Raw genomic sequence first — 54,512 nt, 5'->3', positions numbered from 1 at the left:
CGTCGACGAGGCGGCGACCGCCCGTCTGCTCGAACCCTGGCTCGGCCCCGGTCTCGATCTCAAGGATCTGCCCGTTCCCCGCCTCGTCATCATCACCATCGACGAGAGCAATCCGCCGGATTTCGATTCCATGCGGGCGCTGCTGAAAGACAGCATCCCGCAGGCCACCCTCGACGATCACCGCACCTGGGTCGACCGGCTGGTGTCCATGGCGCACACCACAGTCATGATCGGCACCGGCATCCTGCTGCTGGTCTTCTCGGCGATGGTGCTGACCGTCGTCTTCGCCACGCGCGGCGCGCTGTCGGGCAACCGCCACATCGTCGAAGTGCTGCATTTCGTCGGCGCCGAGAGCTCCTTCGTCGCCACCGAATTCCAGAAGCATTTCCTGAAGATCAGCCTCAAAGGCTCGGCGATCGGCAGCGCCCTTGCCGCGCTCTTCTTCGCCACCGCCGGCTTCTGGCAGAGCCGCACCCTCGCCACTCCGGAAACGGACCAGGCGACCGCACTCTTCGGCACCTTCTCCGTCGGCGTGCTCGGTTATGCCGGCATCTTCGCGACGATGATCGTCATCGCCCTTCTGACGACGTTTACCGCGCGGCTGACCGTCATGCGGACGATCTATGAAATCGATACATTGCGCTCGGACCCGACACGCACCGACGGCATTGCGAGTTGATCGTGACCATGCCGTTTTGTCATGAAAGCGTCTGTTCCACGCCGCAATCAGCGTATAGTCACGATTCATGACCATGGGAGACACGACACCCAACCCGATTCATCAGGACCCGGGGCTTGACCGCCCGGCGGCGCTGCCGCCGCGGCGCGGGCTGTTCCGCCGCCTGTTGCGCTGGGGCGGTTTTGCCTGCGTGCTGGCGATCGCGCTGGTGTTCGGCGGCTTCCTGCGGTTTGCCGATTCGGTTACGACGCTGAAGCCCCCGGCCGAACCGAAGGCCGATGCGATCGTGGTGTTGACGGGGGGCTACCAGCGCATCGACCAGGCCGTGGAGCTGCTGCAGAAAGGTGCCGGCAAGCGCTTGCTCATCTCCGGCGTCCACCCGACGACGACCCCGGCGCAGATCCGCAGGATGACGCAGGGCTCGGCCGATCTCTTCTCCTGCTGCGTCGATATCGGCTATGATGCGATCGACACGATCGGCAATGCCGAGGAAGCTTCGAACTGGATCCACGCCAAGGGCTATCGCAGCGTTCTGATCGTCACCAACAACTACCACATGCCGCGGAGCCTAGCCGAGCTTTCCTATGTCGATCCCGACATCGAGTTCATAGCTTATCCCGTGGTCAATTCGGATTTGAAGAGCCGCAACTGGTTCACCGACCCGAATGCGATGCGCGTCATGCTGGCCGAATATGTCAAAGTGCTGCTGACCGGCGCCCGCAACATCACCGGCTTCGGCCGCCACACCGGGCTGCGCTCGGCAAGCGCCTCGGGCGAGAACTGACGGTTTTACCAGAGCATGACGCCGAAAAGTGTGAGCGGTTTCCTCATGACATCACGCTCCAACTCTTTAATTTAAAACAGGATTCAGATTTTAGGCCCGGCCAAAAATCTGAATCCTGTTCTGGGACGTCATCAAACGCTTTTTATGGCGGGCAATATCGTGTAGGCCGGTCGCGTGAGCATGCCTCGGGAAAGTTTCATGATCGCCCTGCGTTCCGTCCTCTTCAACACGATCTTCTACGCCAATCTCATCATCCGGATGATCGTGCTCTCGCCCTATTATTTCCTGGCGCCGCGCCTGACCGCCTATGCGATCCCGAAGAACTGGGCGCGCTCCAATCATTGGTTGATGCGGGTGATCGTCGGCACCACCTTCGAGATCGAAGGCTTGGAGAACCTGCCGGATGGCAGCTACATTCTGGCGCCGAAGCACCAGTCTTTCTGGGATACCTATGCGCTGCTGCCCTGGCTGAAGGACCCGGTCTACATTCTGAAGCGCGAGCTGATGTGGATTCCGCTGTTCGGCTGGTATGCCAAGAAGCAGCGGGTGATCCCGGTCGATCGCGGCGCCCGCGGCAAGGTGATGGTGGAAGTGCTCAAGCGCACGAAGGAAGAGCTTTCGACCGGCCGCCAGCTGATCATCTATCCCGAGGGCACCCGCCGTCCGCCGGGCGCCGAGCCGGTCTATAAATACGGCATCGCCCGCATGTACCGCGATCTCGCCATCCCCGTGGTGCCGATCGTCATGCATCCCGGCCTGTTCTGGCCGCGGCGGAGCATTCGTCGTTATCCCGGCCATTTCAAGGTGAAGATTCTGCCGCCGATCATGCCGGGAATGGACCCGGATGCGTTTTTCGCCCATCTGATCGAGGTATCGGAACGGGCAAGCGACGAGCTTCTGCTCGAAACCGTGGAACGCAATCCGCATGTCCCACTGCCGCCGACGGCGGTCGAAAGACTGGCAGAGCTTCGTAAGCTGAAAGCAGCGACCGCTTAAATCAAGCGGCGCGCAGCCGCTCCACTTCGTCGACCACCTGCTCCAGCCAATGGTCGCGAATGCCCATCTGCTGCAGATGCGCCAGCGTGTTGAAGACATAGGCATCGTTGGGGCCCGACTGGCCCTTGGCCTCGTTCACCACCCGTGCCGCCGCCAGCGCGTCGAGCGTCCCGGCATATTGCTCGTGGTCGCGATCAGCGATGTAAGTCACCGCCTCCATCCGGCGCCGGCCGGCAAGCTGCAGCTGCACCCGGCGTTCCAGGTAGACATTGGTCACCAGCTCGCGGGCGCGGAGATAATCGATCACCTCATCCCATTTTTCCGGGGAAATGCGGAACGCCATGCCGCGGCAGGCGCCGCCCCTGTCGAGGCCGAGAACCAGGCCGGGATTGTCGCGCGTACCGCGATGGACGAAAGAGCGGACGCAGAGCGAGCGCCTGTAGCCGTAGATCAGAGCCTCTGCCCGCTCCATGAATTCGAAGCCCGGATTCCACATCAGCGAACCGTAGCCAAATACCCAAAATTCGTCCATATCGCACGCCAGACCGGAATCACATTTGCGATTCACCATTGGAGAACATCATGGCAGCGTCAAGCCAATCCGGCAGCAGCCAATCCGGCAGCGGTAAGAAATTCTGGCTGCTGGGCGGCGGCATCCTCCTGGTGATCGCGCTTTATACCGGCGGCTGGTTCTATGCGGCATCGACGCTGAAGACCACGGTGCTGAAGGCGATCGCACCGCGCGACCAGGCCGGCGTCAGCGGCGAATGCTCCGATATCGAATTCCGCGGCTATCCTTTCCGGATCGGCCTGTTCTGCTCCAAGATCGATGTTGACGACACTGTCAATGGCGTCTCGGCCACCTTCGGCGCGCTGCGTTCGGCAGCCCAGGTCTATGCGCCCGGCAATATCGTCTGGGAGCTCGATTCGCCGGCCGAGATCCGTACCAGCAACGGCCTTTCGATCTCGGCGCAATGGGCAAACCTGCAAGCGAGCCTGGCGACGAGGCTCAGGGGCATCGACCGCAGCTCGACCGTCATCGAGGGTCTGAAGGCGACGGCGGTCTCCTCCTACACCGGCCAGACCATCAGTTTCGATGCCGCCCGCACCGAAATCCATCTGCGCCAGAACGGAGCCGATCTCGACGGCGCGATCTCCGTGCAGGATGCCAACACCGCGATCAAGGACTGGCCGCAGATCTTCCCGAAATTGTCTGCCAGCATCGATCTGACCGTCGCCGGCAAAGCCGGCCTGATCGACGGCAGTGACCCGAACGGCCTCAACGGTGCCTCCGGCGAACTGCGCCGCATCGTTGCCGACATCGGCGACGGCAAGGTGATGACGCTGACGGGCCCCTTCTCCTTCGACGAACGGGGGCTGCTCTCGGGAAAATTCAAGCTGGAGATCGAGCAGCTTGGTCCCTGGGGCGACAGCCTGAAACAGGCCTTCCCGGATATCGCCCCGACCGTCAAGACAGCGACGAAGCTGCTGCAGTCGCTGGCCGGCGGCAAGGACAAGGTCTCGGTCGATCTCGTCGTCGATCGCGGCAACGCCACCGTCAGCGGCTTCATCCCGCTCGGCCGGATTCCGCCGATCTGAGCCTGTCGCCTTTCAGGCTAAGCGCTTGATGAAAAAGACCTCCGGCACCGATTGGAGTCCAGGCAGCTCGATCGCGCCGGTTTCGGAAAATCCGTTGCGGCGATGCCAGTCCTGCGGCCGGCTCTCGTCGCACTCGCTCGAGGTCATCAGCAGGCGGGCGCCTTCGCCGCGCATCGCCGCTTCCCAGGCGAGAAACAGCGCCGTCCCGACGCCAGATCGGCGGTGGCCGGGCAGGACGCGGATCATTTCCATGTAGGGAACCCTGCCCCAGAAGCGGGAGAAGCGCAGGAAGCCGACGAGTTCACCGGCCTCCCGGGCGACGAGATATTCGCCGAGCGCCACGCATCGCGATACCCATGCCTTGCCGGCACTGGCATCGTCGCGAGCCAGCCAGTCGATATCGGCCTGACTTGCGCTCGCCACCTCCACCATCGGACGCGGCTACTTCTTGTCCAGCGCGTGGGGGCGGCCGAAATCCGGTGCGTCGACGTCCTGGCCGGCCTGGACGATCGAGCGGCGGATGGCGCGCGTGCGGGTGAAGAGTTCGAAGATCTTGTCGCCCTCGCCCCAGCGGATCGCCCGCTGCAGATAGGCGAGATCCTCCGAGAACCGCGCCAGCATTTCGAGGATCGCGTCGCGATTGTGCAGGCAGACGTCGCGCCACATGGTCGGATCGGAGGCCGCAAGACGGGTGAAATCGCGAAAACCGGAGGCCGAATATTTGATAACCTCAGACTCCGTCACCGTCTCCAGATCATCGGCTGTGCCGACGATATTGTAGGCGATGATATGCGGCAGGTGCGAGACGATCGCCAGCACCTTGTCGTGATGCTCCGCATCCATCTCGTCGACCTTCGAGCCGAGCGCTTCCCAGAAGCTGCGCAGCCGTTTCAGCGCCGTCTCGTCGGTGCCGGCGACCGGCGTGAAGATGCACCAGCGGCTTTCGAAGAGACCGGGAAAGCCGGCATCGGGGCCGGATTTCTCCGTGCCGGCCAGCGGATGGCCGGGGATGAAATGCACGCCGGCCGGGATATGCGGCTGCATCTGCGCGATAACGGAGGCCTTGGTGGAGCCGACATCGGTAACGATTGCCCCGGGTTTCAGGCTTGCCGCGATCTCTTTCGCCACACTTTCCGAAGCGCCGACCGGCACCGAGACGATCACCAGATCGGCATCCTTGACGGCATCGGCCGAAGAGGTCGTGTAGCGGTCGCCGAGGCCGAGCTCTTCGGCCCGCTTCAGCGTATCGGGGCTGCGTGTGGCGACGACGATCTCCCTTGCAAGGCCGAGCCGCCGGATATCGTAGGCAAGCGAAGAGCCGATCAGACCGATGCCGATCAGCGCGATACGATCGAACTGCACGTTCATGCCTTGTGTCCCATAAATTCACTGAGCGCGTCGATGACGCCGCGGTTGGCCTCTTCGGGGCCGATGCTCATGCGCAGCGCATTGGAAAAGCCGTAACTGCGCACCGCGCGCAGGATGTAGCCGCGGCTCGTCAAGAGATCGTCGGCATCGGCGGCGCGCTTGCCGTCGATCTCGGGGAAATGGATGAGCACGAAATTGGCGACGGATGGCGTCACCTTCAGGCCGATCGCTTCCAACGCCTGGGTCAGCGTCTCCAGCCACATCTGGTTGAAGGAGACGGCCTGCTGAACGAAGGCCTGATCACGGATGGCCGCGGCACCGGCGGCGATCGCCGGCGCGTTCAGGTTGAACGGCCCGCGCACGCGGTTCACCGCATCGACGATCTCGGCCGGCGCATACATCCAGCCGACGCGCAGCGCCGCCAGTCCGTAGGCTTTCGAGAAGGTGCGGGTCATCACCACATTGGCATTGGAAGACACGACCTCGATGCCGGCTTCATAATCGTTGCGGCGGACATATTCGGCATAGGCGGCGTCGAGCACCAGGACGACATGTTTCGGCAGCCCGGCCTGCAGGCGGCGGATTTCGCTAACCGGGACATAAGTGCCTGTCGGATTGCCGGGATTGGCGATGAAGACGATCTTCGTTTTCTCCGTCACTGCGGCAAGGATCGCATCGACATCGACGGTGTGATCCTTTTCCCTGACGACCACGGGCGTGGCGCCGGCGCCCTGGATCTGGATTTTGTAGACCAGGAAACCGTGCTCGGTGATGATGCCCTCGTCGCCGGCGCCGAGATAGACATGGCAGAGCAGGCCGAGCAGCTCGTCGGAACCGTTGCCGCAGAGGATGTTTGCCGGGTTGAGGCCATGCACGGCGGCGATCGCCTCGCGCAATTCCACCGCCTGCCCGTCCGGATAACGCCCCAGACTGTCGGCAGCCGTCTTGAAGGCTTCGACCGCCTTCGGGCTGGCGCCGAGTGGCGTTTCGTTGGACGAAAGCTTGTAGACGCGGGCAACCCCCGGCGCATGTTCCTTGCCCGGCACATAGGATGCTATATCGAGAATACCGGGACGCGGAACGGGCTTGCTGATCTCTACGCTCATGGGTCGACCTTGGAATTGCCGGAAAGGACCACGTGGCATTAAAGCGGAATGCCGGTCTTGTCGAGAGCCGGGACGGTGTCACCGGTTGCGCGTGGTCGGCACGCCGTGGGGCGCCAGAACCGGCACGAAAACGCGGCGGGAGGCGCGTGCGGCGACCGGCAGCCCCTGATAGAGCCGCTTCTGCGCCTCGACGATGATGACGCCTGAAAAAGCCGGCCACAGCGTCCGGCCGATCCGCTCGAAGGCGCGGCGAAGCCGCAGGATGGTCCTGAGCTTCGAGGGCGGGAAGAACAGCGCTTCGGCCGTCGCGCCGGGGGTGAAATTCGTCTCGCGCAGCAGATGCGTCAGCTGACCGCGGGAATAGGGCCGGCCCGAGCCGAAGGGCGTATGTTCCATCCGCGCCCAGACGCCGCGCCGGTTCGGCACGACGATGACCAGCCGTCCGCCCGGCGCCAGCACCCGCCAGAGTTCCTTCAGCGTTTCGCGCGGGCTTTCGGCAAATTCCAGTGAATGCACCATCAGCACCCGGTCGATCGAGGAATCCGGCAGCGGCAACTCCTCGTCGAAGACCAGTGTCGTCGACGACAGCGAGCCCATCGGCCAGTTCACCGCGCCCTGCCCGGCCGGCATGAAGGCGAAGGTCCGCTCGGTGTCGGCCTGGAAGCGGTCGAGGAAGGGCACGGCATAACCGAGGCCGACCAGCCGCTCCTGCGGCAGCCGGACCCAGAGCGACGACAGCGCCATGGCGATCGACTGCTCGGCAAGACGCCCGAGCTCGGAGTGGTAGAACTGGCGTAGGTCGACGATATCGGCGTGCATTGCGACAAATGTTATCAGCGGGCGGTTGGACTTCAAGGCCGGACCCTCTACATTTCCGCGAGACTCGCATGACAAGGGACTATTGCACGATGAAACCTTTGGAATTGGACGTTTTTCTCTGCCGCACCGACAATTTCGGCGTTCTCGTCCACGACCCGGAAACTGGATTTACCGCGGCGATCGACGCGCCGGAGGAGGCGCCGATCCTGCAGGCGGCGGCACGCCGCGGCTGGAAGATCACCCATATCTTCACCACCCATCACCACACCGACCATGTCGCCGCCAACCTGGCGCTGAAGGAGCAGTTCGGCTGCGAGATCATCGGCCCGATCAACGAGGCGATCGCCATCCCCGGGCTCGACCGGACGATGGCCGATGGCGACAGCTTCCTTTTCGGCGATCACACGATCAACGTCATCGAGACACCCGGCCACACCGCCGGCCATATCTGCTATCATTTCGTCGACGACAAGCTGCTCTTTGCCGCCGACACGCTGTTTGCGCTCGGCTGCGGCCGGCTGTTCGAACGCCCGGCCGCCGACATGTGGCATTCGCTGCAGAAGCTTGCCGTGCTGCCAGATGAGACCGCCGTCTATTTCGGTCACGAATACACTTTGTCCAACGCCCGCTTCGCACTGACGGTCGACCCCGGCAACGAACGGTTGAAGGGCCGCGCCGCCGAGATCGAGGCCTTGCGCGCCGACGGCAAATTCACCATCCCGACGACGCTGGGGCTGGAAAAGGAAACCAACCCGTTCCTGCGCGCCGCCGATCCGGCGATCCGCCGCAATCTGCTGATGGAAGGCAAGACCAATGAGGAAGTCTTTGCCGAGATTCGCAAGCGCAAGGACAATTTCTGATGTCTCCTGAGGACATCATCCGCGCACTCGCCATGCAGCCGCATCCAGAAGGCGGCTGGTACGCCGAGACCTTCCGCGATATGGCAGGCGGAGAACGCGGCCATTCGACGGCGATCTATTACCTCCTGACCAGGGGGCAGCGTTCGCACTGGCATCGCGTCCATGACGCGGTGGAGGTCTGGCATTATTACGCCGGCGCGCCGCTTTCGCTGCACCGCTCTGAAGACGGAACGGCAAGCGAGACCCTGACGCTCGGAACCGATCTGGCGGCCGGCGAGCGGCCGCAGGCGATCGTTCCCGCCAATTGGTGGCAGGCGGCCGAAAGCCTCGGCGATTTCACCCTTGTGGGATGCACCGTCTCGCCCGGCTTCGAATTTTCGAGCTTCGAGATGGCCTCGCCGGGCTGGACGCCCGGCGGCTGAAATCATTCCGCCGCCACGGCCGGCTGGATCTTGCGGCGGAACATCTCCCGGGCGGCGAGCGCCGCGCCGCCGGTGACGAGCAGGCAGGCGAGCGCGATGCGCCAGCTCGGCTCGGCAAAGCCGAACAGCGTCAGGATCAGCGTCGACAGCAGCGGTGCGGCATAACTTGCCGCGCCGAGGATCTGAATATCGCCGTTCTTGACGCCGTAATCCCAGGCATAGAAGGCGGCGCCGACCGGCAGGAGGCCGAGACCGGCGACGGCGAGCCATTCGAAACCCGTTGCCGGCCAGACGGTCGTCTCCAGGCCGAGATGGCAGAGGAGCGACAGGATCGAGGTCGCCAGGCAGAAACCGGTGACGACATCGGTGGAGACGGCGTCGAAACGCCGGGTCAGCAGCGAGTAACCGGACCAGGTGAAGGCGCAGAGGAAAGCGGCGGTGTAGCCGACGGCATAAACGCCGTTAAAATCGATGCCGTTGCGGCCGACGATCAGGAAGGTGCCGCAAAGCCCGGCCAGAGCGCCGGCCACATGATACCAGCGCAGCCGTTCGCCCGGCAGCAAGGCCGAGCCGACGACGATCAAGAGCGGCCAGAGATAGGCGATCAGCCCCGCCTCGACCGCCGGCGCGTTTCTGAGCGCGGTGAAATAAAGGAAATGATAGCCGAACAGGCCGGAAATGCCGGTTAGCCAGACCTTGGCCGGCTGCTTCAGCAGCGCCAAGCGTGAGGGATTGAGGATCAGCACGGCGAGGCCGGGAAGGCTGCCGATCGCAAAGCAGACGGCCGAAAGCTGGAACGGCGGCATCTGGCCGGAGGCGGCCGTGAACAGCGCCAGGAACGACCACATCAAAATGGCGGTAAAACCGATCAACGTCGCGCGAAGCTTCACCCGTCCCCCTTTGCCGGAGGATGACCTCCGTCAGCTGCTGCCGTATTTGACGGCAGTGATCGTCACCATTCCATATTCGGTGGGAATGCGCACATAGACCGGAGCATATACATTTGCCGCGTCAGACTTGGCAAACCAGATTTCCATCCGGTCGCTCTTGCTCAGATAGACAATATCCTTGCGGCCCTTCTTGTAGCCCGAGCGCGGCACGAAGCGGACGCCGCAGACGGTGGCCTTGCCCTTGAAGCCGTTGGTCGAAAAATCCTCATCGCCCTTCGGCGACAGCACCAGATCCATGCGCGTCTCGCCGTCGAAGATCGGCAGCGTCTGCGAGCAGACCTTGGTGTCGCCGGTGAAGACCAGGCCGGAGATCGGATCGAGCACCGAGCGCATGTCGCGCGGCGTCACGTCGATCCAGTTCTTCGGCCGCTTCGGCGGCGGGGTCGTCGTCGCCGAGACAATGTCGCCGTTGCGGTAGCTGACCTCGTAGACCCGGGCCTTCTTGCCGCTCTTGTAGTAGAGCGAATAATTCTGCGCTTGCAGCCTGTCGTTGCGCACGACGCCGGTGACGCTGGTTTTGGCCGATATCGTCGTGATCAGATCGGCAAGCCCGGCCGAGTTGATGCTGCCGGCGATCTTATAACTGTGATCGTCCTCGATCTTGGTCAGGAAGGCGGCGCGCGCGATCGGCAGGCCGGCAAGCGTCACCCGATATTCCGTCCGATGCTGGATTTCGGCCGCCGATGCCGGTATGGCAAAAAACGCTGCGATGGCCGAAATGAAAATCCGTCTGCCCGAATGAGCCATGAGTGAAGCCTTGTCTTGCCGCGCGCCGGCAGCCTTTGCTAGGGCGCTCTATACTCCTGCCGTGAAGCGAAGAAAACAGCAGCTTTTTGACGGAATTGCGGGAAAGTCCAAGGTTTGGCTTGACGCGCGCGGCCTGCCTGACTATAGAACCGCAACTTTCCAATCATGCCCGTTGGATTGCGCGCCTGGTTTTGACCGGGGATGGCAATTCGATGGCCGACAAAAACAAGAATAGGTGTTCCATGTCCCGCGTGTGCGAATTGACCGGCAAGGCCGTCCTGACTGGTAACAATGTCAGCCATGCCAACAACAAGACCAAGCGCCGGTTCCTGCCGAACCTGTGCCAGGTCACGCTGATCTCCGACGCTCTCAACCAGCGTTATCGTCTTCGCGTTTCGGCTGCTGCCCTTCGCTCGGTCGAGCATCGCGGCGGCCTCGATGCCTTCCTGCTCAAGGCCAGCGAAACCGAGCTGTCGATGCGCGCACGCCTGCTGCGCCGCCAGATCGTCAAGAAGACCGCCGAAGCGGCTGTTGCTGCCTAAGCTTCTGCTCTTCTTTCATACGGCTTCGAAAGGCTTGCACGGATGACCTCCGGTCAAGCCTTTTGTTTTGCCGGTCCGTCTCTCCAACTGGTGGCATCACCCAGGATAAAAAAATGCTGAAGACCCGCTATACCATTGCCTATGTCGCACTGATGACGCTCGTCGTCGTCGCCTCCAATTTCCTCGTCCAGTTTCCGCTGAACGCCGAAGTCGCGGGCATCAACCTGGCCGACATCCTGACCTGGGGCGCCTTTTCCTATCCGGTCGCCTTCCTGATCACCGATCTGACCAACCGCCAGTTCGGCCCGCAGGCCGCCCGCAAGGTCGTCCTTGCCGGCTTCGTTGTCGGCGTAACGCTGTCCTTCTTCACCTCGGTGCCGCGCATCGCGATTGCCTCCGGCTCGGCCTATCTCGCCGGGCAGCTGCTCGATATCGCCGTCTTCAACCGCCTTCGCCGCCAGGCCTGGTGGCGCGCCCCGCTCGTCGGCTCGCTGATCGGCTCGGCGCTCGATACGGTGATGTTCTTCTCGCTGTCCTTCGCCGCGTTTTTCGTCTTCCTCGGCCCGAACGAGCCCTTCGCGCTTGAGGCAGCCCCTGTCCTCGGCGTTTTCGCCGCTGAGGCGCCGCGCTGGATCTCCTGGGCGCTCGGCGATTTCGCCGTTAAGATGATCGTCGGCCTCGTCATGCTCTTGCCCTATGGCGCGCTGATGAACGTGCTGCGGCCGATGCAGGCGGCCCGCGCCAGCTGAGCTAACTACCGACGCCGCCGGACCGCTCCGGCGGCGATGGCAGGATGCAGAACAACCTGCGCCGCCAGCTCGTCGATCTCAAGCGATGAATCGAGCCGCAGCACCGGCGCTGTCTGCGTTTCCAGCCATTGCTCATGCGCCGCCAGACTGCGGCGTTCGGGACCGGCCGTATCGTAGCTTGCCGCCCATTCCAGGAATTGCCCGCTTTTCACTTCCATGTCGCCGCCCGGCTCGATCCTGGTTCCGTATCGGGCGGTCTCGCGGGCGCGGATGCGCATCATCCGAAGCTCCGGCTCGATCCTGAGGAAGACGATCAGATCATAAAGCGGCTCGAGCGGCCCGCCCCATTTCAGCGCCGATCCGGACAGAACCCAGCCACCGGGCCGGCCCGTCTGCTCGAGCAGCTGCTGGATGCGCTGATCGGCATCCCGCGGCATCGTGAACGGCGGATCGGTCGGCAGCCAGAAGAAGTCGTCGGTGTCGAGATGGGCGATATCGAGCCTGTCGGCGAGCGCAAGACCGAGCGATGTCGTGCCGGAACCGGACGCGCCCATGACATGAATGCGCACCATGATCGTCTCCGAAGCAGCTTCCCCGTGCAGCAGGCGAGATAGCCGAGGCATATGACGTCAATTTGACGCCGGTCGCTCCGAGAGCCGGAATTCCAGCATCAGGTTGCGCTGCAGGATCGAATGATTATCGTCCGACACCAGAATGAGATGGGTGGTGCCGTCGGCGGCCTGGAAGGCGTCGAGTCCTTCCATATTGTCGATCTGCGAGTTGAAATTGCCTTCGAGCAGCAGTTCGCCGTCAACAACGGCCCCGGGCCTGATATCGGCACCCTTGACGCGCCGAAGGCGCATGCCGATGCCTTCGGCCATGTTGAAGCGGCGCTCCAGCAGCAGCAGGTCGCCGTTCGGCAGGAAGGCGCCATCGGTGACATCGAAGCTGCCGTCGCGCGCGACCGCGAAGCGCCCTTTCAGCGGCCCGCTCAGAATGGCCGCCAGCCGGTTGCCGTCGCTGTCGAGCCCGCGTTCGGAGACGATGACCACGCCGCCCTTGAGCGGGCTCGATGCGGGCGCGACGGTGATGGTCTCGATGCCGCGGTTCTCGCTCAGCATCTTGCGCGGAATGAGGATCGGCAAAGTAGCGATCGCGCTCGATTCGGCAAAACCCGGATCAGGGTAGACATCGACGCGGTGATCCTGCTCGAAGGAGACCAGGATCCGGTCGCCGTCCAGCGCCAGGCCCTCGGCATCCATATGCCCCTTGCCCTCGAAGCTGCGCCCGGCACTGTTCTTCATCGGGGTGATCTCGACATCGGCAAGGCCGGAAAGCCTGCCCTTGATGTCGCGTTCGACACTGCCGGTCAGCCACTGGCCGGTGTCGAGCACGACCACGAAATGTTTTTGATCCGGCCGGAAGCGGATGGCGGAGAGCGAGCCGAACAGCGCTTTGCTGGAGACCATCTCCAGGCCGCCGAGAAATTCCAGCGAGCCGAACGTCGTCTGCGAAGAGCCGATCTTGAAATCGGAGATTTGCCGGCTAATGACCGGCACGTCGCTCGCCCATACGGGACAAGCGCCGGCGGCGATGCAGAAAGCGATCAACGCCGCCCAGCAAAGGCGCTTGCCAGTCATGTTTCCTTCAGCCGCGTCAGCCGGCACGACGGAGCCGGCCGCCGCGCGGCTGGGTCGATTGATCTTCGAACAGCGATGCGAGCTGCTCGGTCATCGCGCCGGCGAGCTCGTCGGCATCGACGATCGTCACGGCGCGGCGATAATAGCGCGTCACGTCGTGACCGATGCCGATCGCCAGCAATTCCACAGGCGAACGCGTCTCGATCTGCTCGATGACGGCGCGCAAGTGCCGCTCGAGATAATTGCCCGGATTGACCGACAGCGTCGAATCGTCGACCGGCGCGCCGTCCGAGATCATCATCAGGATGCGGCGCTGCTCGCGGCGTGCGAGCAGGCGGTTATGCGCCCAGATCAGCGCCTCGCCGTCGATATTTTCCTTGAGCAGCCCCTCGCGCATCATCAGCCCGAGATTGGCGCGTGCCCGCCGCCAAGGCGCATCGGCCGATTTGTAGATGATGTGGCGCAGATCATTGAGGCGTCCCGGCGTCTGCGGCTTGCCGCCGGCAAGCCAGCTTTCCCGCGCCTGCCCGCCCTTCCAGGCCTTGGTGGTGAAGCCGAGGATCTCGACCTTGACGCCGCAGCGCTCCAGCGTGCGGGCGAGAATATCGGCGCAAGTGGCAGCAACCGTGATCGGCCGGCCGCGCATCGAACCGGAATTGTCGATCAGCAGCGTGACGACCGTGTCGCGGAACTGCGTGTCGCGCTCCATCTTGAAGGAAAGCGCCTGCATCGGATCGATGATGATACGCTGCAGCCGGGCCGGATCGAGATAGCCCTCTTCCAGGTCGAAATCCCAGGAGCGGTTCTGCTGCGCCATCAGGCGGCGCTGCAGCCGGTTGGCCAGGCGGCCGACCGCGCCCTGCAGATGCGCCAGTTGCTTGTCGAGGAAAGCGCGCAGGCGCTCGAGTTCGGCGGCGTCGCAGAGTTCCTCGGCGGTGATGATCTCGTCGAACTCTTCGGTAAAGACGTGATAATCGACCTTCTCGTTGAAATCGGAGAAAGGCGTGTTCGGACGGCGGGTCTCGCCCGGCGTTTCCGAATCGTCCTCGCCCTCTTCCATCATGTCGTCGTCGGAAATTTCGGCGCCTTCGGTCTCGCCGTCCTCCATCTGCTCGTCGGCGACTTCGCTGTCCTCGACCGGGGCGGCATCGGTGCCGGCATCCTCGTCGACCTCGTCCTGATCCTGCTCGTCACCGCTCGGCTGGTCTTCCTGATCCGACTGGTCGTCATTGTCGGCGTCGCTGTCGTCGTCGCCGTATTCCTCGGCCATTTCCATGGCCGACAGCATGTTGCGGATAACCTTGGCGAAGGCCTGCTGGTCGTTGATCGCGCCCGACAGATTGTCGAGTTCGGCTCCCGCCTTGTCCTCGATGAAGCCGCGCCAGAGGTCGAGCACCTTGCCGGCGGTTTCAGGCGGGCGCTGGCCGGTCAGCTTCTCCCGCACCATCATCGCGACGGCTTCGCCGACCGGTGCGTCTTCCTGGCGCTCGATGCCGGTGAAATTCGCCTTGGAATATTTCTCTTCCGTCATGGAGCGCAGGTTCGACGCCATGCCCTCCATGCGCAGCGCGCCGATCGATTCGACACGCGCCTGCTCGACGACATCGAAGATCGCCCGGGCGTCCGAGCCCTGCGGCGCCATCGTCGCGTGCATCTTCTCGTCATGGCAGGCAAGGCGCAGCGCCATGGAATCGCCGAGCCCGCGGGTGACCGCCAGCTCATGCGCCGTCGGCCGCTTGGAAAGCTCCGGCAGCCGGATGCGCTCGCCGGTCATCCCCGGCCGTTCATTGGCGAAGGTCACCTCGACATCGCCGTCGCCGGCGATCGAGCGCACGCAGCCGGTTATCGCCCGGCGCAAGGGCTCGACGTCGACGGGCGCGCCGGGCTTTGCTTTCGAATTGTCACCGCGAGCTGCCATGATCGGTCGGTCTCAGGCTCCGAGAACGATATTGGCGGCACTTTCCTTCAGCTCGACGCCGAAGGCGCGCTGATAGTGCTCGGCGACCAGAGGACGCTCCAGCTCGTCGCACTTATTGAGGAAGGTGACGCGGAAGGCGAAGGCGAGATCACCGAAGATCTCGGCATTCTCGGCCCAGGTGATGACGGTCCGCGGGCTCATGACGGTGGAGAGATCGCCGTTCATGAAGGCAGCGCGCGTCAGATCGGCGACGCGGACCATCTTCGACACGGTCTCGCGGCCTTCCCTGTCCTTGCCGAAGCTCTTCACCTTGGCGGCGACGATGTTCACTTCGTGATCATGCGGCAGATAGTTCAGCGTCGTCACGATCGACCAGCGGTCCATCTGCGCCTGGTTGATCTGCTGCGTGCCGTGATAGAGGCCGGTGGTGTCGCCGAGGCCGATCGTATTGGCGGTCGCAAACAGCCGGAAGGCCGGGTGCGGCCGGATGACGCGGCTCTGGTCGAGCAGCGTCAGGCGGCCGGAGGATTCCAGCACGCGCTGGATGACGAACATCACATCGGGACGGCCGGCATCATATTCGTCGAAGACCAGCGCGACATTGTGCTGATAGGCCCAGGGCAGGATGCCGTCCTTGAATTCGGTGACCTGCAGCCCGTCCTTGACGACGATCGCGTCCTTGCCGACCAGATCGATACGGCTGACATGGCTGTCGAGGTTGATGCGCACGCAGGGCCAGTTGAGCCGCGCCGCCACCTGCTCGATATGCGAGGATTTGCCGGTGCCGTGATAGCCGGAGATCATCACGCGGCGGTTATGGGCAAAGCCTGCGAGAATGGCGAGCGTCGTCTCGCGGTCGAAGAGGTAGTCGGGGTCGAGATCAGGCACATAGGCGTCGCCCTTGCTGTAGGCGGGAACGCGGATGTCGGAATCGATGCCGAAGGTCTCGCGGACCGAAACGGTGGTATCGGGCAGTTCTGCTATATCAAGGTCGATCTTGCTCATCATGTCTCCAAGGCGGGTGATGCCACCCGGCCATACTGTCTCAGGCCATGTCGCAACCGTGACGCCGCGATTTAATTCCGCGCCCGTCCAGGTCGGAACGTCGGCGATACTTCTCCGGGACTGAAACGAAACCTCGGCGGGATGATGTCCGCATGCGAGCATTCTTGAAAGAGTCCCGGACAAGAAACGCCGCGTCCGGAAGGTCGGCGGAGGCGATGTCGGGAAAACGCACAAATATGAGCCGCGTTTGCCTGCGGCCTCAGCCGATTTGGACCATACCCGATTGAAGCCCAAGAGCAAGGACGGGAATTAACAAAAACCGTTCTGCTTCAACAATTGATAGGCCTGGATGACGGCGCGGAAACGCTCCTCCGAGCCGCGGTCGCCGCCATTGGCATCCGGATGGTGCTTCTTGACCAGTTCCTTGTAGCGGCTCTTGATCTCCGCCGAGGTCGCACTGGCGTCGAGCCCCATCGTATCGAAGGCCTTGCTTTCCAGCGATTTCAGTTTGCGCGCCTGCGGAAAACGCGGCCCGCTGCCCTTGCCGCCTTCCTTGACGAAGCCGAAGGGATCGCGAACGCGGGTATAGGCGCCGGAGCGCACCTCCGAATGCAGCGGGCTGTCCTTCGCCGACTTGTTGACGCCGACGGTCCAGGTCGGCCGGTGGCCGGTGATCGCCTCTTTCTGATAGCGGGCGATCTCGCCGTCCGACAGACCGGAGAAATAATTATAGCCCTTGTTGTAGTCCTTGACGTGCTCGAAGCAGAACAAAAAGAACTGGCCTTCCGCATTGCGTCCGACAGGAGCGCGATGCAAGCCTTTCTTGTCGCAGCCGTCCCACTGACAGGTAGGCGGCGCCTGCTCTGCCTCCGGCTGGCGTTTGCGGCGTGTTCGGATGCTATCGAAGTATTTTGAATCAAGTGTCATGACGGCGCTAATTATGAGGCTGTCGCGACGCGACAACAAGAATTGACAAACGGGTTTGTTGCTGGCTTGGTGGGAACCCTTTTCGCGAAGCAGCAAGACCGGATGATGACCCTGCGAACCCGCATCGAAGAAAAACTAGTCGAAGCCTTCGCGCCCGAACGCCTGAGCGTCATCGACGAAAGCCACCTGCATGCCGGCCATCAGCCCGATATCACTGGCACCGGCGAAACCCACATGCGGGTGCGGATCGTTTCGGCAAAATTCGCCGGCCTGTCGCGGCTGGCGCGCCACCGGGCGATCACCGACCTGTTGAAACCGGAACTCGATGCCGGCCTGCATGCGCTGGCCCTCGAACCGGCAGCACCTGGCGAGCCGACCCGCTGGTAACACAGCCTATATAAGACCGATCGCCCGCGATCCAAGCCGGATCAGGACGGTTTCGCGCCGTCTTCGCCGGCGGGGCGGATGCGCAGCTTGGTGATGCGGTTCTTTTCCCGCTTCATGACGACGAAGCGCTTGCCGTAAAAAGTGAAGGCCTGGCGCTCTTCCGGGATGGTCATCGATTCATGGATGACCAGGCCGGCAATCGTCGTCGCCTCCTCGTCGGGCAGGTGCCAGTCGAGCGCGCGGTTCAAGTCGCGGATCGGCACGCCGCCGTCGACGACGACGGAACCGTCGGCCTCCTGGCGCACACCCTGGATCTCGATATCGTGCTCATCGGAAATATCGCCGACGATTTCCTCGAGAATATCCTCCAGTGTGACGATGCCCTGCACCTCGCCATATTCATCGACGACGACGGCAAAATGCTGCTTGCGGCGCAGGAAGGCGTTGAGCTGATCTTCGAGATTGGTGCTGTCGGGCACGAACCACGGCTTCTGCGCGATTTTGACGATATCGAGGTTCTGCGGCTCCATGTTCGGCTCGGCCAGTGCGCGCAATAGATCCTTGGCGTGGACGACGCCGATGATGTTGTCGATCGTGCCGCGCCACAACGGCATGCGCGTATAGGGGCTTTCGAGAATGGCGCGCACCACCGCCTCAGGCGGATCGTCGGCGTTGATCGCCCGCATCGCCGTGCGGTGGACCATGATATCCGACAGTTCGAGCTCGCTGAGATCGAGCACGCCGCCGAGGCGGTCGCGGTCCGCCTTCACCACCGATCCCTCGCGGTGCAGGAGGTCGACGGCGCCGCGCAGCTCCTCATGCGCCGTCAGCATCGATACCTCGCGCGAGAGGTTGATGCCGAACAATGCCAGGATCCGGCGGACGATCGCATTGACGAAGGAGGAAATCGGGCCGACGACGAGAACGAAGAGCCTGGCGGGAACAGCGATGGCAAGCGCAAAGCGGTCGGGTGTCGAAATCGCCCAGCTCTTCGGCAGCACTTCGGCGAAGATGACCAGGATGACGGTCATCGCCAGCGTCGCCAGCGCCACGCCGGAACTGCCGAACAGCCCGAGGAACAGGCTGGTGGCAATCGAGGAGGACAGGATATTGGCGAGATTGTTGCCGATCAGCAGCGCGCCGATCAGCCGGTCGCGCCGCTCGATCAGCTGCCGGACGAGACCGGCGCGTTCGTCGCCGTTGACCTCAAGCGTATGGATGCGGCTGCGCGAAACCGCGGTCAGCGCCGTTTCCGAGCCGGAAAAGAAGGCGGACATCAGCACGAGCGCCGTGATCGAAAGGATCTCCGGCCAATATGTCGCAAGAAATGCCAGAGCGCCTTCGACGGTCATCAGGGGTGTTTTTCCCTGAGAAAGCTGATCACCTCGGAGGCCGGAACGTCGTCGGCGACGAAGGACTGGCCGATGCCGCGCGTCAGGATGAAGGTGAGCTGGCCGCTCTTGACCTTCTTGTCCTGGGCGATCGCATCCATCAGCACCTCGGCCGGCGGCAGCTCGCCCGGAATGTCGGACATGCGGGTCGGCAGGCCGACCTCCTTGAGGTGCACCTCGACGCGCCGCGCATCGTCCGGGCTCGCAAGGTTCATCCGTGCGGAAAATTCATGCGCCAGCACCATGCCGATCGAGACGCCTTCGCCATGCACGAGGCGGGAGCTGTCATAGGCAGTCGCCGCCTCCAGCGCATGGCCGAACGTGTGGCCGAGATTGAGCAGCGCCCGCTGGCCGTTCTCGCGCTCGTCGGCAACGACGACATCGGCCTTCGCCTGGCAGCTGGCGGCAATCGCCTCGATGCGGGCCGAGCCGCCTGCAAAAACCGCTTTCCAGTTGGCTTCCAGCCAGGCGAAGAAATCCGGCTTGTCGATCAGCCCGTATTTGGCGACTTCGGCGTAACCGGCGCGGAATTCGCGCTCGCTCAGCGTATTCAGCACGTCGGTATCGGCCAGAACCAGATCCGGCTGATGGAAGACGCCGATCAGGTTCTTGCCGTGGCGGGAGTTGATGCCGGTCTTGCCGCCGACGGAGGAATCGACCTGTGCCAGCAGCGAGGTCGGCACCTGCACGAAGCGCACGCCGCGCCGCACGATCCCTGCCGCAAATCCCGAGAGGTCGCCGATGACGCCGCCGCCGAGCGCGATGACGCAATCGTTACGCTCGACGCGGGCTTCGAGCACCTTGTCGCAGGCAGTCATCAGATGTTCGAAGCTCTTGGTCTTCTCGCCGGCCGGCAGGACGACCGCGGCCGAGGCGATGCCCGCTTCATCGAGACTTGCGACGAGGGCCTTGAGATAGAGCGGCGCGACATTTTCGTCGGTGACGACAGCCGCCTTGCGCCCCTTGAGGCGGGAGGCGATCTCGGCGCCGGCCCGCGCGATCAGCCCCGGCCCGATCAGGATATCGTAGGCGCGCTCACCGAGCGGCACATGCACAGTCTGGACGGCGGCGGAGGGTATCGCATTCATGAGGCTGCATTTTCCTTCTGGGCTTCGATCAGCGCCTGCAGCACCTCGTCGGCCATGATTTCCTTGCGCACGTCGCGCGAGAGCACGGTGAGGTCGGCCAGCGCATAGATCGGGTAGCGCGCGTTCATCAGGCCTTCGAGCGTCTGCCTAGGGTTTTCGGTCTTGAGCAAGGGCCGGTTGTCGCGCTTGTTGACCCGCTCCCAGAGCACGTCGAGATCCGCCTTCAGCCAGACGGAAACGCCGCCCTTCTTGATGTGCCTGCGTGTCCGCTCGTTGATGAAGGCGCCGCCGCCGGTGGAGACGACCCGCGGGCCGCTCCTGACGAGCCGCTTCATCACCCGCGTTTCCAGCGCCCGGAATTCTTCCTCGCCATAGGCCGCGAAAAGTTCGGGGATCGTCATGCGCGACACCCGCTCGATTTCGTGGTCGCTGTCGATGAAGGGAATGCCGAGCTGGCTGGCGACGATGCGCCCCACAGCGGATTTTCCCGCACCCATCAGCCCGACGAGGATCAGATTGCGTGAACCAAGCGCGGCGCGAGCTCTGTCTTTCAGGCTGTCAGCAACGGTCAGCAGTGGTTCACTCATCGGTCCATTCACACTTTGTTTGCAAACCGTATCGACAAATGCAGATGGAGCGTCAAGTCGCGGACAAGGGAATCATGGCTTGAATAGCGCTTCTTGCACTTGCAGATACGCTTCTTATAACAGAAGCAGAGCATGAAGGAGTTGCCGGATGCCGACCTTGTTCCGTTTTCTGTTCGTCTGCGCGATCCTCGCCGGGACGGTCTACGGAGCGATGTGGGCGCTTGTGACCTTCGTCGAGCCCGAGCCGCGCGACGTGACAATCCGCATTCCGTCCGAGCGGGTCAATCCGCCGGCGACGGGCGCGATTGGCACGACCAGGAAGTGACCGGCATGGTGGATCTGAGCCGCGTCCATGTGGAATCCTTCCTGGAGATGATGAGCGCCGAGCGCGGTGCGGCCGCCAACACGCTGCAATCCTACGAACGCGACCTCGACGATATCCATTCGTTCCTGACCGGGCGCAGCGTGCGGCTGACCGAAGCCGCTTCCGCCGATCTTTCCGCCTATCTCGCCTCGCTCGCCCGAAAGGGTTTCAAACCCTCTTCCCAGGCGCGCCGGCTTGCCGCCATGCGGCAATTCTACAAGTTCCTCTATGCCGAGGGCCTGAGAACCGATGATCCCACCGGCATTCTCGACGCGCCGAAGAAGGGCCGTCCGCTGCCGAAGACGATGGGCGTCGAGGAAGTTGGTAAGCTGCTTTCACAGGCCGAGGCCGAGGCAGGCGATGCGACGCCCGGCCAGTTGCAGCGCCTGCGCATGCTGGCGCTGCTGGAGCTGCTCTATGCCACCGGCATGCGTGTCAGCGAACTGGTTTCGCTTCCCGCCCGCGTGCTCGATCAGGAAGGCCGTTTCCTGATGATCCGCGGCAAGGGCAACAAGGAGCGGCTGGTGCCGCTGTCGCAATCGGCGATAGCCGCGCTGAAATCCTATGGGCGCCTGCTGGCGGCGGAAAGTGCCGCGGCGAAGGCCCCTCAGGAAAGCCCATGGCTGTTTCCAGCCGCCTCGAAGGAGGGCTATCTGCCGCGCCAGGTTTTCGCCCGCGACCTGAAGAACCTGGCGATCCGCGCCGGCCTGACGCCGTCGATGATCTCGCCGCATGTCATGCGCCACGCCTTTGCCAGCCACCTGCTCGCCAATGGCGCCGACCTGCGCGTCGTGCAGGAACTCCTCGGCCATTCGGACATTTCGACCACACAGATCTACACGCATGTGCTCGAAGAGAGGCTGCAGCAGCTCGTCCAGACGCATCACCCCCTTGCCAAACAGGCGAAAAAGCACGAATAGGACCGGCGACAAAGGGCGGAGCCAGGAAAACGCCCCGGGCACAAGGAACGGAAACGCACCTCATGCACAATTATCTCGACTTCGAAAAGCCGATCTCCGACCTCGAAGGCAAGATCATCGAGCTGAAGAAGCTCGCAACGGAAGACGAGAGCATCGACACCACCGATGAGATCGGCAGGCTGGAGGTTCGCGTCCGCGAGGCGATCGTCGAGATCTATTCCAAACTCAATCCCTGGCAGAAGACCCAGGTCGCCCGCCATCCGCAGCGCCCGCATTTCGTCGACTACGCCAAGACGCTGTTCCAGGAATTCACGCCGCTCGCCGGCGACCGCAAATTTTCCGAGGATGCCGCGATCCAGGCGGGCCTTGCCCGCTTCCGCGGCCAGCCCGTCGCCGTCGTCGGCCAGGAAAAGGGTAACGACACCAAGACCCGCCTGAAGCATAATTTCGGCAGCCCCCGCCCGGAAGGCTACCGCAAGGCGATCCGCATCCTCGAAATGGCCGATCGTTTCGGCCTGCCGGTGATTTCGCTGGTGGATACGGCCGGCGCCTATCCCGGCGTCGGCGCCGAAGAGCGCGGCCAGGCCGAAGCGATCGCCCGTTCGACGGAAATGTGCCTCGGCGTCAAGGTTCCGCTCGTTTCCGTCGTCATCGGCGAAGGCGGCTCGGGTGGCGCCATCGCGATTGCCACCGGCAACAAGGTCTATATGCTCGAGCATTCGATCTACAGCGTCATCTCGCCGGAAGGCGCCGCCTCCATCCTCTGGCGCGATTCCACCCGCGCCCGGGAAGCGGCGACCAATATGAAGATCACCGCCGAAGACCTGAAATCGCTCGGCGTCATCGACGGCATCATTTCCGAGCCGCTCGGCGGCGCCCATCGCGATCCCGACAGCGTCATCGCCGCGACCGGCGATGTGATCGCCAATGCGCTCGGCGAAATGGCCTCCCGTTCCGGCGAACAGCTGCGCAACGAGCGCCGCCAGAAGTTCCTCAATATGGGCCGCAATCTCTAGAACAGGATGATTTTGGGCCGGATCAGCCTAAAACCTCAATCCCGTTCTAAATTAGGCTCAGGACTTATAAATTTAGTTTGATATGTGATCCTGTCCTCCGACAGGAGGTCCCTGACGGGTGATTTGTCTCTGCCGAGCGCGCGCCGGATGGCGCGGATTCCGCAGGTCGATGACCGGCGGGTGGGCGCGTTGTGCTGAGCGCGGAGGCAATAATCTCCGCGTCCAGCCCCATCATTCGCAAGTCGGCGTCTCAGCCGGCAGAGAACTTTTGGACGGCGGTAACGTCGAAATAGTCCCGCCACTCGACAATCTTTTCGCCCTCGAGCTCGAAAATGCCCATGATCATCACGCGTCCGATTTCACTGCCGTCAGCACGCTCGAACCGGTCGAGCCTTTCGGTGAGAACGCGAGGTCCGTCGGCGGCAATCGCGTGCATGTCGATATGAACCGTGGAGATGCCCATCGACCTCTCCAGTTCGTCGATCATCGCAATGGCCTCTTCGGCGCCCTTTGTGACTGAAACGCCTTCGTTGACCCAGCGCGTGTTGGGTGTGAACCAGCGACGGACGGCTGGCCTTCCACCGTCTTCAAAGAACGTTGCGCAAAACGCCGAAACAGTTTCGATTGGGGTGGGCATGGCAGTTTCTCCTAGACCATCAGAAGCCCCGATGGCCTCTGTCTTGGCCCGATAATAGGGTTTGAACCCCAATGCCACGATGCCGAAACCTCCGCCACTCTTGCCTGATCTTCCGGAATGATTGATAGAACTGGGCAATCGGGTTAGGATGGCTCAATGAGCGAACTCGACAAAATCCGCGCCATCGCGATTCGCCACGCCGGTCGTCCAAGTCTTAAATTGCCGAGATTGTTCGCTTACACGCTCGACCATACAACCGAGATCGACCCGCTGATTTACGATCCTGCGGCGTCCTTGGTGATCCAGGGCACTCAGCGCATGTTTATCGGCGACAAGATGTTTGAGTACGGTCCTGGTCAAAGCATGATCGTTGCGGCCGAGATCGCTGCGTTGGGCCAGGTCTGTGAGGCGTCACAGGATAGACCGTTTGTCGCAGTCGGTCTGTTTCTGGACCCGGCTCTGTTGTCGGATCTCGTACTTGAAATGGCTGCGATACCCGAGTTGCCGATTGAATCGGGATATGGCGTGAGCAGCGCGAGCGCGTCGCTCCTGGGCGGTTGGGGAAGACTGCTGGAACTACTCGATCGCCCAACCGAAATCCCGGTCATGGCACAGTCTCTGGAGCACGAGCTCATGTTTCGGCTGCTGATGGGGCCGCACGGCGGCCTGCTTCGTCAGATTGCCGGATCTGACTCGCGCCTGACGCACATCCGAAAGGCCATGGCTTGGATCCGCGACCATTACACCGAGCGCCTCAATTTCAAGGCGGTCGCCGCGCTCGCGGGCATGAGCGTATCCGTTTTTTACGACCGCTTTAAAGCCGTCGCCGCCGTCAGCCCGCTTCAGTATCAGAAATATATCCGGCTCCACGAGGCCCGCCGTCGCATGATCGCAAACCGAGCAGGCGCAGCCGAGGTGGCTTTCGCGGTCGGCTATGAGAGCGCCTCGCAATTCAGCCGTGAGTACAAGCGTCTCTTCGGAGCGCCGCCAGGTCAAGACACCGCGAGAGCGAAGGCAGGCTTGGGGGACATCAATCCGCCAAGATCGCTCGGTGCTCGGCCAGATGTTGCTTGAAATGGCGGCCGTAGTCTCAACCTACGGCTACGACGACACTCTCTCGTAAATGGACTTCTTCAGCAGCCCGTTACGGAAGGTCAGGTCCGTTCGACGCCTGCGAAGGTGCGCAGGACTTCGGCCGCATGGGCCGTGGGGTCGTATGATGGGTTGCCGATGCCGTGTGAAATGGGTTCCGTGGTCACGGCTTTCCAAAGCCGGTCGTGATTGCCCGCAGCGAAGTCCAGGAGGGCGTCGCGGACGAAGATATCTCGGCCAGCTTGCTCTTCGCTGCGTCCTGGGCGTTGCTGGCCGACGATGCCGTACATCTCCGTGCCGTGCACGGCTGGCGCACCCTCGACAGGGCCAACGGTGAGCAGGTGGGCATTGCCGCCCGCCGCAGCGTGCGCGAGCGCTGCACGCACGGCCGGTAGGGTGAAGAAGTAATCGGTGAAGAGCGCCCCGCGTACCTCGACCGGGGTCCGTCCGTTGACGTCATAGGCGGCGACGATGCTGCGGGCACGGCTTCGGGGGATGCGCGACTTTACGACGAGCTCGCCGACCAGGTTATTGATGCTTCCCGGATCAAACTTCTCGGTCGCGTTGATGACCCACCAGTCCGCCTCATTCGTCGTAGTGCTGAAAAGAATATCAACGTCGCGGTGACGCCCTGATGCAAGGATGCGCAGCGGTGTGTCGGCCAGGACGGCGCCAGTCTGCAAGTTGTCGTTCACAATCCCGATAGTTGTGTTATCGATGCCGTGTCGGTCGCCGATGTCGCGCGGACTGACCTTGATCAGGATTTCAGCAAGGAGCTTTGCATCCAAAGTGAACAGACGCTCGGGATCGTCGGCGATGCCGAGTTCGGTGAGAAACTTAATCGCGAGTTCTTCGGCCCACCACGCCGGAACGATCCGGGAAGCACCGCCAGAGAACGCAGCGAGGCGCCGATAATGTCCATCGGCGGCCGGGGCGGCCAGAAGCCCGATTGTTGAGTATGCCCCGGCGCTATGGCCGGTAACGGTGACGTTCTGGGGGTCACCGCCGAAGCGGGCGATGTTCGCCTGCACCCACTTGAGAGCGGTGATGATGTCCTGAAGGCCAAGGTTGGTGGCGTCCGCGAACACGCCCCCGTACTGAGACAGCGAGAGCCAGCCGAACGGACCGAGCCGGTAGTTTAGTGACACCCCGATGGCGCGGCCGGTTGCGGCAAGACCTGAGGCGTTCGAGGTGGTCTGGGTGTTCGCACCAACTTCGAACCCGCCGCCGAAGATATAGACGATCACCGGAAGCGGTTCCGTGCCGGCGTCTTTGGGTGCCCAGACGTTGAGGTTCAGGCAATTTTCACTCAGTCCATTGTCGGCCTCGAGCCAGTCGGTGTTGCCGGCTTGCAATGGCGCGGGTCCTTTCCGATCATAGGGCAGATCCGGATTGAACCGCAGTAAGACCGACCGGCGGAAGCGCTCGGCGGTGGCGTAAGGAATGCCCAGCCAAGAGCGGATCGAGTGGGTTGCGGTATCGGCACCAGTCATGTGTGGGGTCCTTCCGTTGACGGCGGCAGCATCGAAACATCCTCGACGATGAACTTGTTGACGCTACAAGGCGCCAAGAGCGATTGATCGCAGTATCGGACGCCTCCAACTGCAGGAAGGCACCGTTCAGACATTAACTGACACTTCTCAGACAATCTGGCCCGTTCAGGCTAGACAAGAACAATGCGCCCGCCACTCACAATATCAAGTCGGGCATCATCCGCTCTCAGTAGAGGATGGCTTCGATTACATGGGGGCCTCGCTCACGCATGGCATGGGCAAATGCCTCCTCGAACTCGGCAGGCGTCTCGGCGCGGGTGACGCGGACGCCGAGCCCACCGGCGACCTGCACCCAGTCGATGGACGGGTTCTCCAGGCTCATCAGTGAGGCGGCGTTGCTTCCATGGTTTTCCGCGCCAACACGCTTCAGTTCATTGTTCAGGATACGGTAGGCCCGGTTGGCGTAGATGACAGTGACGATGTCGAGGTTCTCCCGCGCCTGCGTCCAGAGCGCGGGCAGAATGTACATAGCGCTGCCGTCACCCTGCAGGGTTACGACCTTTCGGTCAGGGCAGGCCACCGCGGCACCGATCGAAACGGCCATCATGCTGCCGATGGCGCCGCCTGTGAGGTTCAAATAGTCATGCGCCTCCGCAGTTGCCGTGGCCTCATAGTACGGAAATCCCGATGATGCGGACTCATCGGCGATGATGGCGTTCTGAGGCAGATGCCTGGCCACCACGCTCATGATGACGCCGGGTGATAACGGACCGGTCAATTCGTATTGCGGCATCTTGCGTTCGGCTCTTGCCGGTGTGGCTTCCGTCGCGCCGCAAGCTTCGACAAGGGCCTCCAGCGCGGCGATACCATCCTCCTGGGGTTGGGCCAACACAGCTAGCTGGCAGCCTGCGGGCGTGAGCCAGCTGGCCTTGTCGGGATAGGCAAAGAAGCTGACCGGCGGTGTCGTACCGACCAGGATGATGACGTCGGTGCCAGTCAGGAATTCAACGACTTTTTCGGAGAAATAGGGCAGACGCTCGACCGGTACGCGGCCTGCACCGCGTTGCAGGCGCGGCGTGAAGGTGTCACACATCAAGCGAGCGCCGGTATGGGCAGCGATCTTGCCTGCGGCGTCCAGGCCGCGTTCCTGCAAGGCGTTGCCACGCATGATGATGGCAATCTTGCGTCCTTGCCCCAGCAGTTTGGCGATGCGGTCAACCGTTTCACCCGGCACGGGTTGCGCGACGGGCACGTCGATGCGGCCCCCGACACCCTCGGCGTCGGTCCAGGCCGTGTCTGCCGGCAGGATCAGCGTCGCAATGCGGCCGGGATGCTCGAGTGCGACCTTGACCGCCATGGTGGTATCGGCCGCGATATTGCGTGCGCTGCTTGACGAGTGCACCCAGTCGGAGACCGGTCTGGCAAAGCCCTTGATGTCGGAGGTTAGTGGCGCGTCGTATTGAAGATGCGCGGCGGCATGATCTCCCACCACGTTGATAACCGGACTTGAGGCGCGACGTGCATTGTGCAGGTTCGCAAGCCCGTTGGCGAGGCCGGGTCCCAGATGCAGTAATGTGCAGGCCGGGCGTCCCGTCATGCGGCCGTAACCATCCGCTGCACCGGTCGCCACGTTCTCTTGAAGCGCGAGGACAGGACGCATGCCGGGCACACGGTCGAGCGCAGCGACAAAGTGCATTTCCGACGTGCCGGGATTGGCAAAGCAGGTGTCGACACCGTTGGTGACGAGTGTTCGAAGCAGGATTTCAGCACCGTTCACGATGATTCTCCGGTTTATTAGATCAGGCGATCATTGACTTTGCCCTGATGCAATTCAGCAAAGTAAATGATAATCTGAAATTTATTCGCCGCAATATTGGAGTCGATCATGTCGGAAGAAACGAATAGCGTTAGTAGAAAGACCACATCCACAGCCAGACTGGACGCAACCGACCGAAAATTATTAGGCTTACTGGCTGTGGATGCGACCCGGAGCTACGCGGATCTCGGCAAGCTGATGAATCTGTCGCCGCCAGCGGTTCACGAGCGCGCCAAACGTTTGCGACAGGACGGGGTGATTAAGGCCACCATCGCCGTCCTCGACGGCGGCCTTGTCGGACGCCCGCTTTTAGCGTTCATTCATGTCGATACGACCAGCTGGGCGGTAACGCGGCAATTGCTGGCGCTGGAGGAGTTTCCTGAGGTTGAAGAGATCCATACCATAACCGGGGAAAGCGCAATGTTGTTGAAGGTGCGCACGCGCGACACTCAGGCATTGGAAGAGCTGTTAGGCCGCATTCATTCTATTGACGGGTTTAAGGGTACTCGCAGTTATATCGCCCTATCGACCTACCTCGAACGCGGACCGAGTGCTGCGATCTGACTTTCGTGCGCAAGGCATGGCGGAAGAGAAAATACGGACCCGCTGCTGTTAGCAACGACGGTCGCATCTTCAACGCCGAACTGCTCCCTTTAGTGTTCGCGCATCCAGTCCGACGCCTTAGGCTGGATATGAACGGCAACGCCTACGCCCGGGTGCGCGACTGCCGGGCAGCGATGACGCTGCTCCATGCGTAGAGCCCGCATCCGAACCAGATCAGACCGAAGGTTGCCAGTTGAACGGGACGGATCGGCTCATGGTAGAGCAGGAACGCTTCCAGGAGGAGAAGTGTTGGAGCGATGAACTGCAAGAGGCCTAGCGTCGCGTAGCGCAGCCGCCGAGCGCCTGCGGCGAACAGGATCAGCGGCAGGGCGGTTATCGGCCCGGCGAGGATCAGGAGGGCGTCGACCACCCCGCTTTGCCCGAACGCCGTCTCGCCGAGACCGCTGACGTAGAAGAGGAGGCCGAGCGCGAACGGCGCGAGGATCGCGGTCTCGATCATCAGTCCGCCGAGCGCGTCGATCGCCGCGACCTTGCGGATCAGGCCGTAGACGCCGAAGCTCAAGGCCAGCGTGAGCGAGATCCAGAGCGCACCGCCGCCGCTGATGACCAGAATCAGGACGCCGGCAGCCGCGACGCCGATCGCGACTTTCTGCAACCGGTCGAGCCGCTCGCCGAGCAGCAGCGTACCGAGCGCGACGCTGACGAGCGGCGTGATGAAATAGCCGAGACTCGCCTCGACGAGCCGCCCGTTGGCGGCCGACCAGATATAGACGAACCAGTTGATGGCGATCAACGCGGCGCTGAGGGTCAGCAGCCCCAGCGTACGGACTTTTGCTGCGGCAAGGATGGGTCGCATCTGTCTTGCCGCCACGAGGATCGTGCCGAACACCAGCAAGGACCAGAGAACGCGATGCGACAGGACCTGAAGCGCATCCACGTCCTTGAGCAGGTTGAGGTAGAGCGGCAGCACGCCCCACAGAACATTGGCGGCGATGCCATAGAGCAACCCCGTGCGGCTGTCGGGAGGATGGGTCATGGAAACCTCGGCGAGGATAAGCGTATCAAGGGTGTTAGGGCCGGCCTATGCCGGCCGGACCTGATATCAGGCAGGGTGGCCGACGACGTCGAAGGTCTCGATCTCCGGCTCCCCGGAAACGAAGGGCGCCGTCTTCGGACGGTGGGCGGCCATGTGCGAGGATGCACGGTGGGCGGCGAGCGCGGCCTCGTCGTCGTAGATTTCGACGAGCATGTAGGTGCCGGGACGCGTGCGCGACCGGAACAGGTCGTAAAGGCGGTTGCCAGGTTCGTTGCCGCGCACCGCCGCGGCCTGGGCGGCGAAGGCGTGCTTGAAGGCGGCATCGCTGTCGGGCGCCACCGTCATCTTCACCATCATTCCGATCATCGTCGTTTCTTCCTCTCGATCTTGGGCTCGCCGGATGTCGATTCCTTTGCCACCGGCGCAGCCCTGCGCGATACAAATGCCCGGCGTCACCTTTAGCGGCGCCGGGCATGGCAGCCACTCAGCCTTGAGTCAGGAACTGCTGCGTGGTGATCGCATTGGCGTAGAAGGGCGCGATCTCGTTGACGAACGCGGTTTGCTGGTCCCTGGTGAAGGCCGCCGAGGCATCGTAGATGACGTTGGTGTGGTAGCCGAGGTCGTGGGCGTTGCGCATCGAGGATTCGACGCACTGGCGCAGCGAGAAGCCGGCGAGATAGATGTCGAAGATGCGGTTGTTGCGCAGATAGCTGTCGAGCGTGGTGCCGACGAACACGCTGCTCCCGCCGCCGCGCTCGCGGACGACGAATTCGCCTTCCGTAGGCTCGAAGCCGGGGAAGAAGTCTGCCTGCCCGCCCAGGAACGACCCATAGTCACGCATCATCCTGCGCAGCCCATACTTGCCCTCGCCCAGCACCTTGAACTCAGGCTCGAACTTCAGCGAAGCGTGGATCACGTGCATGCCGCGACGGCGGGCTTCGGCGAGCGCGATCTTCGAATTGGCGATCGCGATGTCGACCTGCTCGCGGTCCTGGAACGATGGATAGATTCCGCCGCTCGGCGAAAGCCAGTCGTTGACGTATTCAATAAGGATCAGCGCGCTCTTGTCGGCGACGTTGGTTGAATGGTCGGTCATGATGATACTCCTTGGTAGAAAAGCGGGTTGTGCAAGAGATGACGTGCAGCGTCAGGCGGCGACGAGGGCCCCGTTCTGGCGCAGATGGTCGCGGAAGCGCGCAGCATAATCGTCCACCACGGCCTCCTTGACGCTGGAGCGCGAAGCCAGCGCCGCGCGCCAGGCCGAGACCCGCGGCAGGCCGTCGAAGATCGGCTGCGCCGCCGCGGGCTGAATGATGGCGAAATAGCGAAACAGCGGGGCATAGATCGCATCGACCATGCCGAAGGCGGAGCCGGCGAAATAGGGGCCGGCGCCCAGTTCCGCTTCGAGCTTGCGCAGCCGGTCGCGAAACGCGGCTCTGCGGGCGTCGGCGGTCGCGGCGTCGACGGAGTGGAGGAACTGCCAGCCATCCGTCATGGTCTGGCTGGCGAATTCGATCCACGCCCGCTGCCGGGCGCGCAGCAGCGGATCCTCCGGATACATCGCTGTGCTGCGCTCCGTTTCCTCGAGATATTCGCAGATCACCATGCTTTCGAAGAGAATGGCGTCCTCGGCGCCGGCCCGGGCGATCTTCAGCAGCGGAACCTTGCCGGTCGGCGAAAGCGCCAGGAACCAGTCGGGCTTTGCCGAAAGATCGACATTGATCCGGTCGAAGGGCACACCCTTTTCCAGAAGGACGATTGCGGCCCGCTGAACGAAGGGGCAGAGCGGGTGGCTGATGAGCGTCAGGCGCGTTGCGGTCATGATGGTCTCTCGATCTTTTGTCGTGGAAGGGTGTGGAACGGGCCGGCCGTCAGAGCAGCTGCCCGCCCCAAATGTCGAAGGTGGCGCCGTTCGCCCAGCCCATCTCGTCGGACAGGATGGCCGCAACCGCGCCGCTGATATCGTCTGGCTGCCCGACCCGGCCGAGCGCGATGCCCTGCGCCACGAAGGGCCGGGCGAGATGCACCACCATGTTGCGGCCGAGGCCCCGGCTAGCGCCGGTGATGATGGCGATCTGTCTGGTCATTACTCGCTCTTTCGTAAGCTTGTTTGGCGAGGAACTCGGTGCCGCTGCGGCTTCGTTCCGATAAGAGTGAGATAGTCCGCTGAGGCGTCGCCCGCCCGCCCAAAGCTCTCAATCTCTTGCCCGATTGTCTCAAGGTCTTTTTTTCTTCAAAGAGCCATGGCATAGAGGGTTTATGAACGAGCACCTTCAACCTCATATCGACATTGCCCTGCGACACGCGCGATCGGGCATAACGATCACTCAGATCCCACGATTGGAGATCGGAGTCGGACAAGCGACCTCAGGCACGTCGCCCTGCCTCTACCGATCCATGATCTGCTTCATCCTGCAGGGATCGAAAGATGTGGCGATCCACGACAATTTGCTGCGCTACGACTCAGCGCAATACCTCGTCAGCGCTCTGGATCTTCCCCTGAGCGGCCAAATCCACAATGCCGATGACGGGCGGCCTTATATCTCGGTGTCACTGGTCTTGGACCCGTCGCTGCTGTCTCAAATTGCGGCCGACATGCCGCCGATCCGCGATCCTGATGCGCCCGGTATCGGGATCGCGATCAATTCAATGACACCGCCGCTACGCGACACGCTGCTGCGTCTGCTTACCTTGCTCGATACCCCGAGCGACATACCTGTTCTGGCTCCGATGGCAGAGCGCGAATTGCTCTATCGTCTCCTCCAGGGACCGCAGGGCCGCTTGCTGCGCCATATCGCGCAGCCTGAAGGCGCGCTTGGTCGCATCCGCCGTGCCGTTGAATGGATCCGCGACCATCAGAACACCCGGTTGCGGATCGAGGCATTGTGCGATGTCAGCGGCATGAGCCGTGCCAGTCTGCACCGGCATTTCGTGGCGCTGACCAGCCTCAGCCCGGTCCAGTATCAGAAGCAGCTTCGTCTTCAGGAGGCTCGCCAGCTGCTGCTCGCGGGCGATCACAGCGCCTCCGACGTGGCCTTTGCCGTCGGTTATGAGAGTGCCTCGCAGTTTAGCCGCGAATATCTGAGGCAGTTCGGTGCGCCACCCGCGCGCGACGTGCGTCAACTCAGGCATTCGATAAGCAACCCCGTTTAGTGCTTGGTCCTCGATCACCGGCAGCCTTCCTAGGGTGGAGGCCGACATTAAATCTTGCGATTTGCAGACGGAAGAAGGGCGGATGGCCTGTCGAAACCGGGCAGCTACGCATCATCCCGCGTTCAGGCTGGTTAAAAAAACCTGAGATGATTAGGCAAGATGTTGAGCCTATTGGGCGGGACTGAAATCCCGCCTCTCGTTTATCTAGAGGGCGATCGACGCGTAAAGCGATTGAGAAAAGCAACGCCGTTGTTAGTCGAGACTAGAATCTAAAGAAACGAGCAACATTTATGACACGTCTTAATGGAAAACGTACCCTGATCACCGGTGGCACTTCGGGCATTGGTCTCGAAACCGCAAAGCAGTTTTTGAATGAAGGCGCCCGCGTCATCGTGACCGGCAACAACCCGGATTCCATCGAAAAGGCGAAATCCGCGCTCGGGCCCGAGGTTTTGGTTCTGAAGGCCGACAGCGCGAGCGTCGAGGCGCAGCGCGGGCTCGCAAATGCGGTGAAGGAGCATTACGGACAGTTGGACGTTGCCTTTCTCAATGCCGGCATCTCGATCTGGCAGCCGATCGAAGCCTGGACTGAGGAAGCCTTCAATCAATCCTTTGCCATCAACGTGCGCGGCCCCTACTTTCTGATCCAGGCTCTGCTGCCGGTCTTCGCCCAGCCCGCCTCGGTGGTGCTCAACACCTCGGTCAACGCCCATGTCGGCGCCGTCAACTCCTCCGTCTACGGCGCCACCAAGGCGGCCTTCCTCAACCTGTCAAAGACTCTCTCCTCCGAACTCCTGCCGCGCGGCATCCGCGTCAATGCAGTCAGCCCCGGCCCGGTCGAAACCCCGCTCTACGACAAGCTCGGCATTCCCGACGCCTATCGGGACCAGGTGAACAAGGACATCGTCTCGACGATCCCGCTCGGCCGCTTCGGCGTCGCGGCCGAGGTTGCCAAGGCCGTCGTCTATCTGGCATCCGACGAATCCGCATGGACGATCGGCACAGAAATCGTGGTCGACGGCGGGCGCACACTGAACCGCTGATCTGTTCTGGCCGGGCCCGTCCCAACGGGCCCGGCTTCGATACAGCAAATACGGTTCTCCGCGGTGCCCGAAGCCACGGGCAGCGCCTTCGGAGGAGGAAGGTTCCGTGGCAAATTCAACAAGCGTTCGCGGTTGGATACGAGAGCGCCTCCCAATTCAGCCGCGAATATCTTCGGCAATTTGGCGCGCCGCCGGCATGTCCAGGAGATGCGTCAAGCGATTGACCACCCGACGGTGGCTTACCGTCTGCGGCGGCGGGCCAATCTCCAAGACGCCGAGCCGACTCCGGCGCATGGTGCCGCCCGAAAATCGCTGAGACTTTTCGGCATCATGTCCGAAACAAGTTCGGCTTTCACCGATTGGGGCCAAACCTTGGCCACATTGATATTATCTGTAACATTCGCGCTTGCGGGGATGTTCAGGGCACGTCATAGGCTGGTAAGGATTTATAAAGTATAAGCCGCCTATGATTCCGTCTGATGCCCGAACTCCATAGGCGGACCGGGTCGCATTATCTTTATGGGCTAATTTGGATGCGCATACGTTATTTTGCCTATGTTTCCCTCATGGCGCTGGCTCTGACCGGCTGCAATGACGCGTTGGAAACCGCGCAGGTCGATCTCTCCAAGGTCAAGAACAAGGTCGAGCAGCCGCTTCCTCCCCATATCCTCACGGCCATGTCCGCCAAGGGCATGGACCGCAATTCGCCGATCATGATCCGCATCTTCAAGGAAGAAGGTGCCATGGAGATCTGGAAGGCGAAGACCGATAACCGTTTCGACAAGATCGCCGACTACAAGATCTGCGCCTGGTCCGGCCGTCTCGGCCCGAAGGTCAAGACCGGCGACCGGCAGGCGCCGGAAGGTTTCTACGACCTGACGCGCGCCAACCTGAACCCCAATTCCAAATATTATCTAGCGATCAACACCGGCTTCCCGAACCGCTACGACGCGGCCAACGGCCGCACCGGCTCCGATCTGATGATCCATGGCGCCTGCTCGTCCTCCGGCTGCTATTCGATGACCGACCAGCAGGTGCTTGAAATTTACGCCTTTGCCCGCGACGCCTTCAAGGGCGGCCAGGCGACGGTGCAGCTGCAGGCCTTCCCCTTCCGCATGACGGCGGAAAACATGGTCAAGCATCGGCTCGACTCGAGCTACGACTTCTGGAAGATGCTGAAGGTCGGCTACGACAATTTCGAAGTGACGAAACGCCCGCCCGAGGTGGCCGTCTGCGAGAAGAAATATGTCTTCAACCAGCAGGCAACCGATGGCGGCGCCTTCAATGCCGCCGGCAAATGCCCTGCCATGTCGACGCCGCCGGCGCTGACGGCAGCCCTTGCCGCCTACGGCAAGACCTATGATGCCGATTATGCCAAGGCGATGGGCAAATTCGACGGCATGGCCTGGTACGACCCCTCCGAAGCCGAGCGCAAGGCCGTCGTCGCCAAGACGCGCAAGGGCCGCGAACTCGCTTATGCGCCGACCGGCACCTCGCTGGAAGCCGGCCGCATGGTCAAGGTCGCCGAACTCGAAGACCTGATGGCCAAGCGCACCGCCCAGGGCATTGCTTCCAAGACCGCGCCGGGCGCGACACCTCTCGCCCCTGCCCAGCCGCAGACGCAGCCACTGGCCGTCGCCGCCGCGGCGCCCGAGGCCGTGCCGGTGCCGACGCCGAACCCTCTGGCCTATACGGCGCCCGAACCGCAGGAAACCGCTGAGGTCGCGGCAAAGAAGCCGTTCTGGAAATTCTGGGCGCGGAACTGAACGGCTTGAGCCCCGTTCTCTACGATCTTCGCGGCCTGAAATGCCCCTTCCCCGTGATCAAGACACGCAAGAAACTTGCCGCCATGGCAAGCGGCACGCTTATCCGCGTCGACACCACCGATCCGCTGGCGGTGATCGACATGCCGCATTTCTGCAATGAGGACGGCCACGAACTGGTCGAGACCGAAAAGACCGAAACCGGCCACCGCTTCCTGATCCGAAAGGGTTAAATTCGCATGCCGGGAATGGCGAGCGGATTGTCGGATAGCGCCGCGCGATCGGGCATGTCGATGCGCGGCTTGCCGAGAAAGGCGTCGAACAGATCCTTGACGAAGGCTTCCGGCAGGTCCTTGGTGATCAGCACCATGCGTGTGCGCCGGTCGCCGGGATCCGGCCAGGCGGCAAGCCGCACCGGCGGATGGAAGATGCTTTGCACCCCATGCAGCACCAGCGGCCGGTCCGGCCGGTCGGAGACGGACACGATCGCCTTCATCCTGAGCAGCTTCTCGCCATGGGCCGAGCGCAGGAGATCGATGAACATGTCGAGCGCCATCGGATCGATCGGCTTTTCCTCGATGATCGAGAAGGAGCGGATCGAGGTATCGTGACGGTTGACGTCGTGCGGGTCCTGATGCGCGTGATCGCCATGATCATGGTGGTGATGGTGGTGGCCGTCGTGATCCCCATCATGATGATGATCGTGAGCATTATGGTGATGCGCCTCGTGCGCATCCTCGTCCTGCAGCCAGCGGCCGACATCGGCGATCTTGGTCGCTGGATCGTAGAGCCCGTTGACGAGCACCGCGGCGCTGCCGGCCTCAGTGCTGTCGGCATCCATCATCGCCGCGCGCGGATTGAGCGCCCGCAGGCGCTTTTCCAGCCCGTCGGTTGCCTCAGTCATCGCCTTCTTCGAGACGATCAGCCGGTCGGCGACCGCCGCCTGTTTGCGCGCTTCCTCGTGATTGTCGAGGGTCTGCAGCCCGTTCACCGCATCGACCACGGTCACGACGCCGTCGAGCTCGAAATTTTGGGCGATGATCGGATTTCCCATGATCGCCTGCATGACCGGGGCGGGATCGGCAAGGCCGGTCGTTTCGATGACGACACGCTTTACCGGCTTGACCCGGCCCGTCTGCACGGCATCCATCAGGTTTGCCAGCGTATCCACCAGCTCGCCGCGCACGGTGCAGCAGAGGCAGCCGTCGGAGAGTTCGATGATCGAATCGCCGGAGCTTTCGACCAGCAGATGATCGATGCCGACATCGCCGAATTCATTGATGATGACGGCCGCCTCCTTCATCGCCGGATCTTTGAGGATGCGGTTGAGCAGGGTCGATTTGCCGGCGCCGAGAAAGCCGGTCAGGATGGTGACCGGAATCCTGTCGTTGAGCGCGCTCATGTCGTTTGACCTTAAAAAGCTGATCTTAGAAAGACGTCGGGCGCGGCATCGGCACCGGCACGTTGGCGATGCCGCCGGCCGTATCGCCGGTCGCCACCTTTTCCGGCTGCGCCGCCGGCTGCGGGTCCTGACCGGGAATGAGGCCGGCAAAGACGAAGCGCGGATCGTGGTCCATTTCCAGGATATAGGGCGACTGCACCCGCATGCGGCCGACTTCGTCGCGCGTTTCGCTGCGTATCTTGGCGCCCTTGGCGCTGCAGATGTCGGCTGAGATGTCGGTCACCTGGTCCTGTCCCTGCCCGTAGGGCCGCAGCGAACCCAGCGTTTCATTGCCGGGAAACTGCGATGTGAAACCTTTCTGCAGCAGGTTCGCCGTCGCATCGGCGCGCGCCGCCAGGCTGTCGGTGCCGAGCACGACCGAGACGATGGTGCGGCCGTTGCGGGTCGCCGAACCGATCTGGTTGAAGCCCGAGGCGCAGATGAAGCCGGTCTTCATGCCGTCGGCGCCGGCGAAGCGGCCGATCAGCATGTTGAGGCTCGGGACGTTCTGCTGGCCGTTGGTGAAACCCTCAAGCGCGAAATAGCTGGCATATTGCGGAAAATCGCGGCGCAGCGCCACCGTCAGCACCGCGAGATCGCGCGCCGTCGTATATTGCCCCTTGCCCGGCAGGCCGTTCGGATTGACGAAATGCGAATCCGTCATGCCGAGCTTCAGCGCCTCGCCGTTCATCCGCGTCACGAAGCCTTCCTGCGTGCCGCCGATGGCTTCGGCGACCGCGACGGCGATGTCGTTGGCCGATTTCACCATCAGGATCTTCAGCGCGCTGTCGAGCGTCAGCTTTTGGCCCGGCTTGAAATACATCTTGGCGGCCGGCTGCGCGGCGGCGCGCTTGCTCATCACGACAGGCGTATCGAGGCTGATCTGGCCGGCGCGGATGGCGTCGAACACGGTATAGACGGTCATCAGCTTGGTCAGCGAGGCCGGATACCATTTGCGGAAGGCTTCTTCGTGCTCGAGCACCCGGCCGGTCTGCACGTCGACGAGAATATGCGGATTGGCGTGAGCGAGCGGAATGGAGGCCAGCAAACCGGCAGTCGCGGCGACCGCGAAACGCAACGGCCGCAAAACGGCAAACAAACGGAAGTGGCTCGTCGACACGCTTTGTCCTTCGGATATCAGGAAAATCTCGAAACCTTCACCTATCTAGCCTATATGGCTATGACATGGCAAAGGTCATTGACTAAGTAATTTCCACAGGGCTCACGCCTGAGCCCCTCACACCCCCCGCCTCACGCCCTTGTGATGCGATGAAAGCTTGCCGGGATTTCATAACAGGAACGTCAACATGCCGATTTTGAACAGAGCCGCCGAATTGCAGGACGAAGTCGCCGAATGGCGCCGCCATATTCACGCCCGGCCCGAGCTTCTCTTCGCGGTTGAGAACACCGCCGCTTTCGTCGCTGAAAAACTCAAGCAATTCGGCGTCGACGAGATCGTCACCGGCATCGGCCGCACCGGCGTCGTCGGCCTGATCAGAGGCAAGGGCGAAGGCCGCCGCACCGTCGGCCTGCGCGCCGACATGGACGCCCTGCCGCTGACCGAAATATCCGGCAAGCCCTGGGCCTCGAAGACACCGGGCAAGATGCATGCCTGCGGCCATGACGGCCACACCGCCATGCTGCTCGGCGCCGCGAAATACCTGGCGGAGACCCGCAATTTCAACGGCAATATCGCCGTCATCTTCCAGCCCGCCGAAGAGGGCGGCGGCGGCGGCAACCTGATGGTCAAGGACGGCATGATGGAGCGCTTCGGCATCGAAGAGGTCTACGGCATGCACAATCTGCCGGGCCTGCCGGTGGGACAGTTCGCCACCCGCAAGGGCGCGATCATGGCGGCGACCGACGAATTCACCGTCACCATCAAGGGCCGCGGCGGCCACGCCGCCCAGCCGCACCGGACGATCGACCCGATCGCCATCGGCGCCCAGATCGTCGCCAACCTGCAGATGATCGCCTCGCGCACCGCCGATCCGATCAGCGCGGTCGTCGTCTCGGTGACCAAATTCAATGCCGGTTTCGCCCATAACGTCATTCCGAACGATGCGACCTTCGCCGGCACGGTGCGCACCCTCGACCCGGAGGTGCGCACGCTGGCCGAGACACGGTTCCGCCAGATCGTCGAGGGTGTGGCCGCCGCCCACGGCGCCGAGGCCGAGATCAGCTTCCACCGCAACTACCCCGTCACCGTCAACCATCCCGATGAGACCGAGCATGCGGTCGCCACCGCCACCACCATCGCCGGCGAGGGCAACGTCAACGCCGAGATCGATCCGATGATGGGCGGCGAGGATTTCTCCTATATGCTGAACGCCCGCCCCGGCGCCTTCATCTTCATCGGCAACGGCGACAGCGCCGGCCTGCACAACCCGGCCTACGACTTCAACGACGACGCCATCGCCCACGGCATCTCCTACTGGGTCCGCCTCGCCGAACAACGCCTCGGCATCTGACAACAATTAAGGCTTGGCTTCGCGCCAAGCCTTTTGTATGCATGGCTTCAAGTGGTCCCGTAGCTCAGCAGGATAGAGCACCAGATTCCTAATCTGGGGGTCACGCGTTCGAATCGCGTCGGGATCACCATTTTTTCAAATAGATTACATTACTATTTGCTAATCTTTATGTCGCACTCGTGTTGCAATTGGATTCCCGCCATCAAATGTGAGCGATCTGACCGGAGCGATCCTCGCCGCCCTTCGCAGTTCCTCAGACAGCGTGCGCGACAAGAAGGCTCTGAAGCTTTATCAAAACGGCCTTGAGGATCGCGAGATGCCCAGCGAGAGTGACACGTTCGAATGGGCTTGCTGGGTGGGTGGTCGCAGAACCAGAATCGATCAAGGCAGGGGTTGATCGAAAACTATCGCTCCAGCAAAGCTTAGCCCGCAGCCAACGAACGTTGTTTCTTCTATTTTCTTCTCTCCGGTCTCGCCGCTTCGATCATATGCCGGCGTCTCCCATGATCGTCGCCTTTAGCGGCCTCAGCCCCCCAGGAATCGTTCATTTCGGGCCTTAATGTCGGCATCGATGATTCCGACTACCGTCTCTTCGAAGCTTTCTCGCGCTACTTCATGCGATTGGTAGCGCGGGTTTCGCGCAACAGGCGGAGGCCGCCTTTTCCATCGAATGTTGTCGTGCGCGGAAGAGATCGATCCCGTGACCGCCGTCAACCAGGTAAATGCCCTCGCCCACATACGACGTAACGGGCGCGCCCAGGACGTAATCCCGGCTCCCTCGAAGCATCGGCTCCATGGCGTCATCAACAACAGCATGAACGCGGAACCGATCCATCGGACATTCTCTCCGCATGTGATGGTGGGAAGGCGTGCTGCGCCCGCTAAATTGGCCATTTTGATCTGAATAACGATTAACGTTCATGGCAACACATATCGTTGCAACTTTACCTGTCAAACGATTTTCGTTATTCATGATGAAAATGGTTATAGGAGATTTTAGGTGATTACCCCCGCTCAGTGCCGCGCTGCACGTGGACTAGCCAATCTGTCCCAACAAGCGCTTGCCACAGCTGCGAAGGTCGGCAATTCGACCGTGCGAAACTTTGAAGCCGGCAGATCTGTTCCGGTTCAGAACAATCTCGAGGCTATCCGGAAGGCGCTCGAAGCTGTCGGCGTCGTGTTCATTGCCTCAGGCGAAGAAAAACCGGGTGGCCCAGGCGTAAGGATGGGCAAATGACAACGGCATTACCGATTTTTTTTCACATTGGCCGAGATCTCAATTTGAAGACCATTGCGAAAAAAGGTGAGATCACAGTTAGCGGCTCGTCTCTCAATATCTGGGGCAAGGGAAACGAGATTGTTGTTCCTTACGATCAACTGAAAAGCATCGAGCTGATAAGGCATTCGGTTGGCAGCGTCATCAAGCTAGGCTTGGGGTCCGAGTATGTATTCCTTGCGGTCACGAGGTTCATGATCGGCCAGTTTGCCCTTATAAATTACCGCGCCACGATGCGTCTGTTCGAGGCTATCTCGGAGTTGTCACCCGTTCCAGCTAAGAACGACTTCCCTCCGCGCCGTCGCAGAAACCACCTTTTGATTTTTGCGATTTCCGCCGCTGCTGCTTTTTCCGTGGTCGCTTTGCTCAACATCTTCGCGGCTCGCTAACGCGAATAACCTGAACCGCTCCCAAACTTTGGACCACCGGATGCTAGAGTTTTCCGGCTTTATTCAGGGAGGCGGGCTGGTTGCGCAGCGTTGGAGCCGGTTGCGGCGATGGTCCCGGCATAGTCTGCCGGGGTCTAACATCATGAGAAAATCGAATTTCAGCGAAGAGTTTAAGCGAGATGCGGTGCGTTAGATCACCGAACGGGGTTATCCCGTTGCCGAAGTTTCGCAGCGGCTGGGTTTCAGCCAACATTCCCTCTGCGAGTGGAAGAAGAAGTTTTCTTCGACGTCTGGCGGCCAGGGCAATGATCTGTCCGAGGAGATCAGGCAGCTCAAAAGGGAACTGGCGCGTGTCACCGAGGAGCGCGACATATTAAAAAAGCGACCGCGTATTTCGCCAGGGATGCAAAGTGAAGTTCGCGTTCGTTGCCTTGCATCAGGAACTGTTTTCGGTGCGGACGATGTGCCGGTCTACCGCTCACGGGACAAAGCCAGGCAGGATGTGTTCGATTGCATCGAGATGTTCTACAAACCGAAGCGCAAACATGTCAGAGACGGAATGCTGTCGCCCGTCGAGTTTGAGACGCAGCAGAAAATCTAACCCGAGGGTATCTACGAAACTCGGGGCTATTCATGCGCCATTTCTCAGTGAGTAGTCTGGCCAGAGACGCAGACGGCAAATGACGGTTGAAATGATCCGGGCGCGCTGGAAGAGGAAAATGATGACAATCTCGATGACCGCCACCTATCTATTGACGAGTAATCAGTCGGTGATGATCCGATGAAGCTCTGGCTAATTTCCGATCTGCATCTCGAGTTTGGGGTTCCGTTCAAATATCTTCCGCCGGAAGACGCAGATGTGCTTGTCTGCGCGGGAGATGTCGTCACGAAAGGCATCCTGCCAAGCATCGCATGGCTTACTCACAATATCGCTCGCGAGATACCGACGGTGTTTGTTGCGGGAAACCACGAGTTCTACGGCGCTTCCCTCGAGGAAAGTATCCGCAGTGCCGGGATCGCAACTGCCTCTCCCAATTTCCATTTTCTGGAGAACAATGTCGTGGAAATCGGTGGCGTGACTTTCTTGGGGGGAACCCTCTGGAGCGACTATCGGTTGTTCGATCGAAATCCAGAGGTCGCGATGGCGTATGCCAAAGCAGGAATGAATGATTACAAGCGGATCAAATTGTCGAAGGAACCGTTTCGAAAATTCCAACCGATCCACGCTTTTCGCAAACACCAGGAGACCAAGGCCTTTCTTGCCACCGAGCTTCGTAAGCGCAGAGGGCAAAATACGGTCGTTATCACCCATCACGCACCGTCGGAACGGTCGATCTCGCCAGAATTCAAAAATGACCCACTGTCGGGATGTTATGCGTCCAACCTTGAAGCGCTGATCGACGAGACGCAGCCCGCGGCTTGGATTCACGGCCATGTGCATCATCGCTGTGACTACATGATCGGGAGCACGCGCGTGGTAGCGAACCCCCGGGGGTATCCAGGGGAACGTTCAGCGTTTGATCCTGCGTTCACTGTTGAGATTTCTGAGAACCATAGTTCGAACAACGAACTCGTAGCATCGGCGCTCGCTATTCTCGACAGAACGCCTCAAGCTGAACCCGATCCAGGGGACGAATTTCCAGCCTATGGTGGCACGCCGGAGACGTGAGCCGGAGGCGCGCGGGCGGGCGGTTCGTCGCCTTTGATTTCCGTCTCCTTGGAGATTTGGCCGAAAATTCGTGGCGATCGCTCGGATCAACATCCCACGCCGGTTCCAGTTCACAATGCGCACAACGATCTGGTCTGGGTCATCGATATCAGTGGACAGCGCTGTCCGCTCCGGGAAGCTCGGAAACGTTCCTTGTCAAGGCGGAATCCAATATTTCGACAGCTTGTACCGCTGAAGATTGCTGACCGTTTCGAATGCCCTCTCCGCCTACACCACGCTGCAATCGTCAACGCTCCGGCTCACGGCGCCTGACGATACAACCGCCGTCCTCGCACAACCCGCCGTGCCCCCAACCCCGTGAGCGCCACCACAACCCAGCCGCCGACAAAACCAATCGCGCCCCAGACGAGAGCCGCAAAGCTGATCGGCACACCTGGCACGAAATCCCGCCAGGTATTGGCGAAAACGACATCATCCGGCTCGCCTATCAGCACAAAGGGTTTGGCGACCGGGGCGGCGGTGCCGAGTTTCAGCTGCTGCGCCAGCAGCGTTTCGTAGCGCGTGATCGTGCTTTGCATCGAGACGCCGCGGTCGCGCAGGAAATCGTCGGAGGACTGCGCATAGCTGTTCAGCGCCTGCTGGCGATCGAGGTTGTGGTCGGCTGCCTGTCTGTTGAAATCCTCGACGATGACGCTGAGTTCGTCGATCGCGCCGCCGATCCGCTGGCGGTATTGCTGGGCAAATTCCGGCGCCTGCGAAAACACCGTGCCGCCGGCAAGGCCGGCGACGATGGCGATGATCCTTGCAATCGGTCCCATTCTCGATGCCTCCGGCTGGTCATCTGCGGTAACGATCCGCGGCCGCAAAGGTTGCCGATGACACAATCGGTAACGCTATGTGATTGAACCGACAGCGATTCCAGCGAGTTGCTCCCTTAACCAACTGAGAAAGAGAGGCTTGTCATGAAACGGATTATCCTAGCCTGCACACTCGCTGCCGCATCCATCTTTTCTGCAATGCCGTCCCAGGCCGCCAGTGTGACGATCACCACGGGTGATGAGCGCCCCTATTACCGTGATTCGGAACGTCCCTATTACCGCCATCACAGCCCTTACTACCGCCACGACATGCGTCGGCGTTACGTTTCCCGCGACTGCTTCACCAAGACGGAAAAGATCCGCCGCCACGGCCATACGGTCATCAAGGAAACCAGGGTCTGCCGATAGGCGATCCATGCACGAAGCCCGGCTCATCAGCCGGGCTTTTCATCTGATTTAGGCACGCGGAACTTCGCCATAACGGCCGCGTTATTCGCGAAAAGGAGTAAGCGTCATGCGTATCAAGATGACTCTTCTGGCAATCGCCTATGCCGCCGTCAGCGCCGTGCTGCTTGCCATCGCCTATCAGCCGCAGGTGACGGGCGCCCTGCAGAAGACCGATCGTGTGGCCGGTTCGTCTTTCCTGGTCGAGCGCTTCGCCGGTTGATCGGCTGAGCGCTGATTGAGAAAGGACGGCGTGAAAGGCCGTCAATGCCGCTCGTTGATCGCAGGACCACCGAGCAGGATTCGGTTCTGCACCGCATGCACGCCTTCGACAGCCCTGGCAACCGCGGTTGCCCGTTCGATCTCGCCGACGGTGCCGACCGTGCCGGTCAGCACGATCTGATCATTCTCCATCGTTACTTCGACATCTGCTGCGTCAATGCCGCCGGCAATTGCCAGCGCGTTGGCAACGGCGGCTTCGACCGAGGCGCGATTGGCAATTTCCGCTTCCATCTCGGGCTCGAGCCCGTGAAATGTCTGCTCCTTGAAAACCATGATCCGTTTCTCCTCAATATCCGGGCATCAAACCTGCGGAGGAAACGCCCGTCGGCTGGATTTGGTTTCAGACCCGCTACCAGTTGAGGCGATAGCGCAGATTGACGCTGCCGGCCTCATCCGCCGAAAACGGATTGCTGACCGAGGCATCGAGATTGAGGTTCGGCAGGATCGCCTGGTTGACCGCAACCGAACTCGAAAAATCGCCGCTGGCATTGCTGATGCCGGCACCGGCCGAAAGCGAGGTTCCCGTCCAGGGATGGATCAGCTTCAGCGCCTGCGACGCCGTGACCGAGGCCTGTTTGATATCGACCGCATCATATTGGACGCTGATCGACCGGCTCGACTGCATGTCGAGCGAATCCGACAGGATCCAGCTGCGGGAGCGGCTGAGCGTCAGCGCGCCGCTGCCGCGCAGCGTATCGACGCTGATCCTTGCGCCCCGCTGCGATTGGCCTGATGGCGTGACGCTTGTTCTGACGATCCTGCCCCAGAGCATCGCCTGTTCGGAATCGGGCAGCGGCGCCCCGCCCTTGGTCGAGGCGAGCGCGATATCGGCGCCGGCGCTGGTTTCCCATTCCGCCGGCAGGCGAAAACCCATCGTCGCCTTGTAGGACCGGTCGGAAAGTTTGGCCGGCGACCAGATCAGCAGATCATCCGCCTTCGCCGCGGGGCCGAGCGAGAACAGGATGGCGAAGAGAACGCAGGCTGTTTTGAATATCGTCATGAAATCCAACATTTTCACGGACACGGGGGCTGCAGCGCACATGAATGCGCCCGCAGCGACGCGATGAGGGATTGCGGCCAAGCCGCCCGTCCCGTTCATCCTCGATTTTAATGTTTTGGCCGGAAGGCCGTCGGCACCTTAATGCCTGTTTCCGAAGGACGCCGTGGCGCCCCGAATTGCCATGCGACCGTGAACGGCGCGACGAATTTCGAATCCGCCGGCAAGGTCACAAGGATCACATCCAGCTGCCGCGCTGTAAACCCCTTGCGGGATGAAATCTGCTGCACCGCACACTTGCCGCCCCCTGCAAAGCCTAGTAGAGCCTGAGCCTACAAGGGAAATTTTCGCGAAATTGCATATGATGACCGGCAAAACCGCGCCGCGGCGCCTCAGCATCTTCGGCTCGACCGGCTCGATCGGCCAGAACACCCTCAATGTCGTCGATCACCTGGGCGGTCGGGAGAATTTCGAAATCTCCGTGCTGACAGGCAACGGCAATATCGAATTGCTGGCCCGGCAGGCGAAAGCCTCAGGCGCTGGGATGGCGGTGACGGCAAGCGACCGGCATTACGAAGCGCTGAAAAGCGCGCTTTCCGGCAGCGGTATTACGGTCGCATCCGGAAAATCCGGCCTGATGGAAGCCGCCGACCGCGAAGCCGACTGGGTGATGGCGGCGATCGTCGGCACCGCGGGCCTGGCGCCGACGCTGGCCGCAGCAAAGCGCGGCGCCGATATCGCCCTTGCCAACAAGGAATGCCTGGTTTCGGCCGGCGATCTGTTCATCAGCGCCATCCGCAAGGGCGGCGGCAGGCTGCTTCCCGTCGACAGCGAGCACAATGCGATTTTCCAGGTGCTGGAGGAAAATCAGCGCCATGCCATCGAGCGCGTCGTGCTGACGGCCTCGGGCGGCCCCTTCCGTACTGCCTCACTGAAGGAAATGGCCGGTGTGACGGCGGAAACGGCGCGCGCCCACCCGAACTGGTCGATGGGATTGAAGATCTCGATCGACAGCGCCTCGATGTTCAACAAGGCGCTGGAGATGATCGAAGCCCGGCATCTTTTCAGCCTGACGCCCGAGCAGATCGAAGTCATCATCCATCCGCAATCGATCATCCATTCGATGGTCGGCTATAGCGACGGATCGGTGCTGGCCCAACTCGGCGCCCCGGATATGCGCACCGCGATCGGTTACGCCCTGTCCTTTCCGCTGCGGCCGAACCTGCCGATCGAGCGGCTGGATTTCGCCAGGCTCGCCCGGCTGGATTTCGAGGCGCCGGATGAGCTGCGCTTTCCGGCCTTGCGGCTTGCGCGCCTGGCGATGAGACGCGGCGGCGTTCAGGGCGCGGTGCTGAACGGCGCCAAGGAAGTGGCGCTCGAAGCCTTCATCGAAGGGCGGCTGCCGTTCCTGGCCATGGCCGAAATCACGGAAAGGGTCATGGACGATCTGGCCGGCCTGCCGCCGGCCGCCGAGATGGACGACGTCTTCGCCGCCGACAGGCAGGCCCGGCAAAGGGCGGCTGATCTGATGAAGCTGGCGATCGCCGGCTGAAGGCTGCGATTACCGCAGCCGGTTGCCGGCTTCATCGAACAACCGGCAATCCGACGGTTCGAACAGCAGGCTGACCTGCTCGCCCGCCGCGATGCTGATCGGCGACCGATGCTCGACGGTCAGCGACTGGCCGTCGGCAAGCTGGCAATAGAGATATTGCGTTCCGCCGAGATATTCCGAGAAATCGACTTTTGCGATCAGGCTGCCCGCATGGTCGGATGCCACCTTCAGATGCTCGGGCCGCAGGCCGAGCGTCACCGCGCCTCCGGCCGGCCGGCACGTGCTGACCAAGGCGGTTTCGATGCGGGAGCCGGCGACCTCGACCAGGCCTCCCTCGCCCCAGCGGGCATTCAAGAGGTTCATCCGGGGCGAGCCGATGAAACCCGCCACGAAGGTATTGGCGGGATCTTCGTAGATCTGCCTTGGCGTTCCGGCCTGCTCCACGCGGCCATCGCGCAGCACGACGATCTTGTCGGCGAGCGTCATCGCCTCGGTCTGGTCGTGGGTGACATAGATCATCGTGTTGCCGAGCTCGCGGTGCAGGCGGGCGATCTCGATGCGCATCGAAACCCTGAGTTCCGCATCGAGATTGGACAACGGCTCGTCGAACAGAAAGACATCGGGCTTGCGCACGATCGCCCGGCCGATCGCCACGCGCTGCCGCTGGCCGCCGGAAAGCTGGCCGGGCCGCCGGTCGAGAAGATGGTCGATCTTCAGGATGGCGGAAGCGGCCTTCACGCGGGTCTCGATCTCGGCGGCATGGGTGCGCGCCATCTTCAGCCCGAAGGCCAGATTGTCGCGCACGCTCATATGCGGATAGAGCGCATAGGACTGGAAGACCATGGCGATGCCGCGCTCGGACGGATCGAGATCGGTGACAACACGTCCCTTGATCTCGACCTCGCCGTCGGTCACGTCCTCGAGGCCGGCGATCATGCGAAGCAGCGTCGACTTCCCGCAGCCGGACGGGCCGACGAAGACGACGAACTCGCCTTCTTCGATCGTCAGGTCGATCCCGTGGACTACCTGCAGATTGCCATAGCTTTTTCGCACGTCCTGAAGGACGACGCTCTTGTTAGCCATACCGTTCGTCATCCCCAAACGACCTACTTGTCCGCCCGGACCCAGACGAGCATCTCTCCGGGTCCGCGGTTGTCCCAGAGATGATAGGGCACGAAACGCGCAGTGGCGACCTGCCTTTCGGCCGGCGCCTTGCGGTAGAGCGGTGTTCCCCAGTTCGACGTCTCCTCGCGCTCGACCTTGAGATCAAGCGCGACGGCATCGTTGAGATCCTTCAGCACGACGGTTTCGGCGGCCGGGAGCTCGCGGGGCAGGACGATGGCGTTGAGATCCTCGCCATTATCGGTCGTTTCGACGCAATAGACGAGCGGCCCGCGCATCAGAGCGACGCGGCCGGCATCCTGGCGCACCTTCGGATTGGCATATTGCGGGCGCAGCGCCAGCGGCAGGTGGAGGGCGACACGATCGCCGTCGGCCCACTCACGCTCGATCCTGGCATATCCGTCGCGAATATTGGCGGCGAGATCGAGCATCTCCCCGTTGACGCTGAGGGTGGCCCCTTCAGCCCAGTCGGGAATGCGCAGCGACAGCGCGAATCTCGCCGGGGTCCTCAGCCGGGTGGTAAAGGCGACCGCGCCGTCCCAGGGATAGTTGGTGGTCTGCTGCAGCTCGCCTTCGGCGCCGTTGGCAAGCTTCAGCCGGGCGGTGCTTTCGCCATAGAGATGCACGGCGATCTCGTCATCGGCAACGGCATACATATAGGAGCCGATCGAGGTGACCAGCCGGGCGATGTTGGGCGGGCAGCAGGGGCAATGGTGCCATTTCCAGCGGTGGTGCTTGCCAGCACTTTCGAGCGGATTGTCGTAGAAGAAGGTCTTGCCGTCGATGGAAAGGCCGGGCAGCGCGCCGTTATAAAGCGCCTGCTCCATGATGTCGGCATAACGACGGTCGGGGCCGCGTCCGAGCATGCGGCTTGCCCAGAACACCAGGCCGACCGAGGCGCAGGTTTCGGCATAGGCGGTGGCGTTCGGCAGGTCGTAATAATCGGTGAAACCTTCATTGGAGGCGGCCGGGCCGATGCCGCCGGTGATGTACATCTGCTTGGTTGTGAGGTCGTCCCAGAGCGTTTCCAGCGCCGCCGTCAGGCTGTCATCCTTATATTCGGTGGCGATGTCGGCCATCCCCGAATAGAGATACATGGCGCGCACCGCATGGCCGACGACCTTCTTCTGCTCGCGCACCGGCTGGTGCGCCTGGCCGTACTCATAGGTCTTCTGATGGAAGTCAGCAGCGCTCCGGCCATCTTTTGCGGCTTCGGCCGTGAAGAAATGCGGCTCGGTGCCGCGCTCGTCGATGAAGAATTTCGACAGTTCGAGATATTTCTTCTCGCCGGTGACGCGGGCAAGCTTGACCAGCGCAAGCTCCACTTCCTCGTGGCCGCAATAGCCGGGGATCTGGCCTTCGCCATGGCCGAACACCGTGATCATGTAATCGGCAAAGCGGCACATGATGTCGAGCAACTTGCGTTTGCCGGTCGCCTGGTAATAGGCGACCGCGGCCTCCATCAGATGGCCGGCGCAATAAAGCTCGTGATGGTCGCGGAGATTGGTCCAGCGACGGGCGGGCTCGACGCGCTGGAACCAGGCGTTGAGATAACCGTCCTTGTCCTGCAGCCTTTCATACATGTCGATGATCTCATCGGCGCGCGCTTCCAGCTTCGGGTTCGGCCGGCGATAGAGCGAATAGGCGATGGTCTCGATCGACTTGCCGAGATCGGAATCCCAGAACATCTGCGTCGTGCCGCCCCAGGGCTGAATGGGAATGACGACGCCGGGGCTCGGCTGGGAGACATCGATCGCCTTCAGCATGCCGGCCTCGACGCAGCGGTCGAGCAGGGTTTCGGCGGTGGAATTGCAGACGGCGTCCTGCCATCTGCCCCAGAAGCCGCCTAGCTCCACATCGGGTACGGCGACGGGGCGAAACTGGCGGTCGTTGCTTGATTTGGTCATGGCTCGACTTTCCCTAGGGTTATTTCACCGCGCCGGCCATCAGCCCGCGCATGTAGTAGCGTTGCAGGAGCAGGAAGACGATCAGGCACGGGATCGTCATGACGACGACGCCGGCCTGCACCGCTCCCCAGTTGATGGCGCCGAGCCGCCCGGCGCGAACCGCCGTCATCAGCACCGGCAGGGTGTATTTCTCGTTGCTGGAGAGCAGCACCAGGGCTGCCAGAAACTCGTTCCAGGCATTGAGAAAGGCAAAGATCGCCACCGTCGCCACACCGGGAAGCACCAGCGGCAGCAGAACGCGGGCGAGAAGCCGGAGATCACGCGCGCCATCGATGCGCGCCGCCTCCTCGATCTCCTTCGGCACGGCATCGAAGGCGTTGCGCATCATGAAGACGGAGAAAGGCAGCTGCAGCGTCACATAGACGAGCGTCAGCCCGATGAGCGAATTGTTGAGGCCGAGCTTTGCCAGGATGATGAAGAGCGGCGTCAGGATCGACTGGAACGGGATCATCAGCGTGGCGATGATCAGCACGAACAGCGCATTCTTCATCGGAAAGCGATAACGCGAGAAGCCGTAGCCGGCGAGCAGGCTGACGGCGACGGTCAGCACCACGGTGGCGACCGAAACGAACAGCGAATTGATCATGTGCCGCCAGATGCCGGCGCCGAACGTATCGAGCAGCGCATAGGCATCGAAGCTGACGCCTGATGTCGGCCATGGCGGCAGCGGCGGCAGGCTGGCTTCGGTGCCTTGCCGGAAGGAGGCGAGCAGCGTGATCGCAAACGGCGCCAGGAAGAAGATCGAGATGGCGATGCCGGTGAGATGATAGGCCGATTTCGTCCGGAGGGCCTTGCGGGCGCGGCGTTCCCTCGAGGTGGTCATGGACGCTCCTCCCCGACCCGCAGCAGCCAGAGCTGCACGATGCTGATCGCCACCAGGATGGCGAGAAGCACGATCGACAGGGCTGCGCCATAACCGAGATTGAACGACACGAAGGACTGATTGAAGATGTAGTAGACCACCGAGATCATCTTGTTCTGCGGCCCGCCCGAGGTCATGATGTAGAACTGGTCGAAGGCGAGGATCGAGCCGGTGACGGAGACGATCAGCGCCAAGGCGATCGTCTTGCGCATCAGCGGCAGCGTCAGATGCCGGAAACGCTGCCAGCGGCCGGCGCCGTCGATGCGGGCGGCCTCCGTCAGTTCGGACGGGATGGCCTGCAGCCCGGTGAGAAGAATGATCATGGTGAAACCGGCGATCTTCCAGACGACCATCACCACGATCGTCAGGAAGGCAGTGTCGAAGGTCGCCAGCAGATTGGGGCTCTTTTCCAAAAGGCCGAGCGCTTTCAGGGCCGGGCCGATGAAGCCGCTATCGACATTGGCAAGCCAGACCCAGAGCAGCGAGGCAGTGGCGAGGCCAACGACGACGGGCAGGAAGATGATGGTGCGATAGGCGCTGACGAACTGCCGTTCCTTCTCGACGAAGATCGCCAGCGGAAAGGCGACGGCGAAGATGGCGATGGTGACGATGACGGTATAATAGGCGGTGAAATTCAGCGCCGTCACGAAGCGCGTGTCGTTGACCATGCGATAATAATTGTTGAAGCCGATCCAGCGCGACGCCCCCATCAGCGGCCAGTTGTGCAGGCTCATCCATCCGGTGAACAGCACCGGCATGATGAAGAAGACGATGACCAGCGCCATCGCCGGCGCGATATAGGCAAGGCCGCGCCAGTTCGATTGGCGCCGTCGCCTGCGCCGAGGCAATAGGGTCTCTGAACCGGAACCGGTCATCGAAACGCTCCGCATCTGTCGGTTGGGATTGGCCGGGAAGCTGCCACCGCTCCCCGGCCGCGGCCGGGGGAGAGTTACTGGCCGCTATCGATGATCGATTGCATTTCCGACTGGGCGCTCGAAAACGCGCCGTCGACATCGTCGCCGAAGATCGCGGCGTTGGTGAAGCTCGCCCACGGGCCGTTGGCGCTGTTGATCAGGTCGTTGAACTGCAGCGTATAGGGCGTCTTGGCCACACTGATCGCCTTGAGGCCGACCTGCATGCGCGGATCGAGACCTTGAAGCACCTTGTCGGCAATATCGCCGCGTGTCGGCAGGCTGCCGTATTTCGCCATGATCTTCTGGCCGTCCTCCGAATAGACATATTCGAGGAAGCCCTTCACCGCGTCGATCTTCTTCGTGCCCTTGGTGATGACGAAATTATCGCCGCCGGCAAAGGACGACGGCTTGCCGTCGACGCCCGGAATGAGCGTCACGCCGAAATTGATGTCGGGATGCTCGGTCACCAGCGTGCCGATGGCAAAGGCGCCGAGGCTCTGCTGGCCGATCTTGCCGTTGGTGAAGGTCAGGAAGTTGGCGCCGGTATCGCTGGCCGCCCCCGCCGGCACCAGGTCCTTCTTGACCATGTTGCGGTAGATATCGACGGCCTTGCGCATCTGCGGGGTATCGAGCGTCGCCGTCTTGCTGTCGGCCGACAGGATATCGGCGCCGGCACCCCAGGTCAGCGGCGTGAAGGTGAAGATCATGCAGCCGCCGCAGCCGCCGCCGGAGAAATAGAAGCCGTAGGTATCGTCACCCAGCGCCCGAATCTTCTCGGCATTGGCGGTGATTTCATCCCAGTTGGCAGGCGCCTTTTCCGGGTCGAGGCCGGCCTTCTTGTAGAGATCCTTGTTCCAGGCAAAGACCGATGTTTCCACCGAGAGCGGCAGGCCGTAAATCTTGTCCTGATAGGTGCCGAGGCGCACATGCGACGGCGACAGCGAATTGAAATAGGGCAGCGATTTCGCCCAGTCCGTCAGATCCTCAAGCTGGCCGGCCGCGGCGAAGGCGGGGTTATAGATCAAATCCATCGACAGCGCGTCGGGCGCCTGTCCGCCGGCGATCGCCGTTGCATATTTCTGCACCAGTTCGGAGAACGGCACCTCGGTCATCACGACCTTGTTCTCATGGCCGGAATTATAGGCTTCGACGACCTTCTTGAAGGCGTCGCCAATGCCCGAGCGAACCCACATTTCGACATTTTCAGCCGCCGACGCCGCCGAAAACAGGCACAAACTGGCGATACTGGTCGCCGCCAAAAGACGCTTGATCATGACACTCCTCCCGATATGGCGCATCTCCCTGCGCCTTTGCTCATTCCCTTGGTCTCACTCCGTCGGGCTCTTACCCCCGCATGACTGCCGGACGATCAGCCGGCACGGCAATTTCCTCACACCCGGCTCGACAGGCCGTCCTTCCGCGAGCGCCAGCACCGTCAATCCGGCCTGCCGCCCGAGCTCCTTCAGCTCCATATCCACCGTCGTCAGCGGCGGCCGCGTCTGCGCCGCGACAATCTCCCAATTGTCGAAGCCCACCACCGAAACATCCTGCGGCACCTTGACGCCACGCTCGCGCAGCGCATCGGCGGCACCACGGGCGATCTGGTCATTGCCGCAGAACAGCGCGTCGGGCTTTTCTCCCGGCCGCTTCCAGAGCTGCTCCACCACCTCATGGCCCCAGCTTTCCGACCAGACGCCGTAAAGCACCGGCTCGCGGTGGCCGGCCACCTGGTGATAGGCGCCGGCGCGTTCGCGCACCGAAAAGAAATCCTCCGGCCCGGTGATATGGGCGATCCGCCGGCGCCCGATCCCGGCGAGCCATTCCACCGCCAGCCTCGCACCCTGCTCGTCGTCCGAACGGAAGGTAACGCTGTTCTGCGTCCCCTCGGTGAAGGCGTAGACGACGGGCACATGCAAATTCGACAGATCGACCGGCAGGCGTCTGTCCAGCCGCTTTCCCGTGGCGATGATGCCGTCGACCTGCTTGTCCAGCATCGCATCGACATGGATCTGGGCGAGCGCCGGATCGTCTTCGATGGCACAGAGGAAAACCGAAACCCCGTGATCGACCAGCGCGTCCGAAATACCCGCCATGACAGGCAGCGTGAACCGGCCGTAAGTGTCGTTGGTCAAGAGCCCGATGGTGAAGCTGCGCTTGCTGAGCAGCCCTCTCGCCAGCGCATTCGGCCGGTAACCGATTTCGCCGGCGATCCGCTTCACCCGCTCGCGCGTTTCCGCGCCCATCCGGCCCGTGTCGTTGAGCGCCTTCGACGCCGTCGAGATGCTCACCGCGGCAGCCGCCGCCACCTCATGGATGGTGATCCTGCCTCTTTTTCCTCCCGTTAGGTTCAGAGCATCCTCCTTCTGAAGTGGCCTGAGAAAAGCTTTTACCAACCGTGCTGTCAAGTGAGAAAAGGTTTTCTCACGCTGGCTGACGCATCAACTCGAGCGGTCGCGATGCATCGTCTGCATCGCGACCGGCACTGAGCCGACGATCTGGGTTAAGGGAAGAAGGTGGCCGGCACCATAGGCGCACGACCTCAGGACCTCCGATGGAGGTCCTGAACTACGGCGCAGTTATGAAAAGATCAGGCGACGTGTCTTGCCAGCGCGCAGCGCGACCAGAGCGAATGCAACGCCTCGACGAGATGAGCTATATCGGCATCCGAATGCAGCGGCGTCGGCGTGATGCGCAGCCGCTCGGTCTTCTTCGGCACGGTGGGGTAGTTGATCGGCTGGACATAGACGCCGCAATTGTCGAGCAGCAGGTCGGAGATCCACTTGCACTTGGCCGCATCGCCGACCAGCACCGGCACGATATGGCTCGGATTGGGCACATGCGGAATGC

Annotated in this window: 59 protein-coding genes, 1 tRNA gene and 4 pseudogenes (1 of these 64 running past the window's edge); 28 read left to right on the top strand and 36 right to left on the bottom strand. The window is 62.0% G+C overall.

Annotated elements, in window-relative coordinates:
• The 3 genes from AF337_RS13200 to AF337_RS13190 all read left to right on the top strand — a co-directional run.
• On the top strand, positions 1 to 679 hold the 3' portion of the coding sequence (locus AF337_RS13200) for a cell division protein FtsX (RefSeq protein ID WP_049732448.1). The gene continues 335 nt to the left of window position 1, outside the view; 679 of the gene's 1,014 nt are visible here — the last part of the coding sequence; its start codon lies beyond the left edge, outside the window; the stop codon is at positions 677 to 679.
• 67 nt (positions 680 to 746) lie between these two features.
• On the top strand, positions 747 to 1,463 hold the full coding sequence (locus AF337_RS13195; RefSeq protein ID WP_049732447.1) for a YdcF family protein: 717 nt from the start codon (positions 747 to 749) through the stop codon (positions 1,461 to 1,463).
• 198 nt (positions 1,464 to 1,661) lie between these two features.
• Positions 1,662 to 2,459, top strand: coding sequence for a lysophospholipid acyltransferase family protein (locus AF337_RS13190; protein ID WP_049732446.1), 798 nt, complete (start codon positions 1,662 to 1,664; stop codon positions 2,457 to 2,459).
• Position 2,460: 1 nt separating this feature from the next.
• On the opposite strand, the gene AF337_RS13185 is transcribed toward AF337_RS13190, so the two are convergent.
• Complete coding sequence (locus AF337_RS13185) at positions 2,461 to 2,991, bottom strand: gamma-glutamylcyclotransferase (RefSeq protein WP_049732445.1); 531 nt, start codon at positions 2,989 to 2,991, stop codon at positions 2,461 to 2,463.
• Between the two features lie 50 nt (positions 2,992 to 3,041).
• Between AF337_RS13185 and AF337_RS13180 the strand changes: the two genes are divergently transcribed.
• The gene (locus AF337_RS13180) at positions 3,042 to 4,058 is read left to right on the top strand and encodes a DUF2125 domain-containing protein (RefSeq protein ID WP_049732444.1); all 1,017 of its coding nucleotides are present in this window, start codon (positions 3,042 to 3,044) and stop codon (positions 4,056 to 4,058) included.
• 12 nt (positions 4,059 to 4,070) lie between these two features.
• Here the strand turns inward: AF337_RS13180 and AF337_RS13175 are convergent, their stop codons facing one another.
• The 4 genes from AF337_RS13175 to AF337_RS13160 form a co-directional block, all read right to left on the bottom strand.
• Positions 4,071 to 4,490, bottom strand: a complete 420-nt coding sequence (locus AF337_RS13175; RefSeq protein WP_049732443.1) for a GNAT family N-acetyltransferase — start codon at positions 4,488 to 4,490, stop codon at positions 4,071 to 4,073.
• A 9-nt stretch (positions 4,491 to 4,499) separates the two neighbouring features.
• A complete protein-coding gene (locus tag AF337_RS13170; RefSeq protein ID WP_049732442.1) occupies positions 4,500 to 5,426 on the bottom strand; it encodes a prephenate/arogenate dehydrogenase family protein in 927 nt (308 codons plus the stop codon).
• Positions 5,423 to 6,532 (bottom strand): histidinol-phosphate transaminase, encoded by a 1,110-nt coding sequence (gene hisC / locus AF337_RS13165; RefSeq protein ID WP_049732441.1) that lies wholly within the window; start codon positions 6,530 to 6,532, stop codon positions 5,423 to 5,425. Before hisC ends, AF337_RS13170 begins: the two co-directional genes overlap by 4 nt.
• A gap of 78 nt (positions 6,533 to 6,610) precedes the next feature.
• Positions 6,611 to 7,387 (bottom strand): class I SAM-dependent methyltransferase, encoded by a 777-nt coding sequence (locus AF337_RS13160; RefSeq protein ID WP_028756431.1) that lies wholly within the window; start codon positions 7,385 to 7,387, stop codon positions 6,611 to 6,613.
• Between the two features lie 53 nt (positions 7,388 to 7,440).
• On the opposite strand from AF337_RS13160, the gene gloB reads away from it, so the two are divergent.
• Both gloB and AF337_RS13150 read left to right on the top strand, forming a co-directional pair.
• On the top strand, positions 7,441 to 8,211 hold the full coding sequence (gene gloB / locus AF337_RS13155) for a hydroxyacylglutathione hydrolase (RefSeq protein WP_049732440.1): 771 nt from the start codon (positions 7,441 to 7,443) through the stop codon (positions 8,209 to 8,211).
• Positions 8,211 to 8,633 (top strand): cupin domain-containing protein, encoded by a 423-nt coding sequence (locus AF337_RS13150; RefSeq protein WP_049732439.1) that lies wholly within the window; start codon positions 8,211 to 8,213, stop codon positions 8,631 to 8,633. The genes gloB and AF337_RS13150 overlap by 1 nt, the downstream gene beginning before the upstream one ends.
• 2 nt (positions 8,634 to 8,635) lie before the next feature.
• Here AF337_RS13150 and yddG read toward each other — a convergent pair whose 3' ends face one another.
• Positions 8,636 to 9,523: an aromatic amino acid exporter YddG gene (yddG, locus tag AF337_RS13145; RefSeq protein ID WP_049732438.1), complete on the bottom strand. Its 888-nt coding sequence runs from the start codon at positions 9,521 to 9,523 to the stop codon at positions 8,636 to 8,638.
• 30 nt (positions 9,524 to 9,553) lie between these two features.
• Positions 9,554 to 10,330, bottom strand: a complete 777-nt coding sequence (locus AF337_RS13140) for a DUF3108 domain-containing protein (RefSeq protein ID WP_049732437.1) — start codon at positions 10,328 to 10,330, stop codon at positions 9,554 to 9,556.
• 242 nt (positions 10,331 to 10,572) lie between these two features.
• Between AF337_RS13140 and rpmB the strand changes: the two genes are divergently transcribed.
• Together rpmB and AF337_RS13130 are read left to right on the top strand one after the other, a co-directional pair.
• A complete protein-coding gene (gene rpmB, locus AF337_RS13135; RefSeq protein ID WP_003589938.1) occupies positions 10,573 to 10,872 on the top strand; it encodes a 50S ribosomal protein L28 in 300 nt (99 codons plus the stop codon).
• Between the two features lie 113 nt (positions 10,873 to 10,985).
• Positions 10,986 to 11,621 carry a VUT family protein gene (locus tag AF337_RS13130; protein ID WP_049732436.1) on the top strand — a complete coding sequence of 212 codons (636 nt, stop codon included), beginning with the start codon at positions 10,986 to 10,988 and terminating at the stop codon, positions 11,619 to 11,621.
• A gap of 5 nt (positions 11,622 to 11,626) precedes the next feature.
• Here the strand turns inward: AF337_RS13130 and AF337_RS13125 are convergent, their stop codons facing one another.
• The 5 genes from AF337_RS13125 to AF337_RS13105 form a co-directional block, all read right to left on the bottom strand.
• Entirely contained in the window at positions 11,627 to 12,193 is a 567-nt protein-coding gene (locus AF337_RS13125) for an ATP-binding protein (RefSeq protein WP_049732435.1), read from the bottom strand.
• Positions 12,194 to 12,250: 57 nt separating this feature from the next.
• Positions 12,251 to 13,261, bottom strand: a complete 1,011-nt coding sequence (locus AF337_RS13120; protein ID WP_049732434.1) for an esterase-like activity of phytase family protein — start codon at positions 13,259 to 13,261, stop codon at positions 12,251 to 12,253.
• A gap of 16 nt (positions 13,262 to 13,277) precedes the next feature.
• Positions 13,278 to 15,179, bottom strand: a complete 1,902-nt coding sequence (cobT, locus tag AF337_RS13115) for a cobaltochelatase subunit CobT (RefSeq protein ID WP_049732433.1) — start codon at positions 15,177 to 15,179, stop codon at positions 13,278 to 13,280.
• Between the two features lie 12 nt (positions 15,180 to 15,191).
• Positions 15,192 to 16,184, bottom strand: coding sequence for a cobaltochelatase subunit CobS (gene cobS, locus AF337_RS13110; protein WP_049732432.1), 993 nt, complete (start codon positions 16,182 to 16,184; stop codon positions 15,192 to 15,194).
• A 309-nt stretch (positions 16,185 to 16,493) separates the two neighbouring features.
• Entirely contained in the window at positions 16,494 to 17,111 is a 618-nt protein-coding gene (locus AF337_RS13105; protein ID WP_049732431.1) for a J domain-containing protein, read from the bottom strand.
• Positions 17,112 to 17,213: 102 nt separating this feature from the next.
• Between AF337_RS13105 and AF337_RS13100 the strand changes: the two genes are divergently transcribed.
• Positions 17,214 to 17,498, top strand: coding sequence for a BolA family protein (locus tag AF337_RS13100; protein ID WP_190238063.1), 285 nt, complete (start codon positions 17,214 to 17,216; stop codon positions 17,496 to 17,498).
• A gap of 41 nt (positions 17,499 to 17,539) precedes the next feature.
• Here the strand turns inward: AF337_RS13100 and AF337_RS13095 are convergent, their stop codons facing one another.
• Genes AF337_RS13095 through AF337_RS13085 form a run of 3 tightly spaced genes read right to left on the bottom strand, consistent with a single transcriptional unit; the run spans position 17,540 to position 20,564 of the window.
• Positions 17,540 to 18,850, bottom strand: coding sequence for an HlyC/CorC family transporter (locus AF337_RS13095; protein ID WP_082336798.1), 1,311 nt, complete (start codon positions 18,848 to 18,850; stop codon positions 17,540 to 17,542).
• Positions 18,850 to 19,977, bottom strand: a complete 1,128-nt coding sequence (aroB, locus tag AF337_RS13090) for a 3-dehydroquinate synthase (RefSeq protein ID WP_049732429.1) — start codon at positions 19,975 to 19,977, stop codon at positions 18,850 to 18,852. The genes AF337_RS13095 and aroB overlap by 1 nt, the downstream gene beginning before the upstream one ends.
• The gene (locus AF337_RS13085) at positions 19,974 to 20,564 is read right to left on the bottom strand and encodes a shikimate kinase (RefSeq protein WP_049732428.1); all 591 of its coding nucleotides are present in this window, start codon (positions 20,562 to 20,564) and stop codon (positions 19,974 to 19,976) included. Before AF337_RS13085 ends, aroB begins: the two co-directional genes overlap by 4 nt.
• A gap of 148 nt (positions 20,565 to 20,712) precedes the next feature.
• On the opposite strand from AF337_RS13085, the gene AF337_RS43650 reads away from it, so the two are divergent.
• The 3 genes from AF337_RS43650 (at position 20,713) to AF337_RS13075 (ending at position 22,864) form a co-directional block, all read left to right on the top strand.
• Complete coding sequence (locus tag AF337_RS43650; RefSeq protein WP_167347748.1) at positions 20,713 to 20,889, top strand: hypothetical protein; 177 nt, start codon at positions 20,713 to 20,715, stop codon at positions 20,887 to 20,889.
• Between the two features lie 5 nt (positions 20,890 to 20,894).
• Positions 20,895 to 21,848 carry a site-specific tyrosine recombinase XerD gene (gene xerD / locus AF337_RS13080; RefSeq protein WP_049732427.1) on the top strand — a complete coding sequence of 318 codons (954 nt, stop codon included), beginning with the start codon at positions 20,895 to 20,897 and terminating at the stop codon, positions 21,846 to 21,848.
• Between the two features lie 62 nt (positions 21,849 to 21,910).
• Positions 21,911 to 22,864: an acetyl-CoA carboxylase carboxyltransferase subunit alpha gene (locus AF337_RS13075; RefSeq protein WP_003589922.1), complete on the top strand. Its 954-nt coding sequence runs from the start codon at positions 21,911 to 21,913 to the stop codon at positions 22,862 to 22,864.
• 250 nt (positions 22,865 to 23,114) lie between these two features.
• Here the strand turns inward: AF337_RS13075 and AF337_RS13070 are convergent, their stop codons facing one another.
• Positions 23,115 to 23,579, bottom strand: a complete 465-nt coding sequence (locus AF337_RS13070) for a limonene-1,2-epoxide hydrolase (RefSeq protein ID WP_244471241.1) — start codon at positions 23,577 to 23,579, stop codon at positions 23,115 to 23,117.
• 78 nt (positions 23,580 to 23,657) lie between these two features.
• Between AF337_RS13070 and AF337_RS13065 the strand changes: the two genes are divergently transcribed.
• Positions 23,658 to 24,575: an AraC family transcriptional regulator gene (locus tag AF337_RS13065; RefSeq protein ID WP_049732425.1), complete on the top strand. Its 918-nt coding sequence runs from the start codon at positions 23,658 to 23,660 to the stop codon at positions 24,573 to 24,575.
• A gap of 80 nt (positions 24,576 to 24,655) precedes the next feature.
• Here AF337_RS13065 and AF337_RS13060 read toward each other — a convergent pair.
• Together AF337_RS13060 and AF337_RS13055 are read right to left on the bottom strand one after the other, a co-directional pair.
• A pseudogene (locus tag AF337_RS13060) lies at positions 24,656 to 26,095 on the bottom strand (carboxylesterase family protein); the annotation flags it as partial.
• 217 nt (positions 26,096 to 26,312) lie between these two features.
• On the bottom strand, positions 26,313 to 27,863 hold the full coding sequence (locus AF337_RS13055) for an acetolactate synthase large subunit (protein ID WP_049732423.1): 1,551 nt from the start codon (positions 27,861 to 27,863) through the stop codon (positions 26,313 to 26,315).
• Positions 27,864 to 27,971: 108 nt separating this feature from the next.
• Between AF337_RS13055 and AF337_RS13050 the strand changes: the two genes are divergently transcribed.
• A complete protein-coding gene (locus tag AF337_RS13050) occupies positions 27,972 to 28,466 on the top strand; it encodes an Lrp/AsnC family transcriptional regulator (RefSeq protein WP_049732422.1) in 495 nt (164 codons plus the stop codon).
• A gap of 142 nt (positions 28,467 to 28,608) precedes the next feature.
• On the opposite strand, the gene rarD is transcribed toward AF337_RS13050, so the two are convergent.
• The 5 genes and pseudogenes from rarD to AF337_RS40320 all read right to left on the bottom strand — a co-directional run.
• Positions 28,609 to 29,502 carry an EamA family transporter RarD gene (gene rarD, locus AF337_RS13045; protein ID WP_049732421.1) on the bottom strand — a complete coding sequence of 298 codons (894 nt, stop codon included), beginning with the start codon at positions 29,500 to 29,502 and terminating at the stop codon, positions 28,609 to 28,611.
• A 66-nt stretch (positions 29,503 to 29,568) separates the two neighbouring features.
• Positions 29,569 to 29,868, bottom strand: coding sequence for a putative quinol monooxygenase (locus AF337_RS13040; RefSeq protein WP_049732420.1), 300 nt, complete (start codon positions 29,866 to 29,868; stop codon positions 29,569 to 29,571).
• A gap of 118 nt (positions 29,869 to 29,986) precedes the next feature.
• Positions 29,987 to 30,598 carry a cysteine hydrolase family protein gene (locus AF337_RS13035; RefSeq protein ID WP_049732419.1) on the bottom strand — a complete coding sequence of 204 codons (612 nt, stop codon included), beginning with the start codon at positions 30,596 to 30,598 and terminating at the stop codon, positions 29,987 to 29,989.
• Positions 30,599 to 30,649: 51 nt separating this feature from the next.
• Positions 30,650 to 31,324, bottom strand: coding sequence for a glutathione S-transferase family protein (locus tag AF337_RS13030; RefSeq protein ID WP_049732418.1), 675 nt, complete (start codon positions 31,322 to 31,324; stop codon positions 30,650 to 30,652).
• A 49-nt stretch (positions 31,325 to 31,373) separates the two neighbouring features.
• A pseudogene (locus AF337_RS40320) lies at positions 31,374 to 31,511 on the bottom strand (3-oxoacyl-ACP reductase); the annotation flags it as partial.
• A 250-nt stretch (positions 31,512 to 31,761) separates the two neighbouring features.
• On the opposite strand from AF337_RS40320, the gene AF337_RS13020 reads away from it, so the two are divergent.
• From AF337_RS13020 to AF337_RS13005, 4 genes are all read left to right on the top strand, one after another.
• Positions 31,762 to 32,655 (top strand): AraC family transcriptional regulator, encoded by an 894-nt coding sequence (locus AF337_RS13020; RefSeq protein WP_049732416.1) that lies wholly within the window; start codon positions 31,762 to 31,764, stop codon positions 32,653 to 32,655.
• Between the two features lie 290 nt (positions 32,656 to 32,945).
• Complete coding sequence (locus AF337_RS13015; protein ID WP_049732415.1) at positions 32,946 to 33,698, top strand: SDR family oxidoreductase; 753 nt, start codon at positions 32,946 to 32,948, stop codon at positions 33,696 to 33,698.
• Positions 33,699 to 34,231: 533 nt separating this feature from the next.
• Complete coding sequence (locus tag AF337_RS13010) at positions 34,232 to 35,464, top strand: L,D-transpeptidase family protein (RefSeq protein WP_049732414.1); 1,233 nt, start codon at positions 34,232 to 34,234, stop codon at positions 35,462 to 35,464.
• A 5-nt stretch (positions 35,465 to 35,469) separates the two neighbouring features.
• A complete protein-coding gene (locus AF337_RS13005; RefSeq protein ID WP_049732413.1) occupies positions 35,470 to 35,694 on the top strand; it encodes a sulfurtransferase TusA family protein in 225 nt (74 codons plus the stop codon).
• Here the strand turns inward: AF337_RS13005 and AF337_RS13000 are convergent.
• Positions 35,691 to 36,863 (bottom strand): CobW family GTP-binding protein, encoded by a 1,173-nt coding sequence (locus tag AF337_RS13000; protein ID WP_049732412.1) that lies wholly within the window; start codon positions 36,861 to 36,863, stop codon positions 35,691 to 35,693. The genes AF337_RS13005 and AF337_RS13000 overlap by 4 nt on opposite strands.
• A gap of 25 nt (positions 36,864 to 36,888) precedes the next feature.
• Complete coding sequence (locus tag AF337_RS12995) at positions 36,889 to 38,022, bottom strand: D-alanyl-D-alanine carboxypeptidase family protein (RefSeq protein ID WP_049732411.1); 1,134 nt, start codon at positions 38,020 to 38,022, stop codon at positions 36,889 to 36,891.
• A 187-nt stretch (positions 38,023 to 38,209) separates the two neighbouring features.
• On the opposite strand from AF337_RS12995, the gene AF337_RS12990 reads away from it, so the two are divergent.
• Together AF337_RS12990 and AF337_RS12985 are read left to right on the top strand one after the other, a co-directional pair.
• The gene (locus tag AF337_RS12990; protein ID WP_049732410.1) at positions 38,210 to 39,373 is read left to right on the top strand and encodes a M20 aminoacylase family protein; all 1,164 of its coding nucleotides are present in this window, start codon (positions 38,210 to 38,212) and stop codon (positions 39,371 to 39,373) included.
• Positions 39,374 to 39,426: 53 nt separating this feature from the next.
• Positions 39,427 to 39,503, top strand: a tRNA-Arg gene (locus AF337_RS12985).
• Between the two features lie 483 nt (positions 39,504 to 39,986).
• On the opposite strand, the gene AF337_RS12980 is transcribed toward AF337_RS12985, so the two are convergent.
• Positions 39,987 to 40,346 carry a hypothetical protein gene (locus tag AF337_RS12980; protein WP_244471240.1) on the bottom strand — a complete coding sequence of 120 codons (360 nt, stop codon included), beginning with the start codon at positions 40,344 to 40,346 and terminating at the stop codon, positions 39,987 to 39,989.
• Positions 40,347 to 40,373: 27 nt separating this feature from the next.
• On the opposite strand from AF337_RS12980, the gene AF337_RS40310 reads away from it, so the two are divergent.
• The 5 genes and pseudogenes from AF337_RS40310 (at position 40,374) to AF337_RS12970 (ending at position 42,707) form a co-directional block, all read left to right on the top strand.
• Positions 40,374 to 40,610: a helix-turn-helix domain-containing protein gene (locus tag AF337_RS40310; protein ID WP_082336796.1), complete on the top strand. Its 237-nt coding sequence runs from the start codon at positions 40,374 to 40,376 to the stop codon at positions 40,608 to 40,610.
• Entirely contained in the window at positions 40,607 to 41,038 is a 432-nt protein-coding gene (locus AF337_RS12975; protein ID WP_049732409.1) for a hypothetical protein, read from the top strand. The genes AF337_RS40310 and AF337_RS12975 overlap by 4 nt, the downstream gene beginning before the upstream one ends.
• 193 nt (positions 41,039 to 41,231) lie before the next feature.
• Positions 41,232 to 41,508, top strand: a pseudogene (locus AF337_RS43985) (transposase); the annotation flags it as partial.
• Positions 41,508 to 41,639: pseudogene (locus AF337_RS46495) on the top strand (IS3 family transposase); the annotation flags it as partial. The pseudogenes AF337_RS43985 and AF337_RS46495, both read left to right, overlap by 1 nt.
• 180 nt (positions 41,640 to 41,819) lie before the next feature.
• Positions 41,820 to 42,707, top strand: coding sequence for a metallophosphoesterase (locus AF337_RS12970; protein ID WP_049732408.1), 888 nt, complete (start codon positions 41,820 to 41,822; stop codon positions 42,705 to 42,707).
• A 299-nt stretch (positions 42,708 to 43,006) separates the two neighbouring features.
• Here the strand turns inward: AF337_RS12970 and AF337_RS12965 are convergent, their stop codons facing one another.
• Positions 43,007 to 43,525: a DUF2937 family protein gene (locus AF337_RS12965; RefSeq protein WP_049732407.1), complete on the bottom strand. Its 519-nt coding sequence runs from the start codon at positions 43,523 to 43,525 to the stop codon at positions 43,007 to 43,009.
• Positions 43,526 to 43,669: 144 nt separating this feature from the next.
• Here AF337_RS12965 and AF337_RS12960 point away from each other — a divergent pair, with 144 nt between their 5' ends.
• Both AF337_RS12960 and AF337_RS43645 read left to right on the top strand, forming a co-directional pair.
• On the top strand, positions 43,670 to 43,933 hold the full coding sequence (locus tag AF337_RS12960) for a hypothetical protein (protein WP_049732406.1): 264 nt from the start codon (positions 43,670 to 43,672) through the stop codon (positions 43,931 to 43,933).
• A 106-nt stretch (positions 43,934 to 44,039) separates the two neighbouring features.
• Complete coding sequence (locus tag AF337_RS43645; protein ID WP_167347746.1) at positions 44,040 to 44,192, top strand: hypothetical protein; 153 nt, start codon at positions 44,040 to 44,042, stop codon at positions 44,190 to 44,192.
• 41 nt (positions 44,193 to 44,233) lie between these two features.
• On the opposite strand, the gene AF337_RS12955 is transcribed toward AF337_RS43645, so the two are convergent.
• A complete protein-coding gene (locus tag AF337_RS12955; protein ID WP_049732405.1) occupies positions 44,234 to 44,524 on the bottom strand; it encodes a BON domain-containing protein in 291 nt (96 codons plus the stop codon).
• Between the two features lie 76 nt (positions 44,525 to 44,600).
• Positions 44,601 to 45,251, bottom strand: coding sequence for a hypothetical protein (locus tag AF337_RS12950; protein WP_049732454.1), 651 nt, complete (start codon positions 45,249 to 45,251; stop codon positions 44,601 to 44,603).
• Between the two features lie 358 nt (positions 45,252 to 45,609).
• Here AF337_RS12950 and dxr point away from each other — a divergent pair, with 358 nt between their 5' ends.
• Positions 45,610 to 46,800, top strand: coding sequence for a 1-deoxy-D-xylulose-5-phosphate reductoisomerase (dxr, locus tag AF337_RS12940; RefSeq protein ID WP_049732403.1), 1,191 nt, complete (start codon positions 45,610 to 45,612; stop codon positions 46,798 to 46,800).
• Between the two features lie 9 nt (positions 46,801 to 46,809).
• Here dxr and AF337_RS12935 read toward each other — a convergent pair whose 3' ends face one another.
• The 7 genes from AF337_RS12935 to AF337_RS12905 form a co-directional block, all read right to left on the bottom strand.
• On the bottom strand, positions 46,810 to 47,895 hold the full coding sequence (locus AF337_RS12935) for an ABC transporter ATP-binding protein (RefSeq protein ID WP_049732402.1): 1,086 nt from the start codon (positions 47,893 to 47,895) through the stop codon (positions 46,810 to 46,812).
• A gap of 11 nt (positions 47,896 to 47,906) precedes the next feature.
• Complete coding sequence (locus AF337_RS12930) at positions 47,907 to 49,829, bottom strand: glycoside hydrolase family 127 protein (protein WP_049732401.1); 1,923 nt, start codon at positions 49,827 to 49,829, stop codon at positions 47,907 to 47,909.
• 19 nt (positions 49,830 to 49,848) lie between these two features.
• Positions 49,849 to 50,712, bottom strand: coding sequence for a carbohydrate ABC transporter permease (locus tag AF337_RS12925; protein ID WP_049732400.1), 864 nt, complete (start codon positions 50,710 to 50,712; stop codon positions 49,849 to 49,851).
• The gene (locus AF337_RS12920; RefSeq protein ID WP_049732399.1) at positions 50,709 to 51,626 is read right to left on the bottom strand and encodes a carbohydrate ABC transporter permease; all 918 of its coding nucleotides are present in this window, start codon (positions 51,624 to 51,626) and stop codon (positions 50,709 to 50,711) included. Before AF337_RS12920 ends, AF337_RS12925 begins: the two co-directional genes overlap by 4 nt.
• A gap of 74 nt (positions 51,627 to 51,700) precedes the next feature.
• Complete coding sequence (locus AF337_RS12915; RefSeq protein ID WP_049732398.1) at positions 51,701 to 52,939, bottom strand: ABC transporter substrate-binding protein; 1,239 nt, start codon at positions 52,937 to 52,939, stop codon at positions 51,701 to 51,703.
• Between the two features lie 54 nt (positions 52,940 to 52,993).
• A complete protein-coding gene (locus AF337_RS12910) occupies positions 52,994 to 53,971 on the bottom strand; it encodes a LacI family DNA-binding transcriptional regulator (RefSeq protein ID WP_049732397.1) in 978 nt (325 codons plus the stop codon).
• Between the two features lie 281 nt (positions 53,972 to 54,252).
• Positions 54,253 to 54,512: aminotransferase class I/II-fold pyridoxal phosphate-dependent enzyme (locus AF337_RS12905; RefSeq protein ID WP_152971048.1), on the bottom strand; the 260-nt coding region annotated here is incomplete at its 5' end.

This window comes from Rhizobium ecuadorense (assembly GCF_001187535.1).
GTDB classification, from domain to species: Bacteria; Pseudomonadota; Alphaproteobacteria; order Rhizobiales; family Rhizobiaceae; genus Rhizobium; species Rhizobium ecuadorense.
Note: the sequence above shows the minus strand (reverse complement) of the source record. Positions and strands in the feature narration are given on the sequence as shown.

Excerpts from the sequence above, each read along its gene's own strand:
- AF337_RS13175 (WP_049732443.1), bottom strand. The coding sequence starts at position 4,490 with ATGGTGGAGGTGGCGAGCGCAAGTCAGGCCGATATCGACTGGCTGGCT.
- AF337_RS13020 (WP_049732416.1), top strand. The coding sequence starts at position 31,762 with ATGAACGAGCACCTTCAACCTCATATCGACATTGCCCTGCGACACGCG.
- AF337_RS12950 (WP_049732454.1), bottom strand. The coding sequence starts at position 45,251 with ATGACGATATTCAAAACAGCCTGCGTTCTCTTCGCCATCCTGTTCTCG.
- AF337_RS12965 (WP_049732407.1), bottom strand. The coding sequence starts at position 43,525 with ATGGGACCGATTGCAAGGATCATCGCCATCGTCGCCGGCCTTGCCGGC.
- xerD (WP_049732427.1), top strand. The coding sequence starts at position 20,895 with ATGGTGGATCTGAGCCGCGTCCATGTGGAATCCTTCCTGGAGATGATG.
- AF337_RS12955 (WP_049732405.1), bottom strand. The coding sequence starts at position 44,524 with ATGGTTTTCAAGGAGCAGACATTTCACGGGCTCGAGCCCGAGATGGAA.
- aroB (WP_049732429.1), bottom strand. The coding sequence starts at position 19,977 with ATGAATGCGATACCCTCCGCCGCCGTCCAGACTGTGCATGTGCCGCTC.
- AF337_RS13015 (WP_049732415.1), top strand. The coding sequence starts at position 32,946 with ATGACACGTCTTAATGGAAAACGTACCCTGATCACCGGTGGCACTTCG.
- AF337_RS12990 (WP_049732410.1), top strand. The coding sequence starts at position 38,210 with ATGCCGATTTTGAACAGAGCCGCCGAATTGCAGGACGAAGTCGCCGAA.
- AF337_RS13010 (WP_049732414.1), top strand. The coding sequence starts at position 34,232 with ATGCGCATACGTTATTTTGCCTATGTTTCCCTCATGGCGCTGGCTCTG.
- cobS (WP_049732432.1), bottom strand. The coding sequence starts at position 16,184 with ATGAGCAAGATCGACCTTGATATAGCAGAACTGCCCGATACCACCGTT.
- AF337_RS13125 (WP_049732435.1), bottom strand. The coding sequence starts at position 12,193 with ATGGTGCGCATTCATGTCATGGGCGCGTCCGGTTCCGGCACGACATCG.
- AF337_RS13030 (WP_049732418.1), bottom strand. The coding sequence starts at position 31,324 with ATGACCGCAACGCGCCTGACGCTCATCAGCCACCCGCTCTGCCCCTTC.
- AF337_RS12930 (WP_049732401.1), bottom strand. The coding sequence starts at position 49,829 with ATGACCAAATCAAGCAACGACCGCCAGTTTCGCCCCGTCGCCGTACCC.
- AF337_RS13105 (WP_049732431.1), bottom strand. The coding sequence starts at position 17,111 with ATGACACTTGATTCAAAATACTTCGATAGCATCCGAACACGCCGCAAA.
- AF337_RS13190 (WP_049732446.1), top strand. The coding sequence starts at position 1,662 with ATGATCGCCCTGCGTTCCGTCCTCTTCAACACGATCTTCTACGCCAAT.
- AF337_RS13075 (WP_003589922.1), top strand. The coding sequence starts at position 21,911 with ATGCACAATTATCTCGACTTCGAAAAGCCGATCTCCGACCTCGAAGGC.
- AF337_RS13095 (WP_082336798.1), bottom strand. The coding sequence starts at position 18,850 with ATGACCGTCGAAGGCGCTCTGGCATTTCTTGCGACATATTGGCCGGAG.
- AF337_RS13185 (WP_049732445.1), bottom strand. The coding sequence starts at position 2,991 with ATGGACGAATTTTGGGTATTTGGCTACGGTTCGCTGATGTGGAATCCG.
- AF337_RS13180 (WP_049732444.1), top strand. The coding sequence starts at position 3,042 with ATGGCAGCGTCAAGCCAATCCGGCAGCAGCCAATCCGGCAGCGGTAAG.
- AF337_RS12935 (WP_049732402.1), bottom strand. The coding sequence starts at position 47,895 with ATGACGAACGGTATGGCTAACAAGAGCGTCGTCCTTCAGGACGTGCGA.
- cobT (WP_049732433.1), bottom strand. The coding sequence starts at position 15,179 with ATGGCAGCTCGCGGTGACAATTCGAAAGCAAAGCCCGGCGCGCCCGTC.
- AF337_RS13065 (WP_049732425.1), top strand. The coding sequence starts at position 23,658 with ATGAGCGAACTCGACAAAATCCGCGCCATCGCGATTCGCCACGCCGGT.
- AF337_RS13035 (WP_049732419.1), bottom strand. The coding sequence starts at position 30,598 with ATGACCGACCATTCAACCAACGTCGCCGACAAGAGCGCGCTGATCCTT.
- AF337_RS13195 (WP_049732447.1), top strand. The coding sequence starts at position 747 with ATGACCATGGGAGACACGACACCCAACCCGATTCATCAGGACCCGGGG.
- rpmB (WP_003589938.1), top strand. The coding sequence starts at position 10,573 with ATGTCCCGCGTGTGCGAATTGACCGGCAAGGCCGTCCTGACTGGTAAC.
- AF337_RS13150 (WP_049732439.1), top strand. The coding sequence starts at position 8,211 with ATGTCTCCTGAGGACATCATCCGCGCACTCGCCATGCAGCCGCATCCA.
- AF337_RS13130 (WP_049732436.1), top strand. The coding sequence starts at position 10,986 with ATGCTGAAGACCCGCTATACCATTGCCTATGTCGCACTGATGACGCTC.
- AF337_RS12980 (WP_244471240.1), bottom strand. The coding sequence starts at position 40,346 with ATGAATAACGAAAATCGTTTGACAGGTAAAGTTGCAACGATATGTGTT.
- AF337_RS13140 (WP_049732437.1), bottom strand. The coding sequence starts at position 10,330 with ATGGCTCATTCGGGCAGACGGATTTTCATTTCGGCCATCGCAGCGTTT.
- AF337_RS12920 (WP_049732399.1), bottom strand. The coding sequence starts at position 51,626 with ATGACCGGTTCCGGTTCAGAGACCCTATTGCCTCGGCGCAGGCGACGG.
- rarD (WP_049732421.1), bottom strand. The coding sequence starts at position 29,502 with ATGACCCATCCTCCCGACAGCCGCACGGGGTTGCTCTATGGCATCGCC.
- AF337_RS13000 (WP_049732412.1), bottom strand. The coding sequence starts at position 36,863 with ATGAGCGCGCTCAACGACAGGATTCCGGTCACCATCCTGACCGGCTTT.
- AF337_RS13170 (WP_049732442.1), bottom strand. The coding sequence starts at position 5,426 with ATGAACGTGCAGTTCGATCGTATCGCGCTGATCGGCATCGGTCTGATC.
- AF337_RS12915 (WP_049732398.1), bottom strand. The coding sequence starts at position 52,939 with ATGATCAAGCGTCTTTTGGCGGCGACCAGTATCGCCAGTTTGTGCCTG.
- AF337_RS13050 (WP_049732422.1), top strand. The coding sequence starts at position 27,972 with ATGTCGGAAGAAACGAATAGCGTTAGTAGAAAGACCACATCCACAGCC.
- AF337_RS12960 (WP_049732406.1), top strand. The coding sequence starts at position 43,670 with ATGAAACGGATTATCCTAGCCTGCACACTCGCTGCCGCATCCATCTTT.
- AF337_RS43650 (WP_167347748.1), top strand. The coding sequence starts at position 20,713 with ATGCCGACCTTGTTCCGTTTTCTGTTCGTCTGCGCGATCCTCGCCGGG.
- AF337_RS43645 (WP_167347746.1), top strand. The coding sequence starts at position 44,040 with ATGCGTATCAAGATGACTCTTCTGGCAATCGCCTATGCCGCCGTCAGC.
- AF337_RS12970 (WP_049732408.1), top strand. The coding sequence starts at position 41,820 with ATGAAGCTCTGGCTAATTTCCGATCTGCATCTCGAGTTTGGGGTTCCG.
- AF337_RS13085 (WP_049732428.1), bottom strand. The coding sequence starts at position 20,564 with ATGAGTGAACCACTGCTGACCGTTGCTGACAGCCTGAAAGACAGAGCT.
- AF337_RS12975 (WP_049732409.1), top strand. The coding sequence starts at position 40,607 with ATGACAACGGCATTACCGATTTTTTTTCACATTGGCCGAGATCTCAAT.
- AF337_RS13120 (WP_049732434.1), bottom strand. The coding sequence starts at position 13,261 with ATGACTGGCAAGCGCCTTTGCTGGGCGGCGTTGATCGCTTTCTGCATC.
- AF337_RS12925 (WP_049732400.1), bottom strand. The coding sequence starts at position 50,712 with ATGACCACCTCGAGGGAACGCCGCGCCCGCAAGGCCCTCCGGACGAAA.
- AF337_RS13100 (WP_190238063.1), top strand. The coding sequence starts at position 17,214 with ATGATGACCCTGCGAACCCGCATCGAAGAAAAACTAGTCGAAGCCTTC.
- dxr (WP_049732403.1), top strand. The coding sequence starts at position 45,610 with ATGATGACCGGCAAAACCGCGCCGCGGCGCCTCAGCATCTTCGGCTCG.
- hisC (WP_049732441.1), bottom strand. The coding sequence starts at position 6,532 with ATGAGCGTAGAGATCAGCAAGCCCGTTCCGCGTCCCGGTATTCTCGAT.
- AF337_RS13040 (WP_049732420.1), bottom strand. The coding sequence starts at position 29,868 with ATGATCGGAATGATGGTGAAGATGACGGTGGCGCCCGACAGCGATGCC.
- gloB (WP_049732440.1), top strand. The coding sequence starts at position 7,441 with ATGAAACCTTTGGAATTGGACGTTTTTCTCTGCCGCACCGACAATTTC.